At 64.8% G+C, this 55272-nt stretch carries 56 protein-coding genes, 3 pseudogenes and 1 other annotated feature (2 of these 60 only partly in view); of the genes and pseudogenes, 29 read left to right on the top strand and 30 right to left on the bottom strand.

Annotation, left to right across the window (positions count from 1 at the left end):
* Both LDN95_RS14240 and LDN95_RS14235 read right to left on the bottom strand, forming a co-directional pair.
* A protein-coding gene (locus tag LDN95_RS14240; protein WP_048939397.1) for a YncE family protein crosses the window boundary here: on the bottom strand, positions 1-81 show its 5' portion. It extends 1356 nt beyond the left edge of the window; the window shows 81 of its 1437 coding nt (coding positions 1-81); its start codon is at positions 79-81; the stop codon falls past the left edge of the window.
* Positions 78-461 (bottom strand): DUF305 domain-containing protein, encoded by a 384-nt coding sequence (locus tag LDN95_RS14235; protein WP_100239783.1) that lies wholly within the window; start codon positions 459-461, stop codon positions 78-80. Before LDN95_RS14235 ends, LDN95_RS14240 begins: the two co-directional genes overlap by 4 nt.
* Positions 462-643: 182 nt before the next feature.
* On the opposite strand from LDN95_RS14235, the gene LDN95_RS14230 reads away from it, so the two are divergent.
* From LDN95_RS14230 to LDN95_RS14210, 5 genes are all read left to right on the top strand, one after another.
* Positions 644-1240 (top strand): uracil-DNA glycosylase, encoded by a 597-nt coding sequence (locus LDN95_RS14230; protein WP_048939396.1) that lies wholly within the window; start codon positions 644-646, stop codon positions 1238-1240.
* An 83-nt stretch (positions 1241-1323) separates the two neighbouring features.
* Positions 1324-2193 (top strand): LysR family transcriptional regulator, encoded by an 870-nt coding sequence (locus LDN95_RS14225; RefSeq protein WP_048939395.1) that lies wholly within the window; start codon positions 1324-1326, stop codon positions 2191-2193.
* Positions 2193-3344, top strand: a complete 1152-nt coding sequence (locus LDN95_RS14220; RefSeq protein WP_100239874.1) for a TDT family transporter — start codon at positions 2193-2195, stop codon at positions 3342-3344. The genes LDN95_RS14225 and LDN95_RS14220 overlap by 1 nt, the downstream gene beginning before the upstream one ends.
* An 85-nt stretch (positions 3345-3429) precedes the next feature.
* Positions 3430-4680 (top strand): molybdopterin-dependent oxidoreductase, encoded by a 1251-nt coding sequence (locus LDN95_RS14215; protein ID WP_008830651.1) that lies wholly within the window; start codon positions 3430-3432, stop codon positions 4678-4680.
* Between the two features lie 11 nt (positions 4681-4691).
* Positions 4692-5168, top strand: coding sequence for a hypothetical protein (locus tag LDN95_RS14210; RefSeq protein ID WP_008830650.1), 477 nt, complete (start codon positions 4692-4694; stop codon positions 5166-5168).
* A 230-nt stretch (positions 5169-5398) separates the two neighbouring features.
* On the opposite strand, the gene LDN95_RS14205 is transcribed toward LDN95_RS14210, so the two are convergent.
* From LDN95_RS14205 to LDN95_RS14190, 4 genes and pseudogenes are all read right to left on the bottom strand, one after another.
* Positions 5399-5767, bottom strand: a complete 369-nt coding sequence (locus LDN95_RS14205) for a hypothetical protein (RefSeq protein ID WP_226018261.1) — start codon at positions 5765-5767, stop codon at positions 5399-5401.
* Positions 5768-6121: 354 nt separating this feature from the next.
* Positions 6122-6538 (bottom strand): annotated as a pseudogene (locus LDN95_RS23325) (TniQ family protein); the annotation flags it as partial.
* Positions 6535-7458: a TniB family NTP-binding protein gene (locus tag LDN95_RS14195; protein WP_036526781.1), complete on the bottom strand. Its 924-nt coding sequence runs from the start codon at positions 7456-7458 to the stop codon at positions 6535-6537. The pseudogene LDN95_RS23325 and the gene LDN95_RS14195, both read right to left, overlap by 4 nt.
* Complete coding sequence (locus tag LDN95_RS14190; protein ID WP_017503293.1) at positions 7455-9113, bottom strand: Mu transposase C-terminal domain-containing protein; 1659 nt, start codon at positions 9111-9113, stop codon at positions 7455-7457. Before LDN95_RS14190 ends, LDN95_RS14195 begins: the two co-directional genes overlap by 4 nt.
* A 191-nt stretch (positions 9114-9304) precedes the next feature.
* Between LDN95_RS14190 and LDN95_RS14185 the strand changes: the two genes are divergently transcribed.
* Positions 9305-10543 (top strand): tyrosine-type recombinase/integrase, encoded by a 1239-nt coding sequence (locus LDN95_RS14185; RefSeq protein WP_039335349.1) that lies wholly within the window; start codon positions 9305-9307, stop codon positions 10541-10543.
* A gap of 314 nt (positions 10544-10857) precedes the next feature.
* Here the strand turns inward: LDN95_RS14185 and LDN95_RS14180 are convergent, their stop codons facing one another.
* From LDN95_RS14180 to LDN95_RS14170, 3 genes are read right to left on the bottom strand one after another with little or no spacing between them, the layout of a single operon-like run.
* Positions 10858-11736, bottom strand: a complete 879-nt coding sequence (locus LDN95_RS14180; protein ID WP_009824028.1) for an AAA family ATPase — start codon at positions 11734-11736, stop codon at positions 10858-10860.
* Positions 11663-12547 carry a Mu transposase C-terminal domain-containing protein gene (locus LDN95_RS14175; RefSeq protein WP_226018257.1) on the bottom strand — a complete coding sequence of 295 codons (885 nt, stop codon included), beginning with the start codon at positions 12545-12547 and terminating at the stop codon, positions 11663-11665. The genes LDN95_RS14180 and LDN95_RS14175 overlap by 74 nt, the downstream gene beginning before the upstream one ends.
* Positions 12532-13062, bottom strand: coding sequence for a helix-turn-helix domain-containing protein (locus tag LDN95_RS14170; protein WP_226018256.1), 531 nt, complete (start codon positions 13060-13062; stop codon positions 12532-12534). Before LDN95_RS14170 ends, LDN95_RS14175 begins: the two co-directional genes overlap by 16 nt.
* Before the next feature lie 191 nt (positions 13063-13253).
* Here LDN95_RS14170 and LDN95_RS14165 point away from each other — a divergent pair, with 191 nt between their 5' ends.
* Positions 13254-13826, top strand: coding sequence for a recombinase family protein (locus LDN95_RS14165; protein WP_021224432.1), 573 nt, complete (start codon positions 13254-13256; stop codon positions 13824-13826).
* A gap of 289 nt (positions 13827-14115) precedes the next feature.
* Positions 14116-15318, top strand: a complete 1203-nt coding sequence (locus LDN95_RS14160; protein ID WP_370631692.1) for an aspartyl protease family protein — start codon at positions 14116-14118, stop codon at positions 15316-15318.
* On the opposite strand, the gene LDN95_RS14155 is transcribed toward LDN95_RS14160, so the two are convergent.
* Complete coding sequence (locus LDN95_RS14155) at positions 15312-15731, bottom strand: helix-turn-helix domain-containing protein (RefSeq protein WP_007406847.1); 420 nt, start codon at positions 15729-15731, stop codon at positions 15312-15314. The two genes, LDN95_RS14160 and LDN95_RS14155, sit on opposite strands and share 7 nt — an antisense overlap.
* 75 nt (positions 15732-15806) lie before the next feature.
* Between LDN95_RS14155 and LDN95_RS14150 the strand changes: the two genes are divergently transcribed.
* From LDN95_RS14150 to LDN95_RS14090, 13 genes are all read left to right on the top strand, one after another.
* A complete protein-coding gene (locus tag LDN95_RS14150; protein WP_004212870.1) occupies positions 15807-16433 on the top strand; it encodes a cation transporter in 627 nt (208 codons plus the stop codon).
* Positions 16433-18400, top strand: coding sequence for a cytochrome c/FTR1 family iron permease (locus tag LDN95_RS14145; RefSeq protein WP_004212871.1), 1968 nt, complete (start codon positions 16433-16435; stop codon positions 18398-18400). The genes LDN95_RS14150 and LDN95_RS14145 overlap by 1 nt, the downstream gene beginning before the upstream one ends.
* A 73-nt stretch (positions 18401-18473) precedes the next feature.
* Positions 18474-18770 (top strand): hypothetical protein, encoded by a 297-nt coding sequence (locus tag LDN95_RS14140; RefSeq protein ID WP_007406840.1) that lies wholly within the window; start codon positions 18474-18476, stop codon positions 18768-18770.
* A gap of 60 nt (positions 18771-18830) precedes the next feature.
* A complete protein-coding gene (locus LDN95_RS14135) occupies positions 18831-20108 on the top strand; it encodes a TolC family protein (RefSeq protein ID WP_004212875.1) in 1278 nt (425 codons plus the stop codon).
* Positions 20108-21286 (top strand): efflux RND transporter periplasmic adaptor subunit, encoded by a 1179-nt coding sequence (locus tag LDN95_RS14130; protein ID WP_004212877.1) that lies wholly within the window; start codon positions 20108-20110, stop codon positions 21284-21286. The genes LDN95_RS14135 and LDN95_RS14130 overlap by 1 nt, the downstream gene beginning before the upstream one ends.
* A 3-nt stretch (positions 21287-21289) precedes the next feature.
* Complete coding sequence (locus tag LDN95_RS14125) at positions 21290-24535, top strand: efflux RND transporter permease subunit (RefSeq protein WP_039335367.1); 3246 nt, start codon at positions 21290-21292, stop codon at positions 24533-24535.
* A 53-nt stretch (positions 24536-24588) separates the two neighbouring features.
* Positions 24589-25077, top strand: a complete 489-nt coding sequence (locus tag LDN95_RS14120; RefSeq protein ID WP_004212879.1) for an SRPBCC domain-containing protein — start codon at positions 24589-24591, stop codon at positions 25075-25077.
* Positions 25074-25451, top strand: a complete 378-nt coding sequence (locus tag LDN95_RS14115) for a hypothetical protein (protein ID WP_004212880.1) — start codon at positions 25074-25076, stop codon at positions 25449-25451. The genes LDN95_RS14120 and LDN95_RS14115 overlap by 4 nt, the downstream gene beginning before the upstream one ends.
* A 47-nt stretch (positions 25452-25498) precedes the next feature.
* The gene (locus LDN95_RS14110) at positions 25499-25912 is read left to right on the top strand and encodes a hypothetical protein (protein ID WP_226018255.1); all 414 of its coding nucleotides are present in this window, start codon (positions 25499-25501) and stop codon (positions 25910-25912) included.
* Positions 25913-25915: 3 nt separating this feature from the next.
* Positions 25916-26602, top strand: a complete 687-nt coding sequence (locus LDN95_RS14105; protein WP_004212882.1) for a ZIP family metal transporter — start codon at positions 25916-25918, stop codon at positions 26600-26602.
* Positions 26599-27207 carry a cation transporter gene (locus LDN95_RS14100; protein ID WP_004212885.1) on the top strand — a complete coding sequence of 203 codons (609 nt, stop codon included), beginning with the start codon at positions 26599-26601 and terminating at the stop codon, positions 27205-27207. The genes LDN95_RS14105 and LDN95_RS14100 overlap by 4 nt, the downstream gene beginning before the upstream one ends.
* On the top strand, positions 27204-29705 hold the full coding sequence (locus LDN95_RS14095; protein WP_004212886.1) for a heavy metal translocating P-type ATPase: 2502 nt from the start codon (positions 27204-27206) through the stop codon (positions 29703-29705). Before LDN95_RS14100 ends, LDN95_RS14095 begins: the two co-directional genes overlap by 4 nt.
* Positions 29706-29835: 130 nt before the next feature.
* Positions 29836-31260, top strand: coding sequence for a transposase (locus LDN95_RS14090; protein ID WP_004212896.1), 1425 nt, complete (start codon positions 29836-29838; stop codon positions 31258-31260).
* A 6-nt stretch (positions 31261-31266) separates the two neighbouring features.
* Here the strand turns inward: LDN95_RS14090 and LDN95_RS14085 are convergent, their stop codons facing one another.
* The 5 genes from LDN95_RS14085 to LDN95_RS14065 form a co-directional block, all read right to left on the bottom strand.
* Positions 31267-31833, bottom strand: a complete 567-nt coding sequence (locus LDN95_RS14085) for a recombinase family protein (protein WP_004212894.1) — start codon at positions 31831-31833, stop codon at positions 31267-31269.
* Positions 31834-31974: 141 nt separating this feature from the next.
* Positions 31975-32208: a cold-shock protein gene (locus LDN95_RS14080; protein ID WP_004213294.1), complete on the bottom strand. Its 234-nt coding sequence runs from the start codon at positions 32206-32208 to the stop codon at positions 31975-31977.
* 18 nt (positions 32209-32226) lie between these two features.
* A complete protein-coding gene (locus tag LDN95_RS14075; RefSeq protein WP_004213295.1) occupies positions 32227-32421 on the bottom strand; it encodes a TraR/DksA C4-type zinc finger protein in 195 nt (64 codons plus the stop codon).
* Between the two features lie 154 nt (positions 32422-32575).
* Positions 32576-33418, bottom strand: a complete 843-nt coding sequence (locus tag LDN95_RS14070; protein WP_004213296.1) for a universal stress protein — start codon at positions 33416-33418, stop codon at positions 32576-32578.
* A gap of 11 nt (positions 33419-33429) precedes the next feature.
* Positions 33430-34914 (bottom strand): SulP family inorganic anion transporter, encoded by a 1485-nt coding sequence (locus tag LDN95_RS14065; RefSeq protein WP_007684580.1) that lies wholly within the window; start codon positions 34912-34914, stop codon positions 33430-33432.
* Between the two features lie 87 nt (positions 34915-35001).
* Positions 35002-35056 (bottom strand) — a sequence feature (sul1 is cis-regulatory element that is thought to sense ions involved in sulfur or methionine metabolism; They are found in Alphaproteobacteria).
* A 165-nt stretch (positions 35057-35221) separates the two neighbouring features.
* Here LDN95_RS14065 and LDN95_RS14060 point away from each other — a divergent pair.
* A pseudogene (locus tag LDN95_RS14060) lies at positions 35222-35608 on the top strand (iron permease); the annotation flags it as partial.
* 126 nt (positions 35609-35734) lie between these two features.
* Here the strand turns inward: LDN95_RS14060 and LDN95_RS14055 are convergent.
* The 3 genes from LDN95_RS14055 to LDN95_RS14045 form a co-directional block, all read right to left on the bottom strand.
* A complete protein-coding gene (locus LDN95_RS14055) occupies positions 35735-36067 on the bottom strand; it encodes a four-helix bundle copper-binding protein (protein ID WP_039335527.1) in 333 nt (110 codons plus the stop codon).
* Between the two features lie 112 nt (positions 36068-36179).
* Positions 36180-36608 carry a Cu(I)-responsive transcriptional regulator gene (gene cueR / locus LDN95_RS14050; RefSeq protein WP_082013386.1) on the bottom strand — a complete coding sequence of 143 codons (429 nt, stop codon included), beginning with the start codon at positions 36606-36608 and terminating at the stop codon, positions 36180-36182.
* 11 nt (positions 36609-36619) lie between these two features.
* Positions 36620-39073 carry a heavy metal translocating P-type ATPase gene (locus tag LDN95_RS14045; RefSeq protein WP_052242504.1) on the bottom strand — a complete coding sequence of 818 codons (2454 nt, stop codon included), beginning with the start codon at positions 39071-39073 and terminating at the stop codon, positions 36620-36622.
* A 134-nt stretch (positions 39074-39207) separates the two neighbouring features.
* On the opposite strand from LDN95_RS14045, the gene LDN95_RS14040 reads away from it, so the two are divergent.
* Both LDN95_RS14040 and LDN95_RS14035 read left to right on the top strand, forming a co-directional pair.
* Positions 39208-39402, top strand: a complete 195-nt coding sequence (locus LDN95_RS14040) for a heavy-metal-associated domain-containing protein (RefSeq protein WP_030541577.1) — start codon at positions 39208-39210, stop codon at positions 39400-39402.
* A gap of 138 nt (positions 39403-39540) precedes the next feature.
* On the top strand, positions 39541-39912 hold the full coding sequence (locus LDN95_RS14035) for a hypothetical protein (RefSeq protein ID WP_030541578.1): 372 nt from the start codon (positions 39541-39543) through the stop codon (positions 39910-39912).
* Between the two features lie 114 nt (positions 39913-40026).
* On the opposite strand, the gene LDN95_RS14030 is transcribed toward LDN95_RS14035, so the two are convergent.
* The 6 genes from LDN95_RS14030 to LDN95_RS14005 form a co-directional block, all read right to left on the bottom strand.
* Entirely contained in the window at positions 40027-40368 is a 342-nt protein-coding gene (locus LDN95_RS14030; protein WP_030541579.1) for a hypothetical protein, read from the bottom strand.
* A 110-nt stretch (positions 40369-40478) separates the two neighbouring features.
* Positions 40479-41813 carry an MFS transporter gene (locus LDN95_RS14025; protein ID WP_039335384.1) on the bottom strand — a complete coding sequence of 445 codons (1335 nt, stop codon included), beginning with the start codon at positions 41811-41813 and terminating at the stop codon, positions 40479-40481.
* Between the two features lie 37 nt (positions 41814-41850).
* Positions 41851-42357 (bottom strand): YqaA family protein, encoded by a 507-nt coding sequence (locus tag LDN95_RS14020; protein WP_081856854.1) that lies wholly within the window; start codon positions 42355-42357, stop codon positions 41851-41853.
* A 44-nt stretch (positions 42358-42401) separates the two neighbouring features.
* Positions 42402-42770: a hypothetical protein gene (locus LDN95_RS14015; RefSeq protein ID WP_226018254.1), complete on the bottom strand. Its 369-nt coding sequence runs from the start codon at positions 42768-42770 to the stop codon at positions 42402-42404.
* A 24-nt stretch (positions 42771-42794) separates the two neighbouring features.
* The gene (locus LDN95_RS14010) at positions 42795-43055 is read right to left on the bottom strand and encodes a hypothetical protein (RefSeq protein WP_226018253.1); all 261 of its coding nucleotides are present in this window, start codon (positions 43053-43055) and stop codon (positions 42795-42797) included.
* Between the two features lie 19 nt (positions 43056-43074).
* Positions 43075-43749, bottom strand: coding sequence for a HupE/UreJ family protein (locus tag LDN95_RS14005; protein ID WP_226018252.1), 675 nt, complete (start codon positions 43747-43749; stop codon positions 43075-43077).
* 164 nt (positions 43750-43913) lie between these two features.
* Between LDN95_RS14005 and LDN95_RS14000 the strand changes: the two genes are divergently transcribed.
* A protein-coding gene (locus LDN95_RS14000; protein ID WP_156135803.1) for an IS3 family transposase occupies positions 43914-45085 on the top strand; the annotation gives its coding sequence in 2 pieces (ribosomal slippage) (positions 43914-44178 and positions 44178-45085; 1173 coding nt in all).
* A 31-nt stretch (positions 45086-45116) separates the two neighbouring features.
* A pseudogene (locus tag LDN95_RS13995) lies at positions 45117-45248 on the top strand (integrase); the annotation flags it as partial.
* A 121-nt stretch (positions 45249-45369) separates the two neighbouring features.
* On the opposite strand, the gene LDN95_RS13990 reads toward LDN95_RS13995, so the two are convergent.
* The 6 genes from LDN95_RS13990 to LDN95_RS13965 all read right to left on the bottom strand — a co-directional run bounded on the left by LDN95_RS13990 (position 45370) and on the right by LDN95_RS13965 (position 53964).
* The gene (locus LDN95_RS13990) at positions 45370-46665 is read right to left on the bottom strand and encodes a hypothetical protein (protein ID WP_013039108.1); all 1296 of its coding nucleotides are present in this window, start codon (positions 46663-46665) and stop codon (positions 45370-45372) included.
* Between the two features lie 248 nt (positions 46666-46913).
* A complete protein-coding gene (locus tag LDN95_RS13985) occupies positions 46914-47303 on the bottom strand; it encodes a copper-binding protein (protein WP_226018251.1) in 390 nt (129 codons plus the stop codon).
* 11 nt (positions 47304-47314) lie between these two features.
* Entirely contained in the window at positions 47315-50458 is a 3144-nt protein-coding gene (locus LDN95_RS13980; protein ID WP_039335394.1) for an efflux RND transporter permease subunit, read from the bottom strand.
* The gene (locus LDN95_RS13975) at positions 50455-51945 is read right to left on the bottom strand and encodes an efflux RND transporter periplasmic adaptor subunit (protein ID WP_125964300.1); all 1491 of its coding nucleotides are present in this window, start codon (positions 51943-51945) and stop codon (positions 50455-50457) included. The genes LDN95_RS13980 and LDN95_RS13975 overlap by 4 nt, the downstream gene beginning before the upstream one ends.
* The gene (locus LDN95_RS13970) at positions 51942-53204 is read right to left on the bottom strand and encodes a TolC family protein (protein ID WP_039335398.1); all 1263 of its coding nucleotides are present in this window, start codon (positions 53202-53204) and stop codon (positions 51942-51944) included. Before LDN95_RS13970 ends, LDN95_RS13975 begins: the two co-directional genes overlap by 4 nt.
* A 397-nt stretch (positions 53205-53601) precedes the next feature.
* Positions 53602-53964: a hypothetical protein gene (locus LDN95_RS13965; protein WP_039335402.1), complete on the bottom strand. Its 363-nt coding sequence runs from the start codon at positions 53962-53964 to the stop codon at positions 53602-53604.
* A 242-nt stretch (positions 53965-54206) separates the two neighbouring features.
* On the opposite strand from LDN95_RS13965, the gene LDN95_RS13960 reads away from it, so the two are divergent.
* From LDN95_RS13960 to LDN95_RS13950, 3 genes are all read left to right on the top strand, one after another.
* Positions 54207-54563 (top strand): hypothetical protein, encoded by a 357-nt coding sequence (locus tag LDN95_RS13960; RefSeq protein ID WP_174544455.1) that lies wholly within the window; start codon positions 54207-54209, stop codon positions 54561-54563.
* Positions 54564-54705: 142 nt separating this feature from the next.
* Positions 54706-55185, top strand: coding sequence for a heavy metal-responsive transcriptional regulator (locus LDN95_RS13955; protein WP_004212654.1), 480 nt, complete (start codon positions 54706-54708; stop codon positions 55183-55185).
* Positions 55182-55272, top strand: the start of a protein-coding gene (locus LDN95_RS13950) for a hypothetical protein (protein ID WP_039335409.1). Its footprint extends 131 nt past the window's final position; the window shows 91 of its 222 coding nt (coding positions 1-91); it begins with the start codon at positions 55182-55184; the stop codon falls past the right edge of the window. Before LDN95_RS13955 ends, LDN95_RS13950 begins: the two co-directional genes overlap by 4 nt.

The following is a 55272-nucleotide window of genomic DNA, read 5'->3' as shown; positions in this document are numbered from 1 at the left end:
CTGCTGCGCATTTGCCGGGAGTGCGACAAGGGCAGCCGCTATCGGCAAGGTGTACGACACGATGCTCAGCGTCTTCTTCATTTGTCGTCTCCCATGTGATGGTGCGCGCTGGCAGCGGGGCCTGTCTTTTTCGCGAGAATGTCCTGCATGACGGCGATCTCCTGCCGCTGCTCGACGATGATGCCCTGAGCCAGGCGGCGCAGGCGTTCGTCTTTTCCGTATCTGAGCTCCGCTTCCGCCATCTCGATCGCGCCCTGGTGATGGGGGATCATCATCGCCGCGAAGTCGCGGTCCGGGTCGCCCGATGGCGCAATCATCATCGCATGGTGCATCCGCTCCATGGAGGCTGCCATCTGGCTTGCAAAGCCATCGGACGATGCCGCCAGTGCGGCCGCCGATGCTGTCGCCGCGCAAAGGCCGGCCAATCCCCATAGCAGTTTCAAGTGAAGCCCTTTCGTCATGGCGTTCCGGCGATAACGCCTACAGCGGTCGCAGGTGTCATCCTCGCAGCATGCAACGGAAAAAATGCGAGCTGCCGAGGAGCAGGTACGCCAACGCAGGCGTTGCCTGTCGAACACATGGCGCAACACTCGCCATCGATCCAACCGATGATTTTTGTAGTTTCGATAGGATTTGACGATCAATGGCCTGGCTGGATGATCCCGCGTTGATCGCCGAACGCAGAGCGGCACTTGGTGCGCCGCACATTGCGCCGCTGGAGATATGGCGTGAGGGGCTCGTTGGCGCAGGACACACGGTGCCGCATTTCGACCCGTTCGATGGCGGCATAGATGCGCGCCTTCTCCTGCTTCTTGAGACGCCGGGCCCCGGGCCTGATCGCACTCGCTTCGTGTCGCGGGACAACCCATCTGGCACTGCTCGTAACCTTCGCCGTTATCTGGAAGCGGCGGGCATCGCGCGAATGGACATCGTTCAGTGGAATTGCGTGCCCTGGATCGTCCACGCCCCCGGTGCCCGCAATCGCGCGCTGCGCCGAACGGAGATTGCCGAAGGTCTCGCAACGCTTCCCGACCTGCTTGCGAAACTGCCGGGCGTGCGGGTCTGCATCTTGGCGGGCCGGGTGGCGGCGGGGGCGGAAGCACTTATCGAAGAGGCACGGCCCGATGTGTCGGTCATCACCATGCCCCACCCTAGTCCGGCCAATGTCTGCACCAGTCCTGATGTCAGCCAACGGATCGAAAGCGCGCTGCTCGCCGCCAGGAACGCACTCATCAAATGATCTTAGAACGAGATTGGAATGATATAATCAATGCGTTGGAGTGATTGATCGGGCTGCGGTATCAATGGTGACAGGAGATCACCATGACCCTTGAACAATTACGCATCTTCGTGGGCGTTGCCGAACGCGAACATATGACGCGGGCCGCCGAGGCACTGGGCGTGACCCAGTCCGCTGCCAGCGCGGCGATCGCTACGCTGGAGGCCAGGCATGACGTGCCGCTCTTCAACCGCGTGGGCCGCGGCATCGAACTGACCGAGGCGGGTCGCATGTTCCTCGATGAGGCACGCGCCGTTCTTGGCCGCGCCGCGACGGCGGAGCTTACCCTGGCCGAGTACGGCGGCCTGAAGCGCGGAACCCTGCGCCTTGTCGCCAGCCAGACCATCGCCAGCTACTGGCTGCCCTCGCGCTTGGCTCAGTTTCACAGCCGCCACCCCGCGATCCGCGTCGAACTCGCAATCGACAACAGCGAGGGTGCGGCGGCACAGGTACTGGATGGCCGCGCGGAACTGGGCTTTGTCGAAGGTTCGATCGACCAGCCCGCACTCGCCCACTGGAAAGTCGGCGAGGACCGGATGCTGCTGATCTCGGGGCAGGCTGTCGATACCATCGATGAGGACTGGGTGCGCGGCGCCAACTGGATCGTGCGGGAGCACGGGTCCGGCACACGGTCGAGTTTCGAGGATGTCCTGCGTGATCGCGGTATCGATCCGGCAGACCTGAACATCGCCATGACGCTGCCGTCCAACGAAGCCGTACGGTCCGCTGTCGAGGCCGGCGCCGGTGTCGCGGTCCTTTCCGAACTGGTGGTGCGCCGCGCGCTTGCTGCGGGGCACCTTCATGAATTGCCGCTCGCGATGCCAGCCCGTCCATTTGAGGCGTTACGCCACAAGGAACGGTATCGCACTCGGGCAGCCGACGCGCTGACCGAACTGGTCAAGGAGTTTGGATGATGACCACGGATATCAAGCCCATCCTCGAAGGGATGCGCCCGCTCAGCCGGCTCGATCACCCGCGCGAGATGATCCGCCAGTTCACGCCCAACTGGTTTGCCGCAACCATGGGCACGGGCATCCTTGCGCTGGCCCTCCCGCAGATGCCGGGCATCGGCGCTTCGCTCAAGCCGGTGGGAGAAGTGATGTGGTTCTTTAACATCGGGCTCTTCACCCTTTTTACCGCGCTCTATACCGCGCGCTGGATCCTGTTCGGCCACGAAGCGCGGCGCATCTTCGGGCACAATACCGTATCGATGTTCATCGGCACGATCCCCATGGGCCTCGCCACGATCATCAACGGCTGTCTCGCATTCGGTATCGCGCGCTTCGGCGAGGGCATCGTGCCGGTCGCCACGGTCTTGTGGTGGATCGACGCCGCCATGGCGGTGAGCTGCGGTGTGCTGATCCCGTACTTCATGTTCACGCGCCACCAGCATTCACTCGATGGGATGACGGCGGTGTGGCTGCTGCCGGTCGTGGCGGCCGAAGTGACGGCTGCCAGCGGAGGACTGTTGGCGCCGCATCTGGCGCAGGGCAGCGCACAGTTTGGGATGCTCGTCACGTCCTACATCCTGTGGGCCTATTCGGTCCCGGTCGCCTTCAGCATTCTTGCACTGTTGATCCTGCGCATGGCGCTCCACAAGCTGCCGCATGAGGGCATGGCCGCATCGAGCTGGCTGGCGCTTGGCCCGATCGGTACCGGCGCGCTGGGCATGCTGGTTCTGGGCGGCGACGCCCCCGCGATCATGGCTGGGCATGGGCTGGCCGATGTCGGCACTGTCGCCCAAGGCATCGGCACAATCGCCGGTCTGTTGCTGTGGGGCTTTGGCCTCTGGTGGCTGGCGCTCGCCTCGCTCATCACCTGGCGCTACTGGCGGGCAGGTATCCCGTTCAACCTTGGCTGGTGGGGCTATACCTTCCCGCTAGGCGTCTTCACCGTGGCAACCTTTCGCCTTGGCACGACCCTGAACCTTGCCTTCTTCGGTATCGTCGGCACCGCCCTGACCCTGGCGCTCGCGCTGATGTGGATCGTGGTGGCCGCCAAGACCCTGATCGGCGGATGGCGCGGCAATCTGTTCGTATCACCCTGTATCGCCGCTACAAACTGATCGGGCATTGCGATCAGTAACGGCGTTCTGATCGCTTGCTTCTCACAGCAGCACCCGCCACCATTTTGCCCGAGAGGATACGACCATGGACAGACTGGATGCTGAGCTCGCGGCCGAAACAAGCCGCCGCCGTTTCCTGCAGAATGCCGCGCTCGGCGGTGCAGCCATCGCTGCCGCACCCGCTCTGGCGCAAGGCATCACGCAGGGTCTGACCGACCTGCATCTCCCCGGCGGCAATGCGCAGCGCCCAATGACGAGCGCATTTCCCGGCAAAGGAAGCATGATCCTCCAGCGCGTCCATCCGCCGTTGCTGGAAACACCGATGGATGTCTTCGACCGAGATGTGTTCACCCCCAATGACCAGTTCTTCGTGCGCTGGCATTGGGCGGACATCCCGACCTCGATCGACGTCGATGCCTTCCGGCTCACTATCCGCGGGCACGTCAACAAGCCGATCGCAATCAGCCTCGAACAGCTGATGCGCCTGCCGCGGGTGGAGATGGCCGCGGTGAACCAGTGCTCGGGCAATTCGCGCGGGCTGTTCCAGCCCCGCGTCCCCGGCGCGCAGTGGGGCAACGGGGCGATGGGCAATGCGAAGTGGCTCGGCGTGCGCCTGCGCGATGTGCTCGATCTGGCCGGGGTGAAGGCGGGGGCGGTCCAGGTCCGGTTCGGGGCGCTCGATCAACCTGTGGTCGCCGGTGCCCCGGACTTCGAGAAGGCGCTCGACATCGATCATGCCCGCGACGGCGAAGTGATGATCGCCTTCGGCATGAACGGCACGCAGCTGCCGCTCCTCAACGGCTTCCCGATCCGGCTGATCGTGCCGGGCTGGTACTCGACTTACTGGGTCAAGATGCTGAACGACATCGAGGTCTTGCCCGGGCCTGATGACGAATACTGGATGGCCAAGGCCTACAAGATCCCGGCGACGCCGGGCGCCAATGTAAAGCCCGGCGCCAAGGACTTCCCAACCGTTCCGATCAACCGCATGATCCCGCGTTCGTGGGTTACCAGTCTGGGCGAAGGTCAGCGGATCGCACACGAGGCCTCGATCCCGCTCGGCGGTATTGCCATGGGCGGCGACTGCGGCGTGGCACGGGTCGATGTGTCCACCGACGGCGGTCGCCACTGGTTTGCAACCAAGCTCGGACCGGACCACGGGAAGTACAGTTTCCGGCGGTGGGACGCCCAGGTTCCCTTGCCCGGCCCCGGAAAGACGTCGCTTATGTCGCGCTGCTGGAATACGGCAGGCGTCGCACAGCCGATGGCGCCGATCTGGAACCCTGGCGGTTTCATGCGCGGCAATATCGAAACCACTACCATCGTGACGGCATAAGGAGCTTTGGCATGAAAGCGCCAACCCCAGGCATGCTGGCCGTCGGACTGCTCGGCGTGACCGTCTTCACCCTCATGATGGTGGGCCCTCCCGGCAGCTACACCCCGCTGCCCGAACCCCAATCCACAGGGCCTACACCCAGCAGCATTTCCGTGAACGGCTTTACCATGACCTCGGATACGGTCGATCTTCCTATCGATGAGCAGCAATATCCCGATGGCCCTCATGCCGATGTCATCAATGCGAATTGCACGTCTTGCCATTCCGCCAGCATGGCGATGACCCAGCCAGTGCTTTCAGCGGACCAGTGGAAGGCAACGGTCACCAAGATGAAGGATGTCTACAAGGCTCCCGTGGCGGACAAGGACATTCCGGCTATCGTCGACTATCTGACGGCGATGAGTGCAGCGCAGGATGGGGCGCCGACCGGAAAGGCTCAGGATACCGCCCCCGGCACCGCGCCGGATGCCTCCGGAGGAACGGGTTGAGGCGCCAAGCTGCGTAACGTCTGCTTTCAGGCGCTACCCTAGGAGCATTGAGCGGCGGGAATGGGCGCATGTTGCCCAATCGCGGGACGGAATGGAATTGATGAAATCCAGCAGAAGCGCCGCATTCAGGTGCGCGCCGCCAACCTCCTAAGTTAATGGACACTTGCCGCTAAAAAGCGTGCGGCCAGCTAGAGGCCAAATGCGCCTGCCATCCGTAGGCTCGCGGGTACTTAATGGCGCGAAGAGAACGCATTTCCGGCCGCGTCACGGAAGAGAGTTTTGTAGGCCGTCGAGGCGCTCCGTAACGCGGACATCCGCTCGACTTTTTCGTTCCGATGGCACGCTGCTTCCACTGTTCTTTTCAACGTCGGCGAGCACGCCTGACGATCTTGGATGAACTGTTGGAGTGCGATGCTATCGACCATCCGCGCCCATACGTCGACAACCGGCTCGTCCTCGTTTCGCACCGTTGGGTCACAGTCTGCATCGAGCATCGCGGCGCAGATTGCGATAAGGCAACGACGCATTGAGGGGCTGGCAAGCGCGAGCGGCATTTCACAGGAAGGCTCGTTGGGGCAAACGTTATCGAGCGTGAGCACAGGCGCCGCAAACCGATGTAGGAGTCTATCACGCAGTCTCCAGCGCCTGTGGGCCCTTGCGAACAGTAGACAGATTCTGGCGGATTCTTCGAGCAGCTGACCGGCTGAAGTGTCGTTGAAGCGAAATTGATCTGGGACCTTTCCCCTAAGCGCACCCCTCAGCGCGGCTTCAAAGGCTACGATATTGATCCAGATGGGCTGCGCTGCTGGCTCAAGCTCGAGCGCCCTGGGGTGCGCCCGTTCGAGGCCCCGACGGCAGCGAATACAGCACAATCTTGGCGGCCCCTGCGATGACCGCTTAATCGCCCAATGACTACTCCCGCAAGACACGCATCGATCGACGAGTGGCCAGTGGTGCCGGAAACAGAAGCCCCACGCAGCCATGGCCCAGTCCGCACGGATATAGGCGGGGCGGCCAGCGGCATAGTCCTCGGCAAGGCAACGACTGCACCAGCTCAACCGGAGGGTAAGAGCGGGCGCGAAATCTCGGCTAGGATCATCGGATGGAACGTGGTGCCAGGCTACAAAATCCGGGGTGATCCTCGGATACCGATAGCAAAGACCGAGTTCGGCGACACTGTTTTCCGTGAAGCCCTCGCTTGCGGCAAGCTCAGCGATCATCGATTTTTTTGGGTTTACATCGGGATGCCGCCAATGGCCTGCGCGATTTCGATAGGCGCGCAGCAAAGGCTCACCCGGAGCCCGCTGATCGCGCACGCGCGCCAGCCATGAACTGAGAAGTTCATCCGCGAATGGCTCCACGAAACTCATACGGTCGCCCGGCCGATTGTCCTTCGCTTGCCTGCCGACGTAAACATGGAGACGAGAGGAAGCGTCACGTCGTTGGCCTCGAAGCTTGCGGCATCAAGCATCTCGCGGCCATCGCGGATAGCCGTGACAGCGGCTGCCTCGATGAGCCGGAATATTCGGCCCGTCACACCCTGGGTGAGGGCCAGCACGCGTTGCCGCGCTTCGACGGTGTCGAGCATCGATGGGCGTCTCAGGGGCAGCAGGCCCGAGAAGCTCGCAAGCAGCTGGCGCAGGGCATGATCGTTGCGCCATGGCATCAATTCGAACGCCCCAAACCGGTCGGCAAGGTTCGGATCCATCAGGACCGCCATCCGCGCGTCCTCGGTCCCTGCGCAAACAATTGGAATTTTCAGATCGTTGGTCAAAAAGCGGATAGTATTGAGGAACACCCGCTGCTGGCGAGGAGTGCCGGCGAGCATCTTGTCGATTTCATCCAGGACGAGCACCTTGGTTTCGACTTCGGCAAGCAGTTGCCTGGCTTCCGCTCGCATCGATCGCACGGACAGTCGGCTAAGGTCGACGCAATTTAGCGCGGTCAGCACCTCGGTGTAAAATTGCTCCTCACTCGGCTCTGGCGGTATCTGCGCGAGCAACACCGGCATCTTGCTGAGCCCGGTCCTGATATCGAACTGAGGAGCGTGAAGTTTCGAGAAGCGGCTGACAATTTCGGTCTTGCCCATCCCGGTGGCGCCAAACAGTAACAGGCAGGGCATTCGCCCTCGCGGCGGATAGATTACCAGGTCTTCAAGGTGGCGGAGCGCGGCCTCAGCCTGTGGCAACGATATCCAGCGGTCGCGGCGTAGCCAGTCGATCCGGGCCTCATCGGTCAATTCGGCATACTCGCGATAAGCCGGGAAGATATGGCTGTAGAGCACGTTCATGACTGCTCCTCGATCGCGAGTGGTACAACCGGCCCGTCGAGATTTGGCGGTGTCAGCTGCGCGTTGGCCTCTTGGTGCTGGACAAAGGCCGCAGGCGGTTCGCCGCGGATGAGCGCATCGACGATGCGTTGGGTTGATCGTCGAGCTCCGCGCGTCTTCTCTACGGCCCTAAGCACAATCCTGCGCTGCGTGCTCACCATCTCGAAAAGCATCTGCTCATCGACGGCGGTTCGCCCGCGCTCTCGAAGCGCTCTCAGGGCTTGGTCGTGCTCGAACTTGGTAATTGCAGGACGCCGCTTATCGCGAAGAGGAACTGTGACATGCTCGCCGCCGGGCAGTTCGAGATAGACGGCCGAGAGGTTGAGCGGATTGTATTTGATCGGGAATTTATGAACGCTGTTCGCGACCAGCGTGGCCAAAGCGCCATGCCAGTAGAAAACGTGGAAGAGTTTGATGCCCTCGCGCCGGACCCGGCGCATCTCGAACGGGAGGAAGTCGAGCAGAAAACGTTCTTCATCGGCCGGCAGGCGCAGGGCTGCAACACGCTTACCTTGATCGTCCTGCCACGCTGTCATCGGGGGGACGCCAAGTGAGCTGTGAATGGTGCGATGATAGATTCCCACCTGGAGGGCGAACCATCGCTCGAATTCCTTGAGGGTCATGCAGGCTTTGCCCTCAGCGTCGTAGTCTCCCTTGTCCTGGATGTTGGAGAACGTAGTACCCGGAAGAAGGTGAACTTCGCCGATGGCGGTGCCGATCATGCGCTCGATGTGCCCGCCAAAGTGCGGAGTGCGCGGTGGACGGTAGTGAAGCTCGATCCCAAATTGCTGGCAGCCCCGAGTCAGCGCGCGTGAGTGAAATTCCGAGGCATTGTCGAGATGGAGGATGTCTGGCAGGCCGAAGACAGGCCATGCGAAGGTGAGCTCTCGATCGGCCAGCCAATCATTCTTGGGCAGTACTGCATGACGGATCGCCATGCCGACCGAAATCGCGGAAGGTCGTTCCAGTGAAATGTAGAAGCCGGGTATCACCCGCGTCGCTACGTCGATCTGCAGGGTCAGCGTTGGCCGCCCGACCGGTCTCCTGAGATACTCATCGACGATGATGATATCGACCAGCGTGTGGTCCATCTGTACGACCTGAAGAGGGTACTGCGCCTCGTATGAGCTGACGACGGGTCGGAAGCGGTCTGCTGCGGCTTTGGTCCCATCACGGGCGCCTGTCAGGCGTGTCCGTTCCACGGCGTTGACCCGCAGGACAACAGTTTGCCGTGCTGGAGGTCGCAGATTCTGCTCCAGGCACGAAAAGCGAATTTGACGGACCAGTTGTGCGATGGTGGGCTTTGGACGGCTGAGATAAAATTGCTCTATTTTGGCATCGATCAGGCGTTCCACCTCGCAAGGGAGGCGAGAGCGCCCTTTGGGAAATCCATCGTGCTGGTCGACCAACGAACTGGTCACTGGGTTTTCCCGGTATCTCGCGAGCAGTTCGTAAATTCGGGACCGGTTGAGGCTCAGCTTCAGGCCGGCCTCAGCAATCGCTTTGCGTCCGAGCCGGGGCTCTGCCGTAAGCGCACGAATGATAGGCTCGCGCTCACAAGCTTTGCGCCATTCTGTATGATCAACCGTCGTGAGGGCAGTGCCTGTTTCGGCCATGACCTATCCCCGATTTTCGCCAGGGACTCGTGTTGCCGGGTCCGGTCGTTTTGTAGCAGAATCGCGCTGTCAGGTCGAACGTCCGGAGGTATTCTTGTACATGATCCACGCAACTCGGCCGTTTTCTCGTCCGCCCGTATTCTTTAAGTGACAAGGTGGGCTACAAGCGCGGCTGAGGAGCGAGGCGCGTCGTGAGCACCGAAACCGCCCGGGAAGGGCCAGAAATCCCCGTAGCGCCGCCTGAGGCTGTCCTGCCGGCCGTCAGGGCGCCGGCCGACCTTGCGTGGACGATCGTGCAGATGCGCGCCGGCGAGCGCATCACCGTCAACGAGGGCCTGATCGCCGCCTATCAGGCCGCTTCATCGCCCCACAGCATCCGTGCGCTCAAGTCCGACGTCGAGGCGTTCGATGCGTGGTGTCGGCGCAACAACCGGATTGCACTGCCGGCCACGCCCGAGATCGTCGCCGACTATCTCGACGCGCGGGCAGGGCAGGGGGCCAAGCCCGCCTCGCTTGGCCGCTACAAGGCGTCGATCGCCAAGATCCATCAGCTGCTTGATCTCAAGGATCCCACCCAGGCTGATCTCGTGAAGCTGCGGCTACGCGCGATCCGGCGCGAGAAGGGCACCGCGCAGGCTCAGGCGCGTCCCTTGCGCTTCAAGGGGCCAGTGCGAGACGTGGAGCGCGACAGTCCTCGCGGACTGAATGTGCGAGCTTTGCTGGAGGCGTGCGCGGGCGATCTGCCAGGCTTGCGGGACCGAGCCCTGTTGTCGGTGGCCTATGACACGGGGCTCCGTGCATCGGAGCTCGTCGCAATCAGCATCAATGACATTCTCGAGGCGCTTGATCCCGAAGCGCGCCTCCTCGCCATCGCGCGAAGCAAAGGCGATCAGGAGGGCGAGGGAGCCACAGCCTATTTGTCGCCCCGCTCTGTGCGGGCTGTCGCGGCGTGGAGAGAGGCCGCTGGGATCGACGCGGGGCCGTTGTTCCGGCGGGTGCAGGTACGGCGCTACAAAGCGCGGGCGGCTGTGAAGGGTCGTTCGATCGACAGCATCTCGGGCCGGGAGACCTGGGATCTGCGCAAGACGCTGTCCAAGCCCGCTGTGAAGGCGCGGGTCGAGTATGACATCGGCGCCGTGGCGCTGCACCCGGGCTCGATCGGACCAATCTTTCGGTCGATCATCGGCCGCGCGTTCGACCGTGGCGCGCTGCCCGATTTGACGGCGGACGATCTGGCGCGGTTGCTGAAGGGGATCAGTGCGCACTCGACGCGGATCGGGCTCAATCAGGACCTGTTCGCCAGCGGGGAGGATTTGGCCGGCATCATGGACGCGCTGCGGTGGAAGTCGCCGCGGATGCCGCTCGCTTATAATCGCAATCTCGCGGCAGAGCAGGGGGCGGCGGGGCGCCTTATGGCGAAGATTGGCTAGTCATGACGGCCTAAATAGGTCTTTGGATGATGCCGTGCGACCACACGACGGCGGCAGGTAGATCGAGGGATTTGCGCAGCGGCAAGAACCGGAGAAGGGAGGCTGAGCCCCCGGGGTCTTGAGCTACAACGTTAAGCCTAAGAAACGGGCAGGGGCCTGGTAGCGCGTAGTGTATGAGCGAAGCCACCATCGCTCAAACTCATCAGCACAGTCCAATTTCGAAGAGGAAACAAGAAAGTGGTTCCGGAAACGGTATGGATCTTATCCTGTGTAAACGCTCGCGCTAAATGGCGGCGTTCTGATCGCGCTATTTGTCAGTTGCCGGGTCCGATGACGAGGCAATCGCGCGCGGCCTGAACGATGTCAGCGGTGACCTCCTCGACGCGGTTGAGGGTCATGATCCGCCGCATCTGCGCGAACAGGCGCTCCATGAGCCGGAAGTTGCCGCGCGTGATGCGGATCACGGCTGCCTGCGCTTCGATCGCGTCGAGTTGGGCCGGGTCGAAGCTGATCCCGAAATCGCCGGCGTGGGTCGCGAGCAGCAGCCGCATTTCGGTCTCGGTAAGCGGTTTGAACTCGTGGACGAAGCCGATCCGCGAGTAGAGCTGGGCATAGCGGGCGAGGCGCTTCTCCAAGCCCGGCATACCCATCAGGATCAGCCCGAAGCCGTGGCGATCGGCCATGTCGCGGAGATGTTCGAGCGACTTTATGGTCAGGCGGTCGGCCTCGTCGACGATGACGAGGGGGCAGGCGATGCGGGCGGCGTCATGGGTGATTTCGTCCTGCGAGCCGCCCGCGACCGTCAGCCGGGCATAGCCCAGCTTAATGAGGTTGAGGCCCAACACCGCGTCGATCGTCTTGGGCGTGTTGCTGACCGACACGGTGTAGAAGACGGCGCGGCAGCGAGCGACCTTTTCGCCAAGGAGCGCGGCAATGGGACGGAGCGCGGCATATTCCCCCAGGTCGGGGAAGCTGGAAAACTCGCGCGCCGATCGCGTCTTTCCGACGCCCGGCCGGCCATGACACACGCCGATATAGCGGTAGTGCGCGCAGGCTTCGGCAAACTCGACGAACCGGGCATGTTCGCGGGTCGCCAGGAACGGCTGCTCGACCAGGAACTCAATCGTCAGCGGCGTAGAGCCGGAGCCCTCGGTAGGTGGTGGGCCGGGAAGCCGTATCCTCTTGGTCGCCATCGAAGGTCTCCGTGGGGGCAGGCACCTGCTTGTCGCGCTCCTTCGCGCCGCGCCGGGCGCGCTGGATCGCGCGCAACGACGGGTGCCCAGCGTGCTCGGAGCTGAGCGCACGGCAGACGAACCGGCCCTGGTGGTAGACGTGGATCTCGGTCAGGTCGCGGGGGTCATAGACCGCCTCGACCTGCTCGCCGACGAAGGCCGCGAGCGTGGGTTCGACATAGCGCCTGCCCATCAGACGGATGCCGTCGCGCAGCACTTTACGGGGCTTGGGCACGTGCACGAGCAGCATGTCGAGCTGTTCAAGGCTGTCGGGCATTGCGGGCAGGAACCCGCCCTTCTGCCAGCGCGTGATCGGCGGTTCGCCGGTGCTGCCATGCGGGCGACGATGATAGACGCCGCACACGAACGCCTCGAAGCGGGCGCGCAGCTCGTCGAGCGTGAGCACTGGCGCCGACAGCGGCTTGCCCGCGATCAGGTGGCCGGGCAGGTCGGGCAGGAACATGTCGTTGATGGTGCGGAACAGCCGCTCGATCTTGCCGCGCCCGCGAGGACGCCCCGGCAGCGAATGGATGAGGCGGATTTTGAGGGCGATGCACGCCTGCTCGATATGCTCGGAGATGAAATCCGAGCCGTTGTCGACGTAAAGCTGTTCGGGAATGCCGCTGACGATCCATTCGGGATTGGGCTTGCGCCAGATCGCCTGCCGCAAGGCGAGCGCCGTGTTGAGGGCACTGGGGGCATCGAGGCTGAGGAAGTAACCGGCGATGGCTCGGCTGTGATCGTCAACGATGACGGTCAGCCAAGGACGCACCGGGTTCCGGCATCATCGAGCACGAGAATGTCGAGAACGGTATGATCGGCCTGCCACATCTCGTTCGAGGTCGCGGCTTCGCGCCGATGCACTAGCTCGTGCTGGTCGCGGTAGACGGCCGGATCGGAGGCTGCGGCGATCTGGCTTGCCGGTATCGCCCTGACGACACGCGCGACGGCCGCATAGCTGGGGGTTCGGTGTCCATGCGCGATGGCGAGTTCCTGCACCTTTCGGTGAATGGCGGCGACCGGGGGTCGCGGGCGCTTGGTGGCGAGAGTGCGGGTCAGTTCGACCAGATGTTCCGGCAGGTGCAGCCTGCCCCGATCGTTGCGCGGCAGACGCGCGAGACCGGCAAGTCCTTCGGCACGGTAGCGCCCGAGCCAGCGCTGCAACGTCCGCTCGCTCAGCGTGCCGGTGCGGGCGAGGTCCGCGAGCGGGATGCCATCGGCGAGGTGCGGTTCAAGGACGCGGTAGCGCTCGATCGCCAGCGGCGGGACAAGCGCCGGATGCGTCACCGCCGACGGTCCGTGTCGCAGGTAAGGAAAACGGAGATTTGCCTGCCCATCGCCATGCGAGTCCGCTCGCGTTGCCAAACCGGCCTGTTCGACGTAAATCTACCCGGTAAAGAAAACTAGGGCAACATAGACCTGCCGATGACGACTTTCTTCCCAAACCGCGCCCGATCGGGGCGCCACCGGCCCTACGCATGAAAATCGGTTACGCCCGCGTATCGACCGCCGAGCAGAACCTGGACCTCCAGCGTGATGCGCTGAAGGCTGCCGGCTGCGAGAAGGTCATCACCGACAAGGCCTCCGGGGCGACTGCCGCTCGCCCTGGATTGGAAAAGGTGAAGGAGCTGCTTCGCGCCGGCGACACACTGGTGGTCTGGCGCCTCGACAGGCTCGGCCGCTCGCTCCGTGATCTGATCGGATGGATGACCTACCTCGACGAGGAAAAGGTCGGGCTGCTGAGCCTGCACGAGGCGATCGACACGACCACCACGTCGGGCAAGCTTACCTTCCACCTGTTCGGGGCATTGGCGGAGTTCGAGCGCAACCTGATCCGCGAGCGGACCCAGGCCGGTCTCACCGCAGCCCGCGCTCGCGGCAAGAAGGGTGGCCGGCCGGCCGCACTCGGCAAGGAAAAGCGCGACCTGCCCGTCAGGCTCTACCACGAGAACACGATGCCGATCGCCAAGATTTGCTCGATGCTCGGCATCTCCAAGCCAAAACTCTACGCCTATGTGCGATCGGCCGAGACCAAGCCGGTAGCCGCGTAGCGACGCTCGCCGACAAATAGCGCGATCAGAATGCCGCCACTTAGCGCGAGCGTTTACACCGTTTGCGGTCCCGATCGGCCCAGCGTCCCCCGGAACCGTTCGTTATCGGGAAGGCATCTAAGCGGTCTGCACCATCCTTCATCTAAAGTTCTCCAAGCGCTTCTGAGGATTTTCGGGCGCACCAAAAGCACTTGCTCCTCCAGTGGCTGGAGCATGTAACCGCAATTTGCTCTCCTGCGGACGGGGGGCTGGAGGTGGCTTTTTGACGGCCCGTGTTGAAGCAATCGGTATGTCTCGACGCTCATTAGTGGCGCGGCTGGTGGCCTGTGGAACCGGCTTGGTGCTCGGTTCTCCAACGCTCGCGCGACAGACTTCCCGGTCTGCGGGCTCGTGGAACTTCGGTGCGGCTCACCTCGAATGGGAGCCGCTGGAAGTCGGCACGGGTGATACCCTCCTTGTTTCGGCACAAGTGCGCGGAGTGCCGGTGCGGGCGGTGCTCGACAGTGGCAGCGGCGCGTCGATCATGAGCACGGCGCTCGCGGCGAAGCTCGGCTTGAACGATGGTGAGCGGCGCATGATTAGCGGGCTGAGCGCCAAGGCCCCGGTGCTGCTGGTCCGCGACATCGACGTACAGCTCGCCCGCGAAACCCGTCGCTTACCCTTTGCCGTCGTTGGTGATCTGAGTTCAGTGTCGGCGGCCTTCGGACGACCGATCGATATCCTCCTCGGTGCCGATATGTTCACGGGTAGCTGCATCGCGCTCGATTTCGCGAAAAGGCGTATGGCGGTCGTCAAGTCAGGCACGTTTCTCGCCGGTCCCGACTGGCGCGCTGTCGCGCTCGGGCGCGGTGCCAAGCAGGAGCTGTTCATTCGAACTTCCGTCTCGGGTTTGCCTCCCGTGCCCTTGATGATCGATCTTGGCAGCTCGGCCGCGCTGATGCTCTCGTCGGCCTATGCCCGCGATCAAGGGCTGTTGAACGGGAAGCTCGTCTCGACCGCGGCGATCGGCGGCGTCGATGGTGTGCGTATCAACGATGCTTTCACGATCCAGAACATCAACATCGAAGGGCTTGGCGTCTCGAACGTCCCCACACTCGGGATGAGAGCTTGGCTCTCCACCAGCACGGTTGGCAATGTCGGCCTACCGCTGATCGCTCAATTCGACGTGGTGTTCGACGTGACCGCCGGATTCGTGTGGCTCCGGCCACTCGGTCCTCGTCGTCGCCTGCCGATGCTGAAGGACCGTAGCGGCCTTGGCCTCGCAGCCTCACCAACGGCGCTCACCGTTGTTCATGTGGCGGCGAACAGTCCCGCGGAAAAGGCTGGCTGGGCGGTCGGCGACCGGATCGTGGCGGTGAACGGCCATTCGATCGATGCGAACTATACGCGTGGGGAGCTCTGGCAAGTGCGCTCCCGGCCTGCTGGCACCCTCGTAAAGCTGACGATGGCCTCGGGTGATGTGCGCGAGCTCAGGCTGGCCGATTATTATTGATCGGCTTGAGGGTGGCCTTTGCCGATCGCCTTCATGATCCGACAATCGGCCATGCGCGCCTTGGTGCAGCTCTGGCTGAGCATTGCCAACTCATCCCGCAACACCGCGAGTTGCGCCAGTCTCTCCTCCACATCCTTGAGGTGCTGAGCAGCGATAGCTGAGGCGGCACCACAATCCTGGTCCGGGTTCTGCGCCAGCCCCATCAACGAACGGATCTCGTCGACGGAGAAGCCAAGCCGGCGACCGTTGCGGATGAAGTGCAAACGCTCAATGTCACTGGCATCGTAGGTTCTGCGACCCGACGCCGTGCGAGGGGCGGATCGGAGCAACCCGATCGACTCATAAAAGCGGATCGTCGTCACCTTCGTCGAGGTCTCGCTGGCGAGCTGCCCAATCATCACCGGCTTCATCATGCCATCCTTGCTTATGCGAACGTGTCGCACATTTCGCTTGCTTCTACAGCGACTGGAGGTGGTAAGGAAGGCCGCATGAATGCTTCTACCGAAAGCTGCGGGTGCCACGGGGAGCCCGCGCGCGCGCAAACCGATCCGGCCTATCGCCGTGCGCTGCTGACCGTCGTGGTGCTCAACCTCGGCTTCGGAGTCGCCGAGCTGTTCGGCGGGTTCATCGCCGATAGCCAAGCGCTGAAAGCGGATTCCCTCGATTTTCTCGGGGACGGGTCGATCAGCCTTATCGGTCTTCTCGCGCTTGCCTGGTCCGCACGGGCGAGGGCAAAGGTCGCGCTGACGCAGGGGTTGTTTCTCGGTGCGCTTGGCGTGGGCGTAATCGGTTTCGCGATTTGGCGCGCCCTGAACGCAACCGCGCCCGATGCCGAACTGATGGGCACAATCGGCGTTGTCGCGCTCGCGATCAATGTCGTGTCCGCCTTGGTGCTTGCGCGTTTCCGGGAAGGGGACGCCAATGTTCGCGCGATCTGGCTGTTCAGCCGCAACGACGCGCTCGCCAACGTGGCGGTGATCGCCGCGGCCGGTCTGGTGGCGTGGACAGGAAGCGCCTGGCCGGACCTCGCCGTCGCCGGCCTCATCGCCCTCCTGTTCCTCCACTCCGCTTATGAAATCGTCACTGGCGCTCGGCGCGAATTGGGAGAGCGGTAGTGCGTCTGCTCGCGTTGATCCGGGCAATGCTCTCGTTGCGGCTGCTCTCCGCGCTCGCGGCGCTGCTGATCCCTGCTGCGGCAATCGCCGAACCCGGCGACGTGCAAACCGCATGGCGGCTGCTCGACTATATGGCCGTCGATTATGGCGGCGCGGTCGCCAACGGTCGGATCAAGAGCACGTCGGAATATGCCGAGATGACGGAGTTCGCCGCGTCGGTCTCGACACGGCTTCAGGGCCTGCCGGCGAAGCCGGAGCGTCAAGCCCTCATCCAGCGGGCTGCCAACCTCCAGGCGGTGATCGCGGAAAAGGGACCGACTGAACAGGTGGCAACATTGGCGCACGGGCTCGCGGCCGATCTGTTGCGCGCCTACCCGGTGCCGCTCGCGCCCGATAAGGCTCCGAACCTCGTCTCCAGCGATGCCCTGTTCCGACAATCCTGCGCGTCCTGCCACGGGATGACGGGCAACGGCCGTGGCCCTGACGCCGCCAAGCTCGCTACGCCCCCGATTGCTTTCACCGATGCCGAGCGCGCGCGCCAGCGCAGCGTGTTCGCGCTCTATCAGGTGGTGACGCAAGGCATCGACGGGACCGCGATGCAGAGCTTCGCCGATCTGCCCAACGATCAGCGCTGGGCGTTAGCATTCCGAGCCGGGAGCTTCGCCTTCACGGATGCGCAGGCGCGCGAAGGCGAGCGGCTTTGGAAATCCGACCCGACCCTTCGCCGGCGCATTCCGGACCTGAAAACCCTGGTCGCGCTCACCCCGGCCGCGCTCGGCGCGGCGATCGGCGACGCCAAGGCTGACCCAGTGCTCGCGTTCCTGCGTCGTCATCCCGAACAGGTGATACAACAGGCTCCCGGCTCGCTCGCGGTCGCCCGCGCCAAACTCGCCGAAAGCGTGGCGGCTGCGCGGCGCGGCGATGCGCGCATGGCGAAAGAGCTGGCGCTGTCGGCCTATCTCGATGGGTTCGAGCCGATCGAGCCAACACTCACCGCGCGCGACGCGACGCTGATGGGTCGAATCGAGGGCGCGATGGGGGAGTTCCGCGCCTCGATCGACCGGGGCGCGTCGCCCGATGATCTCGCGGAGAAGGTCGCAGTACTGGGCGGCCTTTTCGACGATGCGGAAGCGGCGCTCGCGCCTGATGCCGCCACCGAAGCGTCCACGTTCCTGGGCGCGTTCACGATCCTGCTGCGTGAAGGGCTCGAAGCCCTGCTCATCGTTGTCGCCATGATCGCGTTCCTGCGTAAAGCCGAGCGCGGCGAGGCGCTGCGGTACGTGCATGGCGGCTGGGTCAGCGCGATCATCGCGGGCGGGATCACCTGGGCGGTCGCCACCTATGCGATCGGGATCAGCGGTGCGAGCCGGGAGCTGACGGAAGGGTTTGGCTCGCTGTTCGCCGCGGTCGTGCTGCTCTCGGTCGGGATTTGGATGCACGGCAAGGCGCAGGCCGATCAGTGGCAGCGCTATATTCGCGAGAAGATGTCGCGGGCGCTCTCGGGCGGGTCGGGCTGGTTCCTGTTCGGGCTGGCGTTCGTCGTAGTTTATCGCGAGGTCTTCGAGACGATCCTGTTCTATGCCGCGCTTTCGGCGCAAGGTGACAACGGGATGCTTCTCGCGGGGGCCGGGTCGGCGATTGGACTGCTCAGCCTGATCGCTTGGGCCATGCTTCGCTACAGTCGCAAGCTGCCGATCGCGCAGTTCTTCCGCTATAGCTCCTGGCTCATGGCGGTCCTGACCGTCGTGCTGGCGGGTAAAGGCGTCGCCGCGCTCCAGGAAGCCGGCCTTATCAACATCGCACCGCTCGCGGACGTGCCACGGCTGTCGATGCTCGGCGTGTTTCCCACTTGGCAATCGGTGCTGGCGCAACTCCTGATGGCGGTCGCCATTGCGGTCGGGTTCGCCTGGAACGGGCGCGACCGATCCCGCTCGGGTTCCGGCTCAGTGACCCTTGGTTCGAATTAGTGCAATGACATGAAAACCCTTCCGTGATAGAGGCAAGCTAGTGCGAGCCTTTTTGCCTTTCCTGACATGCCTGATGCTGGTCCTGACCAGCTTCTCCGGCATGGCCCATGCCGCCGATCTGGCGGGGGGAAGCATCGCGGGCGTTGAGTTCACGGTCCATACCGCCGGTGACATCGATCAGGTGCCATCGGACTCGGACAAGAATGTCCCGCATCATCACAATTATTGTCACGGACACGACGTCGGCGCGCCTGCGCGCACGACGATGGAATATACCCCCGTCCTCACAGTGCCCAAGCCGACAATCTCCGCCTCTGCGTCGCTCGACGGCCGCACCGGCATGGTCCATTTGAGGCCCCCCCAAGCCTGACGTCCGATTTGGGCGTGCGTTGGCGCGCCCCTGTCGATCATCGTCAGGAGTCCTATTTTCATGAATCGTATCCTCGCGGCCATGCTGGCCGCAGCGTCTTGCGCCACGATGGCGCAGGCGCAGGTCGGACCGTCCGCGCCTGTTGCGCAGGATGCGCCGGTCTACACGCTTGACCAAGCGGTCAGTGCAGCGGGCGGTTCGGCCCCTGCTGCGGAAGCGGCGACAGCTGGAATCGACGCGGCCCGTGCAGGTCGCACAGTCGCCGGCTTGCGGCCCAATCCGGTGGTTCAAGGCCAAGTCGAGAATGTCATCGGCTCCGGGCCGTATCGGGGGGTCCGCAGCGCGGAAACCACGGTCGGCTTTGCGATCCCGATCGAGCTAGGCGGCAAGCGCGGCGCCCGCGTCGCGGTCGCCAATGCGCAATTGTCCCGGGCCGAGATCCAGGCCGCGATCATCGCGGCGGATGTCCGGCTTCAGGTAACGCAGCTCTATGTCGAAGCGGTCGCGGCCGATCGCCGGGTAATGACAGCCCGCGATCAGGCCCGGATCGCCAGCGATGCGCTGCGGGCCGCGAGCGTTCGCGTGCAGGCAGGGCGGGCATCGCCACTCGAGCAACAGCGCGCGGATGTCGCGCGTATCAATGCCGACGCCAATGTGGAGCGGCAGCTTCGCTTGGCCGAGGCGGCCCGCGCCAATCTGGCGCGTCGGATCGGACGGCCGATCGACGGCCTGCTCGATGACACGCTGCTCGATCGCCTTCCCGGTGTGAACGTCTATGGGCCGTTGGCACCGGTCAACACGACCGGCACACTCGCGCTGGCGGCAGCCAACGCGGATTTCTCCATTGCCGAAGCCGGCGTGCGGCTCGCGCGCGCCAATCGCGTGCCTGACCTGAACGTCGGGCCGTCGATCCGCCGCCTGGAAGCGACCAACGACATGGCGGCGGTGTTCAGCGTGTCGATCCCGATCCCGGTGTTCAACAATGGTCGCGCCGCGATTGCGCAGGCGACCGCGCAGCGGACCCAGGCGGATGCGCAGCGCCGCGTGACCGCGCTCGACATCGAACAGGCGATCACGGACGCGCAGGCGCAGGCGGCCAATGCCGCAACGACGGCTCGTGCGGCGTCGGGGCCGGCGCTGGCGGCTGCACAGGAGGCCGCCCGCATCGCGCGGATCGGCTATCGCGAGGGCAAGTTCGGCCAGCTCGAATTGCTCGATGCTGAACGCACGCTCGCCGAAACGCGGGTCGCCGCGATCGACGCGCTTGCCAATTACCAGAATGCCCGCGCGCAAGTGGAGCGACTGACCGCTCGTGCGCCCAATGGGGGGAATCAGTGATGAAGAGCTTTTATCTCGCGGGCGCGGCGTCGCTCGCCCTGCTCTTGGCTGCCTGCGGCGGCAAGGATGGCGGAAACGAGGCAACTGCCGAAGGCGCAGCTGCCAATGAGACGGCAGCGGGCACGGAAAAGGGCGGTGCTGAAGGCGGTCATGCCGGTGAAGGCGTCGTCACATTGGGTGCCGACCAGATCGCCACAGCGGGCGTCCAGGTCGGACGGCCGATCATCGGCGGGGCCGGGACGATCGAGCTGCCCGCGATCATCGAGGGCGACCCACAGGGAACGCAGGTCGTCTCGGCCGCAATTGCGGGACGCGTGGTCGCGCTCACCCGTAACCTCGGCCAATCGGTCGGACGCGGCCAGACCATTGCGGTCATCGAAAGCCGCGAGGCGGCGCAGATCAAGGGCGAGGTCGAGGCGGCGCGGGCGCGGCTTCAGCTCGCTAATTCGAACCTCGCGCGCGAACAGCGGCTGTTCGCGCAGAGAGTCTCCCCTGAACAGGATCTGATCGCCGCCCGCACAGCGGCGACGGAGGCGCGGATCGCCCTGACGCAGGCGCAGAGCATGGTTTCGGCGGCGGGTGTCGGCGGCGGCGGGCTCAACCGGCTCGGCATTGCCGCGCCGATCTCGGGCCAGATCATTGCGCGCCCCGTGACGCTGGGACAAACGGTCGCGGCGGATGCCGAACTCTATCGCATCGCCAACCTGAGCCAGGTGTCGATCGCGCTTAATCTCAAGCCCGAGGATGCGGGCCGGGTGCGTCCCGGCAATACGGTGCTGGTGAAGGCGGCAGGCCGTCAGGCGACCGCCCGCGTGACCTTCGTGTCGCCGGCGCTTGATCCGCAGACGCGGCTCGTGCCTGCGCTCGCCACCCTCGACAATCGCGGTGGCGAATGGCGGGTCGGCGAGCCTGTGACGGCAGCCGTGCAGCTCACGGGCAGCGGCGGGAGCGGGGCGGTCCGCGTGCCGACGACGGCGGTCCAGAGTTTCGAGGGCAAGTCGGTCGTGTTCGTGCGCACGCCCACCGGCTTCAAGGCGACCCCGGTCCAGCTCGGCGATGCGTCGGGCGACACGGTGATCGTCCGGTCGGGCCTGACCGGCAACGAACAGATCGCCACCACCGGAAGTTTCACGCTCAAGGCCGAGATCGGCAAGGGCGAAGCGAGCCACGAGGATTAAGCCATGATCGCCCGTATCGTAACCTGGGCGGTCGAGAAGCGCTGGCTAGTCCTGCTCCTCACCGTCATCGTCGCCGCCATCGGCGCCTTTTCCCTCTACCGGCTACCGATCGACGCGGTGCCGGACATCACCAACAATCAGGTCCAGATCAACGTCCGCGCGCCTGCCCTCTCGCCCGAGCTGGTCGAGAAGCAGGTGTCGTTTCCAATCGAAACCGCGCTCGCCGGCACCCCCGGCCTGGAATATACGCGCTCGTTGAGCCGCAACGGCTTCGCGCAGATCACGGCGGTCTTTTCGGACGCGACGGACATCTATTTCGCCCGCCAGCAGGTGGGCGAGCGTCTGCGGGGCGTGCAAGAGAATCTGCCCGACGGCGTGAACCCTGAAATGGGTCCGATCGCGACAGGCCTGGGCGAGGTGTACATGTACACCGTTCGTCTCGATCATCGCGAGGACGACAAGCACAAGCCCGGTGAACCGGGCCAACAGCCCGATGGCAGCTACATCACGCCAGAGGGCGAGCGACTGACGACCGAAGAGGACAAGGCGACCTACCTGCGCACCGCGCAGGACTGGATCGTGACGCCGCTTCTGAAGACCACACCGGGCCTCGCCGGTGTCGACTCGATTGGCGGTTACGCCAAGCAGTTCCTCGTCGTGCCCGACGTGCAGAAGCTGGCCTCGCTCGGCATCACGCTGACGGACCTGGGAAATGCGCTGGAGCGCAATAACACCAGCGTCGGCGGTGGCTTCGTCAATCGCAATGGCGAAGGTCTGGCTGTTCGCTCGGATGCGCTCGTTCGCAATGCCAGCGAGTTGGCCAGGACCGTGATCGCGACACGTAACGGCGTGCCGATCACGGTCGAACAAGTTGCGACTGTGAAGACGGGTCAGGCGATCCGCATGGGTTCGGCATCGGAGAACGGTACCGAAGTCGTCGTCGGCACGGCGATCATGCGGATCGGCGAGAACAGCCGCATCGTGTCGACCGCGGTCGCTGAGAAACTGAAGACGATCAACGCTTCGCTGCCTCCTGACGTCGTAATTCAGCCGGTGCTGAACCGCACCGAGCTGGTCAATTCGACGATCAAGACGGTCGCGAAAAACCTGTCCGAAGGCGCAGTGCTGGTCATCGTCGTGCTCTTCCTGCTGCTCGGCAACTTCCGTGCGGCCCTGATCGCGGCGTTGGTCATCCCGATCACCATGATGCTGACAGGCTTTGGTATGCTGCGCGCTGGGGTCTCGGCCAATCTGATGAGCCTTGGGGCTTTGGACTTCGGTCTGATCGTCGACGGCGCCGTCATCATCGTTGAAAACGCGCTGAGGCGGCTTGCCGAACAACAGCATCATGAAGGTCGCTTGCTGACCGTCAAGGAACGGCTTGCGACCGTGGCAGCCGCCGCTCGCGAGATGATCCGCCCCTCGGTTTACGGGCAGGCAATCATCATCCTCGTCTACGTACCGCTGCTCACGCTGACCGGCGTGGAGGGTAAAACGTTCGGACCGATGGCGCTGACCGTCATCATCGCGCTCGCCTTCGCCTTCATCCTCTCTCTCACCTTCGTGCCGGCGATGATTGCGATCTGGCTGTCGAAGAAGGTCGAGGAGAAGGACGGCCGCATCATCACGTGGCTGAAGAAGCGCTACGAACCCGGTCTCGACCGGGCCATGAAGCGCCCGACGCTGACGATCGGTGCGGGTGTGGGAAGCCTTGTGGTGGCGGCGCTTGCTTTCACTACGCTCGGCTCGGTGTTCCTGCCGCAGCTCGACGAAGGCGATTTGCTGATCCAGTCGCTCCGCATTCCGGCAACGTCGGTCCAGCAGAGCCAGGCGATGCAGGTGCCGATCGAGCGGATGATGTCGAAGCAGCCGGAGGTGCAATTCGTCTATTCCAAGACGGGCACCGCCGAGCTGGCGGCCGACCCGATGCCGCCGAACGCGACCGACATGTTCGTCATCCTGAAGCCGCGCAAGGATTGGCCGGATCCTGAGCTTCCCAAGGAGGAGCTGGTCAGCCGGATCGAGGGTAATCTCGCGAAGATTCCGGGAAATGCCTACGAGATCACCCAGCCCATCCAGATGCGCTTCAACGAGCTGATCGCCGGCGTGCGCGGCGACATCGCGGTGAAGGTGTTCGGGGACGACTTCAACCAGATGAACCGGACGGCCGAGCAAATCGCGGCGGTGCTGCGCAGAACGCAAGGCGCAGCGGACGTGAAGGTGGAGCAGACGACCGGTCTTCCCATGCTCGACATTCGTGTCAACCGCGACGCGATGGCGCGGTTGGGCGTTACGGCTCAGGATGTGCAGGACACCGTGACTGCGACGATCGGCGGGCGAACATCGGGCCAGATCTTCGAGGGCGACCGTCGCTTCCCCGTGGTGATCCGCCTGTCGGAGGCGCAGCGTGCCGACATCGGCCTGCTCCAACAGGTGCAGGTGCCGGTGGCAGGCGGCGGCTATGTACCGCTGTCCAGCGTCGCCGAGATCAAGGTGGTCGATGGTCCGAACCAGATCAGCCGCGAGAACGGCAAGCGGCGCGTGGTGGTGCAAGCCAACGTGCGTGGCCGCGACGTCGGATCCGTCGTGGCGGATGCGCAGGCGGCGATCGGCAGCCAACTCCGGCTGCCTGCCGGCACCTATCTCGAATGGGGCGGCCAGTTCGAGAACCTCCAATCGGCAAGCGAACGGCTGAAGCTGGTCATTCCGGCTTGCTTCATCTTGATCCTGCTGCTCCTCTACGGGGCGTTGGGATCGGTCCGCGACGCCGCGATCGTGTTCACCGGCGTGCCTTTCGCGCTGGTGGGCGGCGTCCTGTTGCTGTTCCTGCGGGGCATGGACTTCTCGATCTCGGCGGCAGTGGGCTTCATCGCCCTCTCGGGCATCGCGGTCCTCAACGGCCTCGTCATGGTCAGCTCGATCCAAGATCTGATCCGATCAGGGATGAGCCGCGAGGAAGCCGCGCATGTTGGCGCGATGCAGCGTCTGCGACCCGTCATCATGACCGCGCTAGTCGCCAGCCTCGGCTTCGTGCCGATGGCGCTGGGCGAAGGCGCCGGCGCAGAGGTTCAAAAGCCTTTGGCGACGGTCGTCATCGGCGGTCTGATCTCGGCGACGCTTCTTACGCTGTTCGTGCTGCCGACACTCTATGCCCGGTTCGGGCAGAAAGTGATCGAGAAACCCGAGCACTACAATGAGGAGCATGAAGGGGACGACCACGGTCAGACCTTCGTGAACAACTTGGCCTGATGGATGGGCGGGGCGATCCGCGATCGCCCCGCCCATCTCTGGGAGATGGGGATATGCCTCGCACCATAACCAGCTCGATGCTTCACGGCGGGCCACTGCGCATCTGGTCGGCACTCACCGATCCGGATCATCGCCGGGCGTGGAGTCCGCTCGTATTTCTCGATGATCCGTCCCGGCTCGGCGACACAGAATGCACCTTTGCGATCCAGGGCATCACCCGGCCAATTCGGACGCCAGCACGGATTGATCGATTCGATAAACCGCACGCCTTCGCTTGGTCCTGCGGCATCCCCTATCTGTTCACGCTCGAAGAGCGGTACGAGCTGGCGGGGGACGATGGCGGCACCAGGCTAACGCATAGCTGCACGCTGCGCGGGGCGCTCTCCCTGCCGTTCGCGGCGATGATGTTGCGCCGCCTGCGATCCCTGATGGTCGAATCTGACGATCGCCTCGCAACCTATCTCCGCTGGCGGGTAGGTCAGCCTGCCCGGGCTATCAATCGTCAGCGCGTCCCCTTCCGCTACAGGAGGAAGGCGCGATGATGATGCACTGTAAGCGGGTGCTGCCCGCCGTCATCCTCGTTGTCGGGCTCGCGGCGTGCTCGGAAAGAAAGCCGCCAGCCCCGCCAACGGAGCAGCAGATCCATTCGTCCGACAGCGCCGTGGCGACCGGGGAAATGGGGCGGCATAGATATCGCTGTTCCGACGGGGAACCGCTGTTCGTCGATTACAAGGACAACGGCCTGCAGATCGATTTGCGGCGCTCCAACGGGGGACCGCCGATGATGCTGACCGCGCCAGCGCAGGGCCTGCAATATGTCGGCGAAACAGCCACCGCGACCTTCAAGGGGTCGCAGCTCACCATCGTGGAAGGCGATGGCCGTACCCGGATCTGCGAGCGGGAAGGCACGCGATGAACTGCCCTGCCTTCGAACGCCACAGGGCGCTTCGTCGGAAGAGACCGATGTCTGACACGTCGATTTCAAATGTGACAACCTTGTGCGGCCTGAATCGGGCCGGTCTGGCGATCGCGCGCCTCGGCGTCGTTCTCGTCTCCGGGGCGGTTATAGGGGCGTGTAATCCAGCGGCGACCCAGCCTACCGAGCCGGCGCATGAAAAGCATCTGACGTCGAAACTAATCGCGCAGCGCATCATGTACTGCGACGACGGCACACGCGCCGATGTCGACTTCATCGATGACGGCTTGAAAATGGCCGTCACCTGGCTGCCGAAGGGCAGGACCGAGATCCTGCGCGCGCAGCGAACCGGTGACGAGTTTCGCGGCGACCATTCGCGGGCTGTCGTGGCGGGCGGATCGATCGCGTTCACGCGACGCGGGAAGATCCGCGTCTGCCACCGAACCCCGGAGGAGTCCTAGGAAATGCAGGCACTGCTCTATACGCTTGCGCCTGTGCTGGCGGTCGTGCTCGGCGCGATTGTCGCGAGCCGCACCAAGTTGAAACCTGGCCTCGTGGCGGGCCTACAGCATCTCGCTGCCGGCGTCGTGTTCGCGGCGGCAGCGACCGAAATCCTGCCGCAGGTCAAGCATGAGGCATCGCCCAGCGCGACGTTGATCGGCGGGGCGGCGGGCGTCGCGACCATGCTGGGGCTCAAGGCTCTTGAGGCCCGCTTCAAGGGGCCGATGGCGCTACTCGCCGCGATCGGCATCGACATTCTGGTCGACGGCCTGGTGCTCGGCCTCGCTTTCGTGGCGGGCGAGAAGGCAGGTCTCCTGCTGACGATCGCGCTCACTCTGGAAGTGTTATTTCTGGGACTGACGCTGACCGACGAGCTGGCGGAAACCTATCGCTCGCGCTTGCGCATCATCGTGATCGTCTCGGCATTGGCCCTGCTGCTGCCGATCGGCGCGCTCGCTGCCGTGCCGGTCGCCGCGCTGTCGCCGGTGATGATCGCCGGCTTCCTCAGCTTCGGGCTGATGGCGCTGCTCTACCTCGTCACGGAGGAGTTGCTGGTCGAGGCGCACGAGAAACCCGACACCCCGCTCATCAGCTCGATGTTTTTCGTCGGCTTCCTGGCCCTGCTGACACTTGAGGAGATGATGGGATGATCCCGGGCAACGACAACAATGGCGGGCAGGAGCGCCGCACACTGTGGATCGTCCTGCTGCTGAACGCGGCGATCGCTGCGGGCTTCTTCGTTTCCGGCTTCTTCGCGGACTCGAGCGCGCTGATCGCCAACGGCGTCGACAACCTGTCCGATACGGCTGTGTATGCGCTGAGCCTTGTGGCGCTCACCCGGGGCCAGACATGGAAGACACGCGCCGCGGTCGCTTCGGGCGTCATGCTGCTGATCTTCGCGGGCGGCATCTTGATCGATGTCGGACGGCGCTACGTGCAGGGCAGCGAGCCCATCGGACCTACCATGATGGTCATGTCCGCGATCGCCGGCGTCGTGAATTACCTCTGCCTGCGGCTGCTCCAGCGCCTCAAGGATCCGGACGTCAATCTCCGGGCCGCAACCACCTTCAGCTTCAACGACTTCATTTCCAACGGCGGCATCCTGATCGCCGGCGTGCTGGTGCTGTGGTTGGGTACCAATTGGCCGGACCTGCTGGTCGGCTTCGCCACCGCCATCATCGCCATCAAGGGCGGTGTCGAAATCCTGCGCGACGCGCGCGCCGAAACCAAGAAAAGCGAAAGGAGGTCGTCATGAACGACAAGCTCGAACTCGACATTCCAGTGTTGTTGCCGGACCTTCCTGACGCGGCCGATGCCTGCCTGGACCGTCTCGTATCAACCCTGTCAAAGCGCGAAGGTGTCGAGCGGGCGCATGTGATCTGTCTCGACGGCAACACGCCAGCGGCGCTGTGCATCCATTTCGATGCCGCCAAGCTGCCGCTGCCACGGTTGCGCGAAATGGTGCGCGCCGCAGGTGCCGAAATCACCGAGCGCTACGGCCATGCGATCTGGCAGGTGACGGGGATCAACCACGAACGTCGGGCGCGCACGGTCAGCGATGCGCTGTGCGCCTTGCCCGGCGTGGTCCAGGCAAGCGCCAGCACCAGCGGGTCTGTCCGGGTCGAATATGATCGCCGCGAAACCACCGAAGAGGAGGTGCGCGCTGCGCTTCGCAAGCTGAAGGTGAGGGTGGGCAAGCGGGTCGCTGCCGATGAACATGCCGGCCACGACCACGGCCCCGGGGGCCACGGCGCGGGCGAAGAGAAGCACGGCCCCGGCGATGGCCACGACCATAGCCACGCCGAATTTCTCGGCCCCAATACCGAGCTGATCTTCGCGCTCGCCTGTGGCGCGCTGCTGGGGATCGGCTACGCGATCGAGAGGCTGGTCGCTGGCGCGCCCGAATGGCTGCCGACCGCCTGCTATATCGCAGCCTATTTCTTCGGCGGATTCTTCACGCTGCGCGAGGCGATCGACAACCTCCGGATGAAGAAGTTCGAGATCGACACGCTGATGTTGGTCGCTGCGGCCGGCGCCGCTGCGCTGGGCGCATGGGCCGAAGGTGCGCTGCTGCTGTTCCTGTTCAGCCTCGGCCATGCGCTTGAGCATTATGCAATGGGCCGCGCCAAGAAGGCGATCGAGGCGCTGGCGAAGCTCGCGCCCGAAACCGCGACCGTGCGACGCGGCGGGCAGACCAGCGAAATCCCGGTCGAGCAGATGGTCGTCGGGGACATTGCCATCGTCCGCCCGAACGAGCGCCTGCCTGCCGACGGCTTCGTCATCAAGGGCACCAGCGCGATCAACCAGGCCCCGGTCACGGGTGAAAGCATCCCGGTCGACAAGGTGCCGGTCGCAGATGCCGCAGCGGCACGCGCCAAGCCCGATGCAGTCGACGCGGAAAGCCGGGTTTTTGCGGGTACGATCAACGGCGGCGGCGCGATCGAGATCGAGGTGACACGCCGTTCCAATGAAAGCGCGCTTGCCAAGGTCGTGAAGATGGTGAGCGAAGCGGAGACGCAGAAGTCGCCGACGCAGCGCTTCACCGACCGGTTCGAACGGATCTTCGTGCCCGCCGTCCTGGTCCTGTCAGTGCTCCTGCTGTTCGCATGGGTGGTCGTCGACGAGCCGTTCCGCGACAGCTTCTATCGCGCGATGGCGGTGCTGGTGGCGGCAAGCCCGTGCGCGCTCGCGATCGCAACGCCGAGCGCGGTCCTGTCGGGCGTTGCCCGTGCAGCGCGGGGCGGCGTGCTCGTGAAGGGCGGTGCACCGCTCGAAAACCTCGGGTCGCTCAAAGCGATCGCTTTCGACAAGACGGGCACGCTGACCGAAGGTCGTCCGCGCATCACTGATGTCGTGCCCGTCGATGGCGCCGATGAAGGCGAGTTGCTGGCGCTGGCTGTCGCCGTCGAAGCGTTGAGCGACCATCCCCTGGCCCAAGCGATCGTCAAGGACGGCCGCGAACGTCTGAACGATCGTGCCGTGCCGACTGCCGGCGACCTCAAGAGCCTGACCGGTCGGGGCGTCACCGCGAGCGTGGATGGCGAGACGGTGTGGATCGGCAAGGCCGAGATGTTCGGAAGTGAGGGCATTCCGGCGCTGGGGCAGGGCGCGCAGGACGCAATCGCGAAGCTGCGCGAGAACGGCCGCACGACAATGGTGGTCCGCAAGGGGGACCGCGACCTGGGCGCGATCGGCCTGATGGACACGCCTCGCGAAGCTGCCAAGACCGCGTTGCGTCGGCTGCACGAGATGGGCGTGTCGCGGATGATAATGATCTCCGGCGATCACCAGAAAGTCGCCGAAGCGATCGCCGACGAAGTCGGGATCGACGAAGCGTGGGGCGACCTCATGCCCGAAGACAAGGTTGCCGCGATCAAGAAGCTCGCCGGCGAAGACAAGGTCGCGATGGTGGGCGACGGCGTGAACGATGCGCCGGCGATGGCAAGCGCCACGGTCGGCATCGCGATGGGCGCGGCGGGGTCGGACGTTGCGCTGGAGACAGCCGACGTGGCGCTGATGGCCGACGATCTGGCGCACCTGCCATTCGCAGTCGGTCTTAGCCGCCATACCCGTGGAATCATCCGGCAGAACGTCTTCGTCAGCCTGGGTGTCGTCGCCTTCCTGGTGCCTGCTACCATCCTCGGCCTCGGCATTGGGCCAGCGGTGGCGGTTCATGAGGGATCGACGCTGCTCGTCGTCATCAATGCGCTCAGGCTGCTCGCCTACCGCGATCCGGCAGGGAAGGCGGCATGAAGTGGCTGATCGCCTTCGACCTCGACGGCACGCTTGCCGAGAGCAAGCGGCCGGGGCTGTTGAAAAAGGCCGGGTGAGCCGATCGCGTTCCTAACGGGTTCCCTGCTTCGACACATCGGGAGCAGCGGCCATGATGGGTGAGCAACAGCGAGGCGGCAAGGGCGCAAGTTGGCGGGCGCTAGGAGCGATGATCCCCGCCGATCACATCCTACGCAGGATAGACGGACTGATCGACCTGGGTGAACTGCGCGATGCGCTCGCGCCGCATTATAGTCGCCGTGGGCGTCCCTCGATAGCGCCTGAATTGCTGGTCCGCATGGCGCTTATCGCTCGCCTCTATGGCATCACGTCGGAACGCCGGCTGTGCGAGGAAGTCCGCTTCAATCTCGCTTATCGCTGGTTCTGCCGATTGCCGCCCGACGCGCGGGTGCCGCACCACTCGACGTTTAGCAAGAACCGGCATGGCCGCTTCCGCGATGCCGGCATCTTCCGCATCCTGTTCGAGCAGACTGTTCGGCGCTGCGCCGACGCGCGGCTGATCGCCCACAAGGATGCCGCAATCGACGCATCGTTTGTCGCGGCCGACGCAAGCTGGCAGCGCAAGATGCGGGACGCCGACATAGCCGCGCCCCGGCTTCCCCGCCCGGTTTGCGAATGGCTGGCGGATCAGGCCAATGCTCCACCGCAGGAACATGGCGTGCCGCGTGGCAAGCCGGCCGAGGTGTCACGCACCGATCCGGCGTCGGCTTGGTCTGCGCGCACGGCGCGGGGCCGGTTCGGCTATGCCCTGAATATCCTGATCGACACGCCGGGAGGGGTGACGATCGACGTGGAGGCCAGTCCCGCCCGCTTCGCGGCGGAAGTCGATGCGGGGCGGACCATGCTGGCACGGGCCGATGATCGGTTCGGCTACCGGCCAAAGCGCGTCGCGGCTGACACCGCCTACGGCAGCGCCGCGTTCCTGGCGTTTGTCACCGATCGCGGCACCATCCCGCATATCCCGGTGCTGGAACGATCCGAACAGACCAAGGGCAAATTCCCCCGCGAAGCCTTCCGCTATGAACGGGAGCAGGACCGCTATGTCTGTCCTGCTGGCAAGATACTGCCCTTTCGTGGTGCCGATCGTCGGGCGGGCTTTCTCCGATACAGCGCCAGTCCCTCCGACTGCCGCGCCTGTCACCTCAAACGGAAATGCACCGCAGGCAGCAACAGGTCGGTGACGCACAGCGAACATGAGGACGTGCGCGAGCTGGTGCGCGGCGAGATGCAGACGCCCCTATTCAAGCGGTCGATGCGACTGCGTCGGGGCGTCGAGCGGGTGTTTGCCGATGCCAAGGGTAAGCGGGGGCTAACCCGTTTGCACCTTCGCGGCCTGCGCGGTGCCGAGGAAGAGTTTCTGTTGGGCGCGGCCATTGCCAATCTCGTACTGCTGGCCCGCCCCGCCGCACGACCGGCACGGACCCGCCGCCCGCCCCCGGTGCCGGAACGGATCGATCACATGGCCCGGATCAGCCGGGGCCGGTTCGAGCAATCTTACTACGCGACGATCTTCTGACACCAATTAGCCAGGTTCGCGCTCGGCCGCAGGGAAGTGGCGATAGAAGGTGGAACGGCCGACCTGTAGCAGCTTCGCGACCTTCGCTGGTTTATCGCCGGCCTTGAGCAGCTTGCGGGCGGTATCGAGCATGTCGGGCGTCATGACGGACTTGCGGCCCCCGCCCGTGCCGCCCTTGGCCCGTGCCGCTGCCAAACCAGCAATCGTCCGTTCCTTTATCAGTTCTCGCTCCATCTCCGCGACGGAAGCGAGGATATGGAACAGCAGCCGGCCCGATGGGGTGGCCGTGTCGAACCCGTCCGTCAGGGATCGGAAATCAATCTTGCGAGCGGACAGGTCCGCCGCCAGTTCGATCAGGCCCCCAATCGAACGGCCAAGGCGATCGAGCTTCCATATCACCAGCGTATCGCCCGCCCGCACGAAATTGAGAGCTTCGGTCAGGCCGGGACGGTTCAGCTTCGCGCCGCTCACCTTGTCGGTGAACAGCTTTTCACAGCCAGCCTTGGTCAGCGCATCGGTTTGTAGCGTCAGGTCCTGATCGGAAGTCGAGACACGCGCATAACCAACCAGCATGAGTCCCGTTATCCCATCTCAAACAGCGAATTTCGGGACTTATATTTCGGGAACATATTTTGGGAAAGCCCCAGCGGGGATAGGGCGTGTTTTTGTGCCGGTGCCGGTCTTCCCGTTGGAGGTTCGTTTTTGGGAAACTGCTTATCGTCCGGGCGGGGGCGGTTCGTCGAACAGCATTTCCAGATCATCGGCCTCAAACCCGCCCTTGGGGCGCTCGACGAGCGTGAAGCGCCATCGCTGCCCGCGCCGTAGCTCAGTGAACCCGGCGCGCTCCGCCGCTCGGACGTGGACAAAGACCTTGGGCTGCTTGTCGTCACGAGAGATGAAGCCCCAGGCCCCACCACGGTCGAGGTATTTGATCGTTCCGGTCGGCATGATGCCTTCCTTTCGGGCCTAGCCCTCCTTGGCGCAGGCGAGGCACATCGTCGTCGCGGGCGCACGATCGAGGCGCTTGGCCTCGATTTCCTCACCACAGCGGACGCACCAGCCATAATCGCCGCTGTCGATCCGCATCAGTGCGGCGTCGATGCGGCTACATTCGGCTTGCCGGTGCCGCTGCGCCGCCAGTGCCATTGCCTGCACCTGCATGGCGTCGATCCGCGACAGGCGGCCGACGCTTTCCTGATCGAGCGTGACCGGGGCGCGCGTTTCCTCGGCCGCCGCATCATCGGCGACGAGCTGATCGCGAAGCGCCAGCAGTTGCCGACGCCGCGCATCAAGGTCCGGCGCGTCCCCGGCTATGTCAGCGTACCAACAGTACCGGGGCGCGAACGGTGCGGATCATCGTTGTCGTCGTGCTGCCGACGATCAGGGTGCGAAGCGGCGAGTGTCCATAGGCACCCATCACCAGCATCGCGCCGGGATGCGCCGCCATATGATCGCCGATCACCGCATCGACCTTGCCGTCACGCAGGACGGTTTCGGAACAGGCGGGCAGCGTTGCTGCCGCTGCGCCGAGCTGGTCGCGGTGTTTGCCATCATCCGGCCCCGCCATGACGAGGTGTACTGGCAAACCACCGAACAGCGGCGAGGTAGCGACATGACGGACAGCGCGGCAGGCGGCGGGGCTGTTGTCGAAGGCGATCACCACCGCGTCAGGTGCCTTGGCTTCGCGTGAGGCGATCAGCACCGGCTTGTCGCTGGCACGCACGACCCGTTCGACCTTGGAGCCGATATGGTCGGTCGCGAACTCGCCCGACGCGCCGCGCTTGCCGATGATGACCAATGCAGCATCGGCTTCACGCTCGACGATCGTCTCCACGATCCCTCCATGCAGGTGCATCGACGCGACCGTGATGCCCTGCTCCTTCAAGCGAGTGCCGCCTGCGTCCAGCAGGATGCGCCCTTCCTCGATGGCAAGACGCCCCGCCGCTTCCTCGATGCGGGTCAGCTCTTCCAGCAGCTCGCTTTTGACACCGAGGCCGATCGCGCCGCTATGATCGTTGCGCGATGCCACGGCATCCTTGCGCTGGACGACGTGCAGCAGCTCGACATCGGCCCCGAGCCGGGTAGCGGCCCAGGCCGCCAGATCGACGACGCTGGTCGCGTAGGTGGATGCGTCGATACAGGCCAATATGCGGTTCATAAGCCCTCTCCTCAGTGGGCGCCGAGCGCTGCTTCGGCGCCGGGCTTGTCATGGACGGCGAAGCGATCGACCATCGTCGCGCTCGCCTGATTGAGGCCGATGACCTCGACATGGGTGCCTTCGCGGCGGAACTTGAGGATCGCCTTGTCGAGGCTCCCCACCGCCGAAATGTCCCAGAAGTGCGCGGCGGTCAGGTCGATGACCACATTGTCCAGCACCTCCTTGAAGTCGAAGGCGTCGGCGAACCGCTCGGACGAGGCGAAGAACACCTGACCCGAGACGCGGTAGGTCCGCGTCCTGCCATCCGCGCTCAGCTCGGATGCCACGTCGAACAGGCGCTTGACCTTGCTGGCGAAGAACAGACCGGACAGGATCACGCCTGCGACCACGCCTTGCGCCAGATCGTGCGTCGAGACGACAACCAGCACCGTCACCAGCATGACAACCGACGACTGCCACGGATGGCTCTTGAGGTTCCTGATCGATCCCCAGGAGAAGGTGCCGATCGACACCATAATCATCACCGCGACCAGCGCCGGCATCGGAATGCGGGCGACCAGCGGCCCCAGTACGACGATCAGGAACAGCAGGAACGCGCCCGACACAAAGGTGGAAAGGCGGGTGGAGCCGCCCGACTTCACGTTGATGACCGACTGCCCGATCATGGCGCAGCCGCCCATCCCGCCGAGGAAGCCGGTCAGAAAATTGGCGATACCCTGCCCCTTCATCTCGCGGCGCTTGTTCGATGGCGTGTCGGTCAGATCATCGACGATCTGCGCGGTCATCATCGATTCCAGCAGGCCAACCGCCGCCATCGTCAGCGAATAGGGGAAAATGATGCGCAGCGTTTCCAGCGTGAACGGCACCTGTGGGATGCCGAACGCTGGCAGCGACGAGGGCAGCTTGCCCATATCGCCCACCGTGTTGACCTTGATGCCGGCATAGATCGAGACGATCGTCAGGATCACGATCGCGACCAGCGGCGACGGGATCGCCTTGGTCAGACGCGGGAACAGGTAGATGATCGCCAGGCCCGCCGCGACCATCGCGTAGGTTTCCCACCCGACGTTCGTTAGCTGGGGAAGCTGCGCGATGAAGATTAGGATCGCGAGCGCGTTGACGAAGCCGGTGATGACCGAGCGTGACACATACTGCATCAGCAGGTCGAGCTTCAGGAAGCCGGCGACGCCCTGGATCAGTCCCATGAGGATGGTGGCGGCAAAGAGGTACTGGACGCCGTGATCGCGGATCAGCGGCAGGACAAGAACCGCAATGGCGGCGGTTGCGGCCGAAATCATGCCGGGGCGTCCGCCCACGAGCGAGATGATGACGGCGATGGAGAAGGAGGCAAACAGCCCGACGCTTGGATCGACGCCGGCAATGATCGAGAAGCCGATGGCCTCCGGGATCAGCGCGAGCGCGACGACGATACCCGCAAGCACGTCGGCGCGCGGGTTCGAGAGCCATTCGCGTCGAAGCGAAGTAGCAAATGTCATGTAGAAACCTGATCGCAATAGCGAGGGGCGCACGCCGTCAGACGCGTTCAATCAACGATACTCGGAAGCGAGGCCCAAATTCGCTAAGGTTATCCCGGGGATAGGCGCCGGGCCGAGCCACCCGAATCAATCCGGGTCCGTCGAAGGCCTCTAGATAGTCACTGATCGGACCATATTGCAACTGCGAACATCAGCAGCCTGCATTCCCATAATACCATCCCATGCGAGACGGGATCGCAAAACCTTAGGGTGTCATTCCGCCCTCAACCGTACCCGGCCGCGAGCGGCGCATTTTTCAACAGCCCCGATCCTTTTCTACGCCGCGCTCTCGACACAGGGTAACACCGCGATGCTGCTGGCCGGCGCCGGCGCAGCGATCAGCCTTCTCGCCGTCATCGCCTGGGCCATGCTCCGCTACAGCCGGACGCTGCCGATTACGCAGTTCTTCCGCTACAGCTCGTGGCTGATGGCCGCTCTGACGGTCGTGCTGGCCGGTAAGGGAGTCGCTGCCCTCCAAGAGGCGGGGATCATCGACATAGCGCCGCTCGCCAGCGTGCCACGTATCTCGATGTTGGGCCTGTTCCCGACATTTCAGTCGGTGCTGGCACAACTCCTGATGCTTGCCGTGATCGTGATCGGGTTTGCCTGGAACCGCCGCGCCAAGCCGCGGGCGGGCGGGCCGCTAGCCTACTAGCGGCAGGGCAGACAACGCCCCTCTCTAAAGCGTTGCCGCAACCCTGACCGTGCATCGCACCGTCTCACGCGCCTTGGCTCGCAATGTAACGGGAGGGCGGCGGGGAAAGCGCCGCCCTCGGGCCATTTACGCGGCCATCTTGTCGCAAGCCTCGGCGCACTTGCGACATGCGGCGACGCAATCCTCCATGCCGTCCAGCCCTTCGCAGCTCGACGCGCACGCCCGGCAAATCTCGGCGCACTCGCGGCAGATATGCCGGTGGTGTTCGGACTTGCGCGCCATGAAGTCGATCGCGACGCTGCAAATCTGGGCACAGTCCAGCATCAGCTTCATGTGCTGCGGCTCGGCGTGCCGCCCTCCCGCCTCCAGGCAGTGATTCATCGCCATGTGAAGGCAGGTGATGTGGCATTCGTGGCAGGCGTCGATGCACGCCTTCATCTCGGGATCGATCTGATGCATTGTCTTTCCTTCCATATGCGCCCCGCTCCCCTCATAGATACGCGGTACTTGGCGCTATCCCTCGCCGCGGTTTGGACTTCACCGTCCTTACGGCTCGGACCATCGTCCAAGGTCAACCCTTTTCTTGCGCACAACGGAGAGTAACATGTTGAACTCCGACCGCAAGATCGTCCAGGATAGGGCAATCTGGCCGATCTCCGCCCGCGCAGCGACGCGCCAGATCTTCGAGCGACTTGCGCATCGCTCGGAGCTCGTGCTCCTTGCGCTCCATCTCCGCGGCTCGTGCAAGCGCGAGGGCCTTGACCTCACCACTCGCCCGATCGCCGTCCTGCCACAGCGCAACGAGCTGGCCGATCTCCGAAATTGGGAAGCCGAGATCGCGCGCGCGTCGGATGAAACGCAGCATGTGCACCTCGCGTTCGTCATAGTCGCGGTAGCCGGAATCACGCCGCGTGGCCTTGGGGATGAGGCCGATCGCCTCATAATGGCGGATCATCCGCTGGCTGACGCCCGAAGCTTTGGCAGCTTGTCCTATATTCACGTATTGTCTCCTCAAGCCGCTGTCGGACGCCAACGGCGAAGCGTCAGCGCATTGGCAGCGACGCTGACGCTCGACAGCGCCATCGCCGCGCCGGCGATCACCGGGCTTAGATAACCGAACGCCGCCAGCGGAATGCCGATCAGATTGTAGATGAACGCCCAGAACAAGCCTTGGCGGATCTTGGCATAGGTCCGCTTCGAGATGTCGATCGCGTCCGCCACCAGGCGTGGATCGCCCCGCATCAGCGTGATGCCCGCTGCGTGCATGGCGACGTCAGTGCCAGTCGACATGGCGATGCCGACATCCGCTGCAGCGAGGGCAGGGGCATCGTTGACGCCGTCGCCGACCATGGCGACCGTGCGGTCCTCGGCCCGCAACGCCGCTACCGCATCCGACTTTCCTTCCGGCAGGACATTGGCGACGAAGTCGTCGATGCCGAGCTTGGCTGCGGCTGCGCGGGCGCTTCCCGCATTGTCTCCGGTCAGCATCACGCTGCGTATGCCGCGGCCATGCAGCGCCGCCACGGCGGCCGCGGCGGAAGCCTTCACCTCGTCGCCGAACGCCAGCAGGCCGAGGAGGCGGCGTTCGGGCGCGCGCTCCGCAACCCAGGAGACCGTCCGTCCCTCGGCTTCCAGCCTGGCCGCCTCGGTGGCCAGCGGCGTCAGTGCGATAGCTTCGTCCTCCATCAAGCGCGTGCTGCCGAGGATCAGGTCGCGGCCGTTGACGTCTGCAGCAACCCCGCGGCCGGGCAGGCCGCGCATCCCGCTGGCGCGGGCGGGTTCGACGCCTTCCGAGCTGGCCCACGCCATGACGGCCCGTGCGAGCGGATGCTCGCTTCCGGCCTGAAGCGCCGCGGCGAGCGCGATGAGATCGGTGCGCTCGACCCCGGCGGCGGGCAGTCCGGCCAGCAGCGAGGGCTTGCCTTCGGTCAGCGTGCCGGTCTTGTCGAACGCAACGACATTGATGCGGTGCGCGGTCTCCAGCGCCTCGGCATCCTTGATGAGCACGCCGGCCCGCGCGGCAACGCCCGTACCGGCCATGATCGCGGTCGGAGTGGCTAGGCCGAGCGCGCACGGGCAGGCGATGACGAGCACCGCGACCGCGTTCAGGATCGCGACTTCCACTCCGGCGCCGGCGATCAGCCATCCGGCGAGGGTAAGCGCGGCTATGACGAGGACGATTGGCACGAACACGGCACTGACTTTGTCGACGAGCCGCTGGATCGGAGCCTTGGCGCCTTGCGCGCTTTCGACCAGGCGCACGATGCGGGCGAGGGTGGTCTCAGCCCCCACCGCCGTCGTCTCGACCAGGATGAGCCCGTCCGCGTTGATCGATCCGCCGGTCACTGGGTCTCCAGCGGCCTTGGCGACCGGAAGGCTCTCTCCGGTGAGCATGGATTCATCGACATGGGTCGCTCCCTCGATCAGTCGTCCATCGACGGGGATGCGCTCCCCGGGCCGGACGCGGACGCGGTCACCCGAGCGCACCTCCGCCAGGGCAATCTCTCGTTCGCTGCCGTCGGTGCCGACAACGCGAGCCTGGTCGGGCCGCAGCGCCATCAGCGCGCGGATCGCCTCTCCGGTCTGACGCTTGGCGCGGCCTTCGAGCCATTTGCCGAGCAGGATAAGGGTGATGACGACGGCCGAAGCCTCGAAGTAATAATGCGCGTCCATGCCGTGCATCGGCGCGAACAGCAGCTGGTAGAGGCTGAGCCCATAGGCGGCCGATGTGCCGATCGCGACCAGCAGGTCCATATTGCCGGTTCGGGCGCGCGCGGCCTTCCAACCCGCGCGATAGAAGCGCGCGCCCAGCCAGAACTGCACGGGCGTCGCGAGCAGCAGCTGGATCCAGCCCGGCACGGCCACCTCGATACCGAACGGGGCCAGCAGCATCGGAAAGACAAGCGGCAGCGACAGCGCCGCGGCGATCAGCACATGGCGGAGCTCTCTTGTTGCGGCGGCGTCGCGCCGGGCGTCCTCGGCGCCGCGTTCCGCCTCCGCCGATCCGGTGCGCGCCGATGCAGTGTAGCCAGCACTTTCGACAGCCTCGACCAAGACATAAGCGGGGACGTCACCCGCCGTTTCGATCCGCGCCGTCTCGGCCGCCAGGTTGACACTCGCGGAGCGGACGCCGGGCACTTTCAGCAGCGCCTTCTCGACCCGGGTGACGCAGGACGCGCAGGTCATGCCGGTGATCGTCAGCTCGGTCGTCTGTGTCACCGGGGTGTAGCCCGCCGCAAGAACCGCATCGGCTACGGCAGCGACATCGGATCGTCCATCGACGAACTCGACATTCGCGCGCTCCGTCGCGAGATTGACCGAGACGCCGGCAACGCCCTGCACCCCGGCGATGGCGCGCTCCACCCGCCCGACGCACGTCGCGCAGGTCATGCCATCGATGGCCAGCGACAGCCTTTCGTCGCTTCTCGTCTGTGCCTGCATTGGCAGCTGCGCCCGGGCGTTCATGGTCGTCTCCACTACTGAGTCGACGGCCTTATGGTCCCTCACATTGTGTCAAGGTCAACAGCTAAATTCACCTCTTGACCCTGACACAGTGTCAAGCCCCATATTTGTTTCATCCACCTTATGGGAGAACGAAGATGATCGACTTCAAAGTTCAGGGAATGACCTGCGGAGGCTGTGCGCGCGGTGTGACCAACGCGCTTCAGCGCGTCGATGCCAATGCCGTCGTCAACATCGATTTGGCGAGAAAGACCGTTTCGGTAAACTCGACGGCCGATGTACAGCAGCTCAAGCAGGCCATCGAGAAAGCCGGCTTCGCGGTGACGCAATAAAGCCCCATTTTGCCTAAGGGATTTGCGGGGCGGGCGCGTAAAACAATTGTGCGGTGATCCGCACGCGCCCGCCTCGCGATCATAAGTACAGGGGGACTGTATGCGTTCCGCAGCACAATGAATGAGGGTGGCAGATTGATGACCGACGGTGAGCGCAGTGGGTCAGGGAGCGACAAGGACGCCCTCGAAGTCGTCCTCATCACAGGTGCGAGCGGCTTTACAGCCGCCGCGCTAGTTGCCCAGCCGAGGGAACGCTACACGGTTGTCGGCCTGGATCGTGTCGGTCCTCCAGACCCGCGGCCGCCCGCGTCGGCAATCGGCTATGACATCACGGGCAACCCCAATCCGCTCTACGACAAGGCCACCGTGCACGACACCCGCCGGCTGATTGACGGGCTCCGGTCGTTCGACGTCGAGCAATTCGTCTTCGCCAGCACAATGCTGGTTCATAAGCCTGCCGCCACTCCGGAAGAGCGCATCAGCGAGGAGTCGCCAATCGGTGCGTCCTAGGCGTATCCACAGTCGAAAGTTGTTGCCGAAGCACTGCTGCACGCGAGGCGCGGTAAGATTCCCGTCGTCTTCCTCCCCGCCGCCGGAGTTTACGACGGCGACGGGCGCTCGGCGTTACTCGCGCAGCAGATATCCCAGATCTACGAGCATCGCGTGATCTCGCACTTTTATCACGGGATGCTGCGTGCGGCATCGGCGCACCGCGACGACTTGGCCGATGCCGTGCTTCGCCTGGTCGATCGGCGGCACGACCTTTCGGCCGAGCTGCCGCTGCTCATCGGCGCGCCCGGCTATGCCGAGATCCAGGACATCGTGGGCGAGGCGCTCGACGGCGAGGTCCGGAAGACTATCCGGATTCCGTAGCCGCTCGCGAAGGCCGGGATCATCCTGCAGAACGAAGCGCTCGGCAGCGACGACTTCATCCAGCCCTGGATGATCGACAGCAGCAACGACCACTATATCCTCGATATCTCCCGCGCGCGTTCGCTGCTCGGATGGTAGCCGAAACACAGTCTCCGCGACACGCTGCCCGCGATCGTCACCGCTCGCTTTCACACTCACTGCCGCTACTGGATCGGCCAGCGTGGATGCAGCTCGTCGATCACGAACGCGTGGCGGGCGCGACCGCCCGGATGCCCTTCGAGAAGATGGGGATGATCGAGTGGCAGATCGTCATGCCTGTGTGCTACCACTTCGGCGTCTTCACTGGGCCAGATGCGGAACGCAATCACCGTGCCGATTAGCGCCAGCACAGCGGCCGCAGCGAACGCGGCGCCCATGCCGCCGAATGCGCCGATCTGACCTGCCAGTGGATAGGCAATTAGCCAGCACACATGGCTAAGCGCGAATTGCGCTGCAAACAGGGCGGGCCGATCCTGCCCGCCCGAAGAGCGGCGTAGCAGCCGGCCACCAGGCGTAATGCTGGCCGAATAGGCAATGCCAAGTGCTAACCAGCCCACGAGGATCACGCCCCAATAATGGGGGGCGGCGTGGTCCTGCCAAGACAAGGCGAGCGCCGCCAGCGTGACCGTCATAGCCGAAGCGGCCGACAGCATCACTGTCCGATCGGAGAGCCGTTCAAGCAAACGCGGCAGCAACAGCGCCGCCAGCATCGAGCCGCCACCGAAAGCGGCGAGCGTGATCGCCATCGCGCTCTGTCCACGCCCAAGGGCCGACTGTACCAGCACTGGCGTATTAACAATCACCATCGCACTGGCCGCGGCGGCTGCAAGAGTCACGGCGAGCAGGCCACGAAGCCGAGGCGTTTTGAGGTAAAGCCGGGCGCCGCGCGTGGTATTATAATAGATGCCGCCCGTCGGCCGGCTGGCAGCGGCCCGCGGAAGCACGGTCGTCAACACAAGAAGGGCCGAACAGGCAAAACCGATTGCAGTGCCTGAGAACAGCCAGTGGAAGCTCATAACCGTAAGCAGCGCGGCAGCGAGCATCGGGCTTGTCAGGCTTTCCATGTCATAGGCGAGGCGAGAGAGGGACAGCGCCTTAGTATAGTCCTGTTCCTCGGGCAGCACGTCAGGGATGGTCGCCTGGAAGGTCGGCGTGAACCCTGCCGAAGCCGATTGCAGCACGAAGATCAGTACGTAGATTTGCCACACCTGATCGATGAAGGGCAGCGCGAGCGCGACCAGGCAACGGATCAGGTCCATCGCGATGAGGAAACTACGGCGCGGCAATCGGTTTGCATAGGCGCCGACAATCGGGGCCACACCGATATAAGCGATCATCTTGATCGCCATCGCTGTGCCCAGCACGGCACCCGCGTCAGCACCAGCGACGTCATAGGCGAGCAGGCCCAACGCGACGGTAGCGAGGCCGGTGCCGATCAGCGCGATGATCTGGGCCAAGAACAGATGGCGATAGGTTCGGTTGGCCAATATTTTGAGCATGGCTACCTCGTTGGGCCCGTGAGACTGGTCTGCAGCCTCATGCGGTCAGATAACCATGCGCCACCATCAGCACTAGATAGCGTCCGGATTTGGCGATCGTGACCAGCAGGAGGAAGCGGGAAAGCGGCGTGCGCAAGACGCCGGCGATAAGCGTCAGGGGATCGCCGATGATGGGCAGCCATGAGAACAGCAGGGAAAGCGCGCCGAACCGGCGATAGCGCCTTTCCGCTTTCGCCATTGCGGTCTCCGAGACCGGGAACCAGCGGGCGCCGCGATGATGCGCGAGAAAGCGGCCAAGCGCCCAGTTGAGTGTTGAGCCCAGCACATTGCCCACCGACGCGGCCAGGAGCAGCGGGACCGGCTCGAACCTTCCGGAAGCCAGCATGGCGAGCAGCAGCAGTTCGGATTGTGCCGGCAGCAGGGTTGCAGCAACCAGCGCAGCCAGAAACAGGCCAGGATAACCCAGCGCGAGAAGATCGATGTCCGGCAGCTGAAAACTCTCCGGTAAAACGCATGACGCCGACGATCCCACCGCGCTGTTCATGAGGGCTCGCACGGCGGGATTCGATCGGACGAGATGCAGCGATGTCAGACAACCCGCTTGATCTCACTATAGGCGCCCTCGGTGCGTAGCATGATCGTCACCGGGGCACCCGAACGGTTGCGCCAGAACCAGCCGTGGCTGCCGTCGAATGCGGCGACGAGATCGCCTTGCTCGCCGGTCGACGCTTGGCCCTTGCCATAACCATGATAGGAGATGCCCGGAGCGTCCGCGTGGGTGTCGTAATTGACGTGGCCGCCCTCTACCGACCACTTGAAGACGACACGGGCGCCCTTACTGGCCTTGAACTTGACCTCCGCGCCTTCGCCTGGCGCAAGTGTCAGGCGCGTCGTGTCGGTGCGCCCATCGGCTTCGCTCGCGAGGGGCACCTTCGGGGGCGCGGCTACCGGTTGCACGCTGCCGCCTGCAGCCTGCTCCACCTATGCGAGGGCTGGCGCCTGCGCCGCCACTGCATCGGCGGCGGCGTTCTGTGCTGTTTCTTCAGCCAGCTGGACTTTGATTTCGCCCATCTGGGTAAGGCCCAGCGCGCGGCCGGCTCCGGTGGGATCGACACCATATTCCGAGGGCAGAATGACCGCGACGAGAAGGGCGCTGGCGGAGATGGCGGCAACGAGTGTCGCCCGGATCAATTGCCGATTGGTGGGCAGGTCGTCGAGATTGGGACGTTGGGCGTTGAACATGGTCGAAACCTCCTTGAAATCAGGCGACGGCAAAGCCGACGAGCTGGTAGCCGACCAGCACGAAGCCGGCGGCCATCAGGATGGTGTTGGCGGCGAAGGCGTGGCGCATGAAACTTGAGGTCCGGCGCCAGTAGCCCATCAGGATCAGGATGGCGCCGAGCGCGAGAAGTTGCCCGATCTCGACGCCGATATTGAAGGCGATCAGGTTGGCGAGCAGGCCGTCACTTGAAATCTCGAACTCAAGAATCTTTGTCGCCAGGCCGAACCCGTGGAAGAAGCCGAACACCAGCGTCGCGACCTTGGTATTGGGTTGGAAGCCGAACCAGCGCTGGAACGCGCCAAGATTGTCGAGCGCCTTATAGACAACCGACAGGCCGATGATTGCGTCGATGAGATAGGCGTTGGCGCTGATCCCCATCAGCACGCCGAACAGCATGGTCGTCGAATGGCCGATCGCGAACAGCGTCACGTAAAGACCGATGTCCTTCATCCGGTAGAGGAAGAAGATCACGCCGAACAGGAACAGCAGATGGTCGTAGCCCGTGACCATGTGCTTGGCGCCCAGATACACGAACGGGAGAAACAGGACGCCGCTGCTTTCCTGGATATAGCCCTTGTCGCCTTCCGCGACATTGTGGGCGAACGCCTCGACCCTGAGGCAGAAGGAAAAAGCAAGCAGCCCGAGGGCGATCATCAGCCTGCTTCGTGAGATATGCTGGGTAAGGGTTGCGTATAAGCTCATCGGAGAACTCCTTGGCCGGTCTCTCGCGCGCCGCCGGGCGCAGGCGGGAGCGGTGAGCTGCCCCCTTCTGAGTGGTCCATTGACTATGAGAGTCTGGACCAAGGAAGGGACGACGTATGCCTGCGAAGAAGCACAAGCCGGAGGAGATCATCGGCAAGCTGCGTGAGGTGGAGATTATGCTGGGCCAGGGCGGCACGACTGCCGAGGCGTGCCGGCGGATCGCGGTCAGCGAACAGACCTACTATCGCTGGCGCAAGGAATATGGCGGCCTGGAAACGGATCAGGTGCGGCGGATGAAGGACCTGGAGAAGGAGAATCTGCGGCTGCGCCGCGCGATCTCCGATCTGACGCTGGATAAGCTCATCCTTCAGGAGGCCGCCAAGGGAAACTTCTGAGCCCCGCACGGCGTCGGCGCTGCATCGACCAGGTCCGGGAGGTGCTGGATGTATCCGAGCGGCGAGTGTGCCGCGTGCTCGGCCAGCACCGGTCGACGCAACGCAAGGTGCCATGCGGGGCAGATGACGAGGAGGCGCTGACCGACGACATCGTCGCGCTGGCCAAGCAGTATGGGCGCTATGGCTATCGCCGGGTGACAGCATTGCTGCATGCGTCCGGCTGGTCGGTGAACCATAAGCGGGTCGAGCGGATCTGGCGGCGCGAGGGGCTCAAGGTGCCTCAGCGCCAACCGAAACGCGGCCGGCTGTGGTTGAACGATGGCTCATGCATCCGGCTGCGGCCGGAGTATCCGGGGCATGTATGGGCCTACGACTTCGTCGAGGAACGAACCCATGACGGACGCAAGTTCCGCATCCTGACCATCATCGACGAGGCCAGCCGCGAGTGCCTGGCGCTGGTCGTCGCGCGCCAGCTCCGCCACGAAGACGTGCTGGCAGCGCTGGCCGAGTTGTTCATCGAGCGTGGTCCGCCAGCGCATATCAGATCCGACAACGGCAGCGAGTTCATCGCCACCGCCGTCCAAACCTGGCTCGGGCAGATCGGCGTGAAGACGCTCTACATCGCGCCGGGCTCGCCATGGGAGAACGGCTACAACGAGAGCTTCAACGGCTCGCTGCGCGACGAACTGCTGAACGGCGAGATTTTCTACAGCCTCGCCGAGGCCAGGGTGCTGATCGAGGCATGGCGGCGTCACTACAACACCGTCCGGCCGCACAGCAGCCTTGGCTACCGACCACCGGCTCCGGAAGCGGCAACACCGCCATTGCCGGCCTCCGGTTCCGCTTCGCTCCACCTCCGACCGGCAATGGCGGCGGAGACGACAATGCACTAACTATCAACCCGGACCACCCGGTGGGGGCTGCTCAAGCGGAGAGGATCTGGCTGGGATCATGGATGCATTGCGGTGGAAGTCACCGCGAATGCCACTCGCCTATAATCGCAACCTTGCTGCAGAGCAGGGCGCAGCGGGCAGGCTGATGGCGAAGATCGGCTGATGGGGTCGCTGGTCGACTCGATTGCAGGAGGGCGTCGCTCCCCAAGCAACCTCATCGGACCGGCATGAGCTTATGGAGCTGGCCGGTGGCCCTTGCCAGCAGCGGCACAATGGTCCGTGTTTCAGGGAAGGGGGCTTGAGATCGCCTTGATGGCCTTCAATCCCGTTCCAAAACGAGCGATCGCGTCCCTGTTTCTCTCCAGCTCGCCATAGGGCAGATAGGCGAAGTCGAGATCGGCAATACGGCTGAAAGCCGGGCGACGGAGTTGCGCGCGAACGTCCTGCTCGCGCGCATTCGGTGCGACCAGGAATAGCCCGGCGGCAGCGTGCAGATCGCTCCCCGACAGCGCCAGATCGAGCATGCGCACGATCCCCGAGTAGATCGAGGTCGAATGTTCAACCTCGAACGCGGCGGCGACGCCGTCGCCACCCTTCGCCAGCCACAACACGTCGATGAGGCGGATCGAGTCCGCTCCGGGAGAGGTCGCAATGGCGTCTGGAAGGCGCTCGAGGCATCCCTGTCCAAGCGGGCAGCCAGCGTGAAGTCGACCGCGGTCATTGGCGGCGATCCACACATCGTAACCGAGGGCATGGCCGAGGTCGCGCAGCCAGGCCTGGATTTCGGCGTGCGTGCGATCGGTTTCGCCCTGCGCGGCGGCTGTCTTGTCGAGCCGGCTTGCCTCCGCTCTGGCATGTTCCAATCTGCCGAGCCAGTCGTCGGCCGCCGTTGCGTCATCCTCCAGCGGTGGCGCGGGATAGCGGCCCGAGCCAATGTCGAACAACAGTCCGCCGATCGCGCCGAGATCGTTGGAGAGCAACTCGCGGTAACGGTCGTTGAGGTCGAGGATGCCGGCGCGCATGGCGAGAAAATGATCCCATGACCCGAGCTTCACCTTGGCGCCGGTGACGGCATTGTAGCCCTTGACGATCGCGGTATTGAAGGGCGGCACCAGCGTCGGGTGAAGGAAATAGAGCAGGTTGGCCGCCGCCGGCCCCAGCCCCTTGATCTTGAGCGCGTCTATGCTGCGGATGTGGCTGATGATCTCCTCGGCGGTATCGCAGCACGAGCAATTGTCGAGCAGGCGACCGAACGCCCGCTGGTTGTCCGGGCTTTCGTAGATGTCTGGAATGCGCAGCTTGGGCTTCCACAGCCAGGCATGGTCGGCGCCCTTGAAGATCTGCCGCTGTTCGGCGATCGAGTGGACAACCGTTTCCAGTGACGAGCCGCGATAGGCGACGCCGAACCGCCCACTTTCGATTTCTGCGACCACCTGCTGCAGCCCGCGACGGATGGAGCGGAAGTTTTTCAGCCGTTCGTCCCACAGAAACCAGGAGCGATAGGTGGCGCCGGGATCGTCTCGCCAACGACGGACAAGCTCGCTCACGAGATCATGATGTGTCGCGGGTAACAAGGTCATACTGGCTGGGTCATCTAAACTGGGCTCCTTGCCGTTCAGGCTATCGCGAGCAAGGGCGGCTTGCACGTTCAATGTGCGATCCGCGAAGCGTGCTCAAATTGTCGGTGATCGCGCAGGGAAACGCCGCTGGCATTGGGCGTTGCCGGTCGCAACCGTCGACCGGGCGCACAGCCAGGCAGACGGCCGGCACGGGCGTCGCCGCCCGGGAGCGGCGACGCAACCAGCTTTTTCCGGTCGAACTTAGCGGATCACTGCTTTGCGATCGCGGTGACCTCGCCATCGCTGCCCTTGAGCGAGAGGTCGAAATCGACCTTGTCGCCGACCTTGACCGCATCGGTGATCGACGGCGCGGCCTTGAACGCCATCGTCATCGCGGGCCACTTGGCCTCCGGGATCGGACCATGATCGAGCGTGATCGTGCCTGCCGCCTTGTCGATCGCGGTGACGGTGCCATGGCCCTTGGCCTTGATCGCGGCGTTCGCGTCAGGCGCCATCGACATGTTGCCCATGTCGCCGCTCATGGTCGCGGCGGGCTCCGCCTCGTTGGTCTCAGTCGCAACGGGGGCCTCCGCCTTCTTGCCGCACGCGGCAGTCAGGGCGGCGAGGCCGAGGGCAATGGTCAGTCGTGCATGGTTCATCGTCTTCTCCTTCATGATGAAACGGGTTGAGGGATGGGATCGGTCTTGGGCCGGCGCAACAGCAGGTAGGCGGCGGGCAGGACGAACATTGAGAGCAAGGGCGCGGTCAGCATGCCGCCGATCATCGGCGCGGCAATCCGGCTCATGACCTCCGAACCCGCGCCTGATCCCAGCAGGATCGGCAGCAGGCCGGCCAGGATCACCGCCACCGTCATCGCCTTGGGACGGACGCGCAGCAGCGCGCCTTCGCGCACGGCGGCCTCGACCTCGGCAGCGTCCGGATGTGCGCCGCGCTCGGCCAGCGCGTTCTTGAGATAGATCAGCATCACCACCCCGAACTCGGCGGAGACGCCGGCGAGCGCGATGAACCCGACCCCGGTGGCGATCGACTGGTTGAACCCCAGCAGATAAAGCGTCCAGATGCCGCCGGTCAGCGCAAACGGCAGCGTCCCCATGATCAGCGCCGCCTCGTCGAAGCGGCCGAAGATGAGGTAGAGCAGCACGAAGATGATCAGCAGCGTCGCGGGCACGACCAGCTTCAAGCGGTCGACCGCGCGCTCGAGATATTCGAACTGGCCAGAGTAAGCGATGCTGACCCCAGGCGAGAGCCTGACCTGTTTCGCCACCGCACGCTGCAGATCGCCGACCACCGAGGCAAGATCGCGCCCGCGCACATCGACGTAGACCCAGGTCGAAGGCCGGGCATTCTCGGTCTTGAGCATCGGCGGTCCCTCGGCGATCGAGACGTTTGCCACGGTGCCCAAGGTGATCTGCTGGCCCGCGGGCGTCAGGATCGGTAGCGCCCGCAGCCTTTCGAGGCTGTCGCGCAATTCGCGCGGATAGCGCACGCTGATCGGATAGCGGGCGAGGCCCTCGACCGTCTCGCCGATCGTCTCGCCGCCGATCGCGCCGGAGACGATGGCCTGGACGTCGGCGATGTTGAGCCCGAACCGCGCGGCGGCGGCGCGGTCTATGTCGACATCGACATAGCGTCCGCCGGTCAGCCGCTCGGCGAGCGCCGAGCTGACGCCGGGCACGCTCCTGGCCACGGTCTCGACATCATGCGCGATGCGGTCGAGCTCGGCGAGGTCACTGCCCGACACCTTGACCCCGATCGGGCTCTTGATGCCCGTCGCGAGCATGTCGATGCGGTTGCGGATCGGCGGCACCCAGATATTGGCGAGACCCGGAAGCTTCACCCGGCGATCGAGCTCGTCGACAAGGCGTTCGGGCGTCATGCCCGACCGCCACTGGTCGCGGGGCTTGAATTGGATCGTCGTCTCGAACATTTCGAGCGGCGCGGGATCGGTCGCGGTCTCGGCGCGGCCGGCCTTGCCGAACACGCTTTCGACTTCGGGCACGGTCTTGATCAGGCGGTCGGTCTGCTGGAGCAGCTCACTCGCCTTGGCGGCCGAGAGGCCCGGCAGCGCCGAGGGCATGTAGAGCAGGTCGCCCTCGTCGAGATTGGGCATGAACTCGCCGCCGAGCCGGCTGAGCGGCCAGGCCGTGGTGGCGAACACCAGAGCCGCGATCAGCAGCACTGCCTTGGGCCGCTTCATCGTCCAGTCGATCGCGGGCCGGTAGATATTGGTGAGCCAGCGATTGACCGGATTGGCCTGCTCGGCCGGAATGCGGCCCCGGATCAGCCAGCCCATCAGGATCGGCACCAGGGTCACCGACAGGATCGCGGCCGCGCCCATCGCATAGGTCTTGGTGAAGGCGAGCGGCGCGAACAGCCGGCCTTCCTGCGCCTCCAGGGTGAAGACCGGAATGAACGACAGCGTGATGATCAGCAGGCTGAAGAACAGCGCCGGCCCGACCTCGGCCGCCGCCTCGGTGACGACGATCCAGCGCATCTCGCCATCGAGATGTCTGTCCGGGTGATCCTGCTCCCAGCGTTCGATCCTCTTGTGGGCGTTCTCGATCATGACGACCGCCGCATCCACCATCGCGCCGATGGCGATGGCGATGCCGCCCAGCGACATGATGTTGGCGTTCACCCCCTGGAACCGCATTACGACGAACGCGGCCAGCACACCGAGCGGCAAGGTCAGGATCGCGACCAGCGCCGAGCGGACGTGCCAGAGGAACAGGGCGCAGACCAATGCGACGACGATGAACTCCTCGACCAGCTTGCGGGTGAGGTTCTCGACCGCGCGATCGATCAGCTGCGAGCGGTCATAGACCGTGACCACCTCGACGCCCGGCGGCAGGCTTTTCCTGAGATCGGCGAGCTTGTCCTTGACCGCCGCGATGGTCTCACGGGCGTTCTTGCCTGACCGAAGAATAACGACGCCGCCGGCGACCTCGCCTTCGCCGTTCAGTTCGGCGATGCCGCGCCGCATCTCGGGGCCGACCTGGATCGTGGCGACATCGCCGAGCCGGACGGGCACGCCGCCCGCCGCAGTCTTGAGCGGGATTGCCCGGAAATCGTCGAGCGTTTTCAGATAGCCCGAGGCGCGGACCATATATTCGGCCTCGGCCATTTCCAGCACCGAGCCGCTGGCTTCCTGATTGGCTTGGCTGATCGCCTGCACTGCCTGGGCGTGGGTTACGCCGTAGGCCGCGAGCTTCACCGGATCGAGCAGCACCTGGTACTGCTTGACCATGCCGCCGATGCTGGCGACTTCGGCCACGCCGGTCACGGTCTTCAGCTCGTAGCGCAGGAACCAGTCCTGCAACCCGCGAAGCTGCGAGAGATCGTGCCGGCCGGTGCGGTCGACCAGCGCATATTCATAGACCCAGCCGACCCCGGTCGCGTCCGGCCCGAGCGCGCTGCGGGCGCTGGCCGGCAACCGACCCTGGACCTGGTTGAGATATTCGAGCACGCGGCTGCGCGCCCAGTAGAGATCGGTGCCGTCCTCGAAGATCACATAGACGAAGCTGTCGCCGAAGAAGCTATAGCCGCGCACCGTCTTGGCGCCGGGCACCGACAGCATGGTGGTGGTGAGCGGATAGGTGATCTGGTTCTCGACGATCTGCGGCGCCTGACCCGGATAGGAAGTGCGGATCACGACCTGCACGTCGGAAAGATCGGGCAGCGCGTCGATCGGGGTCGAGCGCACCGCCCACAGGCCCGCGCCGACCAGCGCGAGCATGCCGAGCACGACGAAGAAGCGGTTCCTCACCGACCAGCGGATGAGATGGGCGATCACTGGCCCGCCACCTTCGCCATATGCCGCAGCGTCGGTCCCGCCGGGGGCCGGTCGAACCCGAACCGGACCCGGTCACCCGCCTTGAAGCCGCGCGCGATGCCCGGATTGGCGAGCGCGAAGGTCATCGTCATCGCCGGCCAGTCGAGCGCGGGAACGGGCTCGTGGCTGAGCGTCACCGAATTGGCCGTGATCCGCTCGATCTTGCCCGTCGTCTCGTACAGCGTGGCTTTCGACGCCGGCGCGGCGATGGTCGCCGATGCCGCACCGCCGCCGATCGGCCGCGCCTCGATTCCCGACAGGCTCGCCTCGGAATCGATCAGGAACTGCCCCGAGACGACGACGTTCTCGCCGGGCGACAGGCCGGCAAGGATCTCGGTCTCGCCGCCTGCCTCGCGGCCGATGCGGACCTCGGCGGGATGATAGCGCCCGTCGCCTGCGGCCAGCATGACGAGCGTGCGCCTGCCCGTGCGGATCACCGCTTCGCTCGGCACCAGCAGCGCCGGCTTGGCATCGCCGCCAAGCGCGACGCTGGCGAACATGCCCGGCCGCAACCGGCCGTCCCGGTTGGGCAGCTCGATCCGCACGGTGAGCGTGCGGCTGTCGGCCTGCGTGGTCGGCAGGATCGCGATCACCCGGCCGGCGAAGCGCTCGCCGGGGAAGCCCGCCAGCGTGGTGCTGGCATTCTGGCCGACCCGGACATCGCCCGCGCGCGCTTCGGGCACCGCGGCATTGAGCCAGACGGTGCCGAGCCCGCTTACCTGGGCGAGCGTCTGGCCCATGGCGAGCGTCACGCCGGCACGGGCGTCGAGCGTCTGGATCGTGCCCGAGATCGGCGTCGTGATCGTCACCACGCCGTTCGGGCGTCCGCTCCGCTCGACGCTGGCGATGAGGCCGTCGGACATGCCCATCAGCCGCAGTCGCTGGCGCGCGGCCGCGGTGAGGTCGGGCTTGCCGAGCCGCCTGACGCTCAGATATTCGGTCTGCGCGCCGCCCCATTCGGGCAGGAGCAGGTCCGCGATCGGCGCGCCGGCGCGGACCACGTCCCCGGGCGCTCGCGCATAGACGCGGCTCACGAACCCGCCCGAACGCGCCTGGATGACGGCGACGTCGCGCTGGTTGAAGTCGATCGTGCCGGTGACCTCGAGGGCCGAGGCAAGGCTGCCCATCTTCGCCGCGACGACCCGCAATCCCAGGCTCTGCCGCGCGGCGGGATCGACGGCGACCGTGGGGGCCGCGCCGGCGCTTCCTCCGTCCGCGTATCGCGGCACGAGCTGCATATCCATGAAGGGCGACTTGCCGGGCTTGTCGAACTTCTGGTTGGGGAACATCGGATCGTACCAGTAAAGGACTTTGCCTGCCCCGGCGGGCGTGGTCGCCTCCGATTGCGGTGTCTGGCGATGGCCAGCCCAATAGCCTGTGCCGCCGGCCAGCAGCGCGACAGCCAGGATCGATGCGCCCCAGCGCAGCGCGGATTTATCGAGCGTCATGGCCGCTCCTCCCCATAGGTGATAGTGATGCGGACCGCGTCGCGCGCGACGTCGGCTTCGCGGTTGAGCGCCTCGACCTCGGCCTCCGCGAGCCCGAGCGTCGTGAGCAGCGCGGCGCCAAGGTCGAGCTTGCCGGCGCCATAGCTGTCGCGGTCGAGCTCGGCGCGGTGCCTGGCGAGTGGCACCAGCGTCTCGCGGGCATTGCGCAACCGGGAGAGATGCATGGCATGGTCTGCGAGATCGGCGTCGAGCTGCGCCACCAGCTCGCGGCGGATCGCCTCGCGGTCGAACCGACCCCCTTGCGCAAGGCTCTCGCTTGCAGCGATCCTGGGGTTCTGGCGCTTGCCGGCGAACAGCGGCAGGTCGATCGACACGCCGACCGAGGCCATGTCGCCGTACATGGGATCGCGCCGGCCATAGGTGACGCCGACCTTCCAGTCGGGGCGCTTGTCGGCGCGCGCGAGACGCACGTCCGCTTCGGCGACTGCGATCCGCGCGTCCTGCGCGCGCAGGGCGGGAAGCGCATCGATCCCGGCCCGCAGCCGGATCGGATCGACATCGAGCATCGGCGGGTCGCCCGTCGCCTGCGGGTCGGGGTCGCCGGTATAGCGCGCGAGCCGGGCCCGCGCCTGCGCCACCACCGCAGCCATCTCGGCGCGGCGATCGGCGATGGCGGCGCGGAGCTGGTCGGGCTCGAGCGCCTGGCTCGGGCGCGCGCTGCCCGACGCCAGGCGTGCGGTCACGGTCTTCTGCAGGTCGTCGAGACTGGCATCGAGCAGGTCGAGCTGCCGGAGCCGGCGTTCGCCATAATAGAGATCGATCCATGCGAGCGCGGTCTCGAGCCGCACGTTGCGGCCTTCGACCAGCTCGCCCGCCTCGGCGACACCGATATCGGCCGCGGCGCGCGCGGCGCGTGCATGGCGCTTGGCGAGATTGGGGAAGGCCTGGCTGAACCCGATCGTCGCCATGGTGAAATCGTCGCGCGTGAAGCTGCCGGCATTGGGGCCGCTCACCGGGAAGTTCTGCAGGCCCAGGTCGAGCGTCGGATCGGGCAGGCGATCGGCCGCGACCGCCGAGGAGCGGGCGCCAGCTGTCGCCGCCGCGCGCGCCTTGAGGCTTGGCGCATTGGCGGCAGCGAGCCTCAGTGCCTGCTCGTAGGTGAGCGGGCCGGCCGACACCGGCACGGCCCAGGCGCTCGCAAGCGTCGCACCGAGTGGGAGCAACAGGCGTCGCACAGCGCGCCTCGGCATCATGATCATGGATATCATCCCCTCATGACAGAGGCGGCGCGCCACCATGTGACGCGCCGCTCCGGAGTGGGTTAGCCCTTGTCCGACCTGACTGCGCCGCGCATGCAGTCGGCGGCGCTTGCCTGCATCATCGCGCAATCGCAGCTGGCGATGTCCCGGCTCTGGGGCACCCATATGCGGACACGCGCAGGGCCGGTCGCCCGCGGACCATATTGCGGCGCCGAGCGCCATTCCCAATGGCCCTGAGGCGTGCGGCTCGCGTCGGCTGCAAGCGCAGGCGCGGCGAGACCGAGGGCCGCCACAAGGGCGGCCGGAAGCATTTTGATCATCACGAAGACCTTTGACTGAAAAGAAGGAAACCGGGCGCGCACGCATCGATCGATGCGCGCAGCCCGTGCTCGTTCAATCAGACAAGGCTGGTGGGAGGATCCGGCTCGGGCACAACCGCCTTGCCGGTCAATATCGTGTCGGTCGTCCAGAAGCTGGCCGCGTCGTAGAGACGCGCAGGCGCAACGCCGCCTGCCAGGTCCGCTGCGACCAGCGGGATCACGCACCCCATCGCGGCGATGCAATCGAGCGTCAGGCCCTTGCAAGGCTTTTCGCTGGGCGCAGGCTGCTGCTTGGCCATCATTGCCATGCAGTCTGCATCCATGCCCTTGGCCAGCGGCGCGCCTGCCGCCTGCGGCACGCTGTGCGCGGCCGCCATCTGGGCTCCGAAGAGACCGGACAGCGCTCCGATGACGAGCAGAAGGGCGAGCAGGCGTTTCACGAGCCTCGATATCTAGCGGGTTTCGCTGGCGCAGCCAACCAAAGTCTCGCGCCGCGCGGGTTTTGAAGTGCTGACGGCTGATTCCGTCAACTCCGCGTCAATAAAGATCTGGCCCGGGGAAGAAGACCGGCTGCGGCCTCTACGTATATCGAGGCTGGACCCGGGACCGTAGTCCCAAGCCTGAAGAGACGCTCTTCCCCCCGGCAGGTCCGGGCGGTGGCTTACCATCCAAGGAGGTGAATATGGTCAGAAAAACTCTCATGGTCGGGCTTGCCGGCATTTCGATGCTTGCTGCCGTCCCCGCTATGGCCCAGGGCATCGGGCACAGCTTGTTCATGCGCGGCTCGATCGTCGACACGGGCAGCAACGGCACGGTCGTCTGCATCGGCAAGGCCGATGGCGCCGAGGTCGGCCAGAAGCTCGAGGTCTATCGCGTCGTGACCCATCCGGGTCCGCCCAAGGGCGTGGCGCCGACCTATCACCGCCAGCTCGTCGGCCATGTGACGATCGATCATATCTTCGATGATCACTTCGCGCATGTGTCCGTCGCCGACGGTACGCCTGCCAAGCACGACATCGTCGAGCTTCGCAAGAACTGACGCGCCGGTGGCCCGGCGGCACACGCTGCCCTGATGCGAGGCATCGGGGCAGCGGGTTGCCGGCGGCAACGGACCGTTCGGGATCGAGGCGAAACCGCTTGACCCTGGACCATGGTCCTACCGGCATGATCGAGCGGATGACATGGGCAATTTCAAGATCGGCGAACTGGCCGCCGCGGCAGGCGTGGGCCGCGATACGATCCGCTATTATGAGCGGATGGGCTTGCTGCGCGAGCCCGCGCGCACGGCAGCGGGCTACAGGCTCTACGACGCGACCGACCTCGAGCGCGTCAATTTCATCCGCTCGGCGCAGGAGCTTGGTTTCACACTCGAACAGGCCCGGCAGCTGCTGGCGCTCAGGGCGTCGGACACCGCGCATGCCCAGGCCGTGCTCGATATCACGCTTGCCAAGATCGCTGACGCCGAAGCCCGGCTCGAGCGCCTGTCGGATATCCGCGACATGCTGCGGATGCTCGCCGACGAATGCCCGGGCGAAGTGCCCGTCTCCGATTGCCCGATCCTCGCCTTCCTGACGGCGCGGCGGAAAGACCAGCAGCATAACAAGAAACATCAGGCAGCGCAGGACGAACGATCATCACTAGCGAAAGGGGTTTTGTCATGACGAAAATGCGTTTGATCGCCGTCCTCACGCCGGCGCTGCTTCTAGGCGCCTGTGTAACCACGCGGCCGACCTCGGCGCAGGTCGAGA

This window comes from Novosphingobium sp. FKTRR1 (assembly GCF_020404405.1).
Lineage (GTDB): Bacteria > Pseudomonadota > Alphaproteobacteria > Sphingomonadales > Sphingomonadaceae > Novosphingobium.
The sequence above is the reverse complement of the archived record's forward strand: the minus strand, read 5'-3'. Positions and strand labels throughout refer to the sequence as shown.

What these genes read in the sequence shown, in the direction of transcription:
- LDN95_RS14235 (WP_100239783.1), bottom strand. Translation starts at nt 461, where the DNA reads ATGACGAAAGGGCTTCACTTGAAACTGCTATGGGGATTGGCCGGCCTT.
- LDN95_RS14230 (WP_048939396.1), top strand. Translation starts at nt 644, where the DNA reads ATGGCCTGGCTGGATGATCCCGCGTTGATCGCCGAACGCAGAGCGGCA.
- LDN95_RS14225 (WP_048939395.1), top strand. Translation starts at nt 1,324, where the DNA reads ATGACCCTTGAACAATTACGCATCTTCGTGGGCGTTGCCGAACGCGAA.
- LDN95_RS14220 (WP_100239874.1), top strand. Translation starts at nt 2,193, where the DNA reads ATGACCACGGATATCAAGCCCATCCTCGAAGGGATGCGCCCGCTCAGC.
- LDN95_RS14215 (WP_008830651.1), top strand. Translation starts at nt 3,430, where the DNA reads ATGGACAGACTGGATGCTGAGCTCGCGGCCGAAACAAGCCGCCGCCGT.
- LDN95_RS14210 (WP_008830650.1), top strand. Translation starts at nt 4,692, where the DNA reads ATGAAAGCGCCAACCCCAGGCATGCTGGCCGTCGGACTGCTCGGCGTG.
- LDN95_RS14195 (WP_036526781.1), bottom strand. Translation starts at nt 7,458, where the DNA reads ATGAACGTGCTCTACAGCCATATCTTCCCGGCTTATCGCGAGTATGCC.
- LDN95_RS14190 (WP_017503293.1), bottom strand. Translation starts at nt 9,113, where the DNA reads ATGGCCGAAACAGGCACTGCCCTCACGACGGTTGATCATACAGAATGG.
- LDN95_RS14180 (WP_009824028.1), bottom strand. Translation starts at nt 11,736, where the DNA reads ATGGCGACCAAGAGGATACGGCTTCCCGGCCCACCACCTACCGAGGGC.
- LDN95_RS14165 (WP_021224432.1), top strand. Translation starts at nt 13,254, where the DNA reads ATGAAAATCGGTTACGCCCGCGTATCGACCGCCGAGCAGAACCTGGAC.
- LDN95_RS14160 (WP_370631692.1), top strand. Translation starts at nt 14,116, where the DNA reads ATGTCTCGACGCTCATTAGTGGCGCGGCTGGTGGCCTGTGGAACCGGC.
- LDN95_RS14155 (WP_007406847.1), bottom strand. Translation starts at nt 15,731, where the DNA reads ATGATGAAGCCGGTGATGATTGGGCAGCTCGCCAGCGAGACCTCGACG.
- LDN95_RS14150 (WP_004212870.1), top strand. Translation starts at nt 15,807, where the DNA reads ATGAATGCTTCTACCGAAAGCTGCGGGTGCCACGGGGAGCCCGCGCGC.
- LDN95_RS14140 (WP_007406840.1), top strand. Translation starts at nt 18,474, where the DNA reads ATGCTGGTCCTGACCAGCTTCTCCGGCATGGCCCATGCCGCCGATCTG.
- LDN95_RS14135 (WP_004212875.1), top strand. Translation starts at nt 18,831, where the DNA reads ATGAATCGTATCCTCGCGGCCATGCTGGCCGCAGCGTCTTGCGCCACG.
- LDN95_RS14130 (WP_004212877.1), top strand. Translation starts at nt 20,108, where the DNA reads ATGAAGAGCTTTTATCTCGCGGGCGCGGCGTCGCTCGCCCTGCTCTTG.
- LDN95_RS14125 (WP_039335367.1), top strand. Translation starts at nt 21,290, where the DNA reads ATGATCGCCCGTATCGTAACCTGGGCGGTCGAGAAGCGCTGGCTAGTC.
- LDN95_RS14120 (WP_004212879.1), top strand. Translation starts at nt 24,589, where the DNA reads ATGCCTCGCACCATAACCAGCTCGATGCTTCACGGCGGGCCACTGCGC.
- LDN95_RS14115 (WP_004212880.1), top strand. Translation starts at nt 25,074, where the DNA reads ATGATGATGCACTGTAAGCGGGTGCTGCCCGCCGTCATCCTCGTTGTC.
- LDN95_RS14110 (WP_226018255.1), top strand. Translation starts at nt 25,499, where the DNA reads ATGTCTGACACGTCGATTTCAAATGTGACAACCTTGTGCGGCCTGAAT.
- LDN95_RS14105 (WP_004212882.1), top strand. Translation starts at nt 25,916, where the DNA reads ATGCAGGCACTGCTCTATACGCTTGCGCCTGTGCTGGCGGTCGTGCTC.
- LDN95_RS14100 (WP_004212885.1), top strand. Translation starts at nt 26,599, where the DNA reads ATGATCCCGGGCAACGACAACAATGGCGGGCAGGAGCGCCGCACACTG.
- LDN95_RS14095 (WP_004212886.1), top strand. Translation starts at nt 27,204, where the DNA reads ATGAACGACAAGCTCGAACTCGACATTCCAGTGTTGTTGCCGGACCTT.
- LDN95_RS14090 (WP_004212896.1), top strand. Translation starts at nt 29,836, where the DNA reads ATGATGGGTGAGCAACAGCGAGGCGGCAAGGGCGCAAGTTGGCGGGCG.
- LDN95_RS14085 (WP_004212894.1), bottom strand. Translation starts at nt 31,833, where the DNA reads ATGCTGGTTGGTTATGCGCGTGTCTCGACTTCCGATCAGGACCTGACG.
- LDN95_RS14080 (WP_004213294.1), bottom strand. Translation starts at nt 32,208, where the DNA reads ATGCCGACCGGAACGATCAAATACCTCGACCGTGGTGGGGCCTGGGGC.
- LDN95_RS14075 (WP_004213295.1), bottom strand. Translation starts at nt 32,421, where the DNA reads ATGCAGGTGCAGGCAATGGCACTGGCGGCGCAGCGGCACCGGCAAGCC.
- LDN95_RS14070 (WP_004213296.1), bottom strand. Translation starts at nt 33,418, where the DNA reads ATGAACCGCATATTGGCCTGTATCGACGCATCCACCTACGCGACCAGC.
- LDN95_RS14065 (WP_007684580.1), bottom strand. Translation starts at nt 34,914, where the DNA reads ATGACATTTGCTACTTCGCTTCGACGCGAATGGCTCTCGAACCCGCGC.
- LDN95_RS14055 (WP_039335527.1), bottom strand. Translation starts at nt 36,067, where the DNA reads ATGCATCAGATCGATCCCGAGATGAAGGCGTGCATCGACGCCTGCCAC.
- LDN95_RS14045 (WP_052242504.1), bottom strand. Translation starts at nt 39,073, where the DNA reads ATGAACGCCCGGGCGCAGCTGCCAATGCAGGCACAGACGAGAAGCGAC.
- LDN95_RS14040 (WP_030541577.1), top strand. Translation starts at nt 39,208, where the DNA reads ATGATCGACTTCAAAGTTCAGGGAATGACCTGCGGAGGCTGTGCGCGC.
- LDN95_RS14035 (WP_030541578.1), top strand. Translation starts at nt 39,541, where the DNA reads ATGACCGACGGTGAGCGCAGTGGGTCAGGGAGCGACAAGGACGCCCTC.
- LDN95_RS14025 (WP_039335384.1), bottom strand. Translation starts at nt 41,813, where the DNA reads ATGCTCAAAATATTGGCCAACCGAACCTATCGCCATCTGTTCTTGGCC.
- LDN95_RS14020 (WP_081856854.1), bottom strand. Translation starts at nt 42,357, where the DNA reads ATGAACAGCGCGGTGGGATCGTCGGCGTCATGCGTTTTACCGGAGAGT.
- LDN95_RS14010 (WP_226018253.1), bottom strand. Translation starts at nt 43,055, where the DNA reads ATGTTCAACGCCCAACGTCCCAATCTCGACGACCTGCCCACCAATCGG.
- LDN95_RS14005 (WP_226018252.1), bottom strand. Translation starts at nt 43,749, where the DNA reads ATGATCGCCCTCGGGCTGCTTGCTTTTTCCTTCTGCCTCAGGGTCGAG.
- LDN95_RS13990 (WP_013039108.1), bottom strand. Translation starts at nt 46,665, where the DNA reads ATGACCTTGTTACCCGCGACACATCATGATCTCGTGAGCGAGCTTGTC.
- LDN95_RS13985 (WP_226018251.1), bottom strand. Translation starts at nt 47,303, where the DNA reads ATGAACCATGCACGACTGACCATTGCCCTCGGCCTCGCCGCCCTGACT.
- LDN95_RS13975 (WP_125964300.1), bottom strand. Translation starts at nt 51,945, where the DNA reads ATGACGCTCGATAAATCCGCGCTGCGCTGGGGCGCATCGATCCTGGCT.
- LDN95_RS13970 (WP_039335398.1), bottom strand. Translation starts at nt 53,204, where the DNA reads ATGATCATGATGCCGAGGCGCGCTGTGCGACGCCTGTTGCTCCCACTC.
- LDN95_RS13960 (WP_174544455.1), top strand. Translation starts at nt 54,207, where the DNA reads ATGGTCAGAAAAACTCTCATGGTCGGGCTTGCCGGCATTTCGATGCTT.
- LDN95_RS13955 (WP_004212654.1), top strand. Translation starts at nt 54,706, where the DNA reads ATGGGCAATTTCAAGATCGGCGAACTGGCCGCCGCGGCAGGCGTGGGC.